The organism is Massilia sp. CMS3.1 (assembly GCF_051262535.1).
Lineage (GTDB): Bacteria > Pseudomonadota > Gammaproteobacteria > Burkholderiales > Burkholderiaceae_D > Telluria.
This window is the reverse complement of the sequence record NZ_JBIMES010000011.1, coordinates 114,553-162,656: the sequence shown is the minus strand read 5'-3', so window position 1 is coordinate 162,656 and position 48,104 is coordinate 114,553. Positions and strand designations below refer to the sequence as shown.

At 63.0% G+C, this 48,104-nt stretch carries 41 protein-coding genes, 3 tRNA genes and 4 pseudogenes (1 of these 48 running past the window's edge); 28 read left to right on the top strand and 20 right to left on the bottom strand.

The window, feature by feature from the left end:
* Window positions 1-447: 447 nt before the first annotated feature.
* A complete protein-coding gene (locus ACHAC9_RS18205) occupies window positions 448-753 on the top strand; it encodes a hypothetical protein (protein ID WP_435761941.1) in 306 nt (101 codons plus the stop codon).
* A 53-nt stretch (window positions 754-806) separates the two neighbouring features.
* Here the strand turns inward: ACHAC9_RS18205 and ACHAC9_RS18200 are convergent, their stop codons facing one another.
* Complete coding sequence (locus tag ACHAC9_RS18200) at window positions 807-1,310, bottom strand: DUF421 domain-containing protein (protein ID WP_435761939.1); 504 nt, start codon at window positions 1,308-1,310, stop codon at window positions 807-809.
* Between the two features lie 449 nt (window positions 1,311-1,759).
* Here ACHAC9_RS18200 and ACHAC9_RS18195 point away from each other — a divergent pair.
* The 4 genes and pseudogenes from ACHAC9_RS18195 to ACHAC9_RS18180 form a co-directional block, all read left to right on the top strand.
* Window positions 1,760-2,002 (top strand): annotated as a pseudogene (locus ACHAC9_RS18195) (transposase); the annotation flags it as partial.
* Window positions 2,003-2,228: 226 nt separating this feature from the next.
* Window positions 2,229-2,621, top strand: a pseudogene (locus ACHAC9_RS18190) (IS110 family transposase); the annotation flags it as partial.
* Window positions 2,622-2,658: 37 nt separating this feature from the next.
* A complete protein-coding gene (locus ACHAC9_RS18185; protein ID WP_435761937.1) occupies window positions 2,659-3,585 on the top strand; it encodes a transposase in 927 nt (308 codons plus the stop codon).
* Window positions 3,586-3,600: 15 nt separating this feature from the next.
* Window positions 3,601-4,509 (top strand): annotated as a pseudogene (locus ACHAC9_RS18180) (IS3 family transposase); the annotation flags it as partial.
* A gap of 101 nt (window positions 4,510-4,610) precedes the next feature.
* On the opposite strand, the gene ACHAC9_RS18175 reads toward ACHAC9_RS18180, so the two are convergent.
* Window positions 4,611-5,075, bottom strand: a complete 465-nt coding sequence (locus ACHAC9_RS18175; protein WP_435761935.1) for a DUF6799 domain-containing protein — start codon at window positions 5,073-5,075, stop codon at window positions 4,611-4,613.
* 1,636 nt (window positions 5,076-6,711) lie between these two features.
* Between ACHAC9_RS18175 and ACHAC9_RS18170 the strand changes: the two genes are divergently transcribed.
* From ACHAC9_RS18170 to ACHAC9_RS18145, 6 genes are all read left to right on the top strand, one after another.
* Window positions 6,712-6,897, top strand: a complete 186-nt coding sequence (locus ACHAC9_RS18170; protein ID WP_435761933.1) for a hypothetical protein — start codon at window positions 6,712-6,714, stop codon at window positions 6,895-6,897.
* Between the two features lie 29 nt (window positions 6,898-6,926).
* Entirely contained in the window at window positions 6,927-7,088 is a 162-nt protein-coding gene (locus ACHAC9_RS18165; RefSeq protein WP_435761931.1) for a hypothetical protein, read from the top strand.
* A 191-nt stretch (window positions 7,089-7,279) separates the two neighbouring features.
* Window positions 7,280-7,651, top strand: coding sequence for a LiaI-LiaF-like domain-containing protein (locus tag ACHAC9_RS18160; protein ID WP_435761929.1), 372 nt, complete (start codon window positions 7,280-7,282; stop codon window positions 7,649-7,651).
* A complete protein-coding gene (locus ACHAC9_RS18155) occupies window positions 7,644-8,393 on the top strand; it encodes a LiaI-LiaF-like domain-containing protein (protein WP_435761927.1) in 750 nt (249 codons plus the stop codon). Before ACHAC9_RS18160 ends, ACHAC9_RS18155 begins: the two co-directional genes overlap by 8 nt.
* Window positions 8,393-9,469 (top strand): sensor histidine kinase, encoded by a 1,077-nt coding sequence (locus tag ACHAC9_RS18150; RefSeq protein WP_435761925.1) that lies wholly within the window; start codon window positions 8,393-8,395, stop codon window positions 9,467-9,469. The genes ACHAC9_RS18155 and ACHAC9_RS18150 overlap by 1 nt, the downstream gene beginning before the upstream one ends.
* A gap of 4 nt (window positions 9,470-9,473) precedes the next feature.
* Entirely contained in the window at window positions 9,474-10,202 is a 729-nt protein-coding gene (locus ACHAC9_RS18145) for a LytR/AlgR family response regulator transcription factor (RefSeq protein WP_435761923.1), read from the top strand.
* On the opposite strand, the gene ACHAC9_RS18140 is transcribed toward ACHAC9_RS18145, so the two are convergent.
* From ACHAC9_RS18140 to ACHAC9_RS18130, 3 genes are all read right to left on the bottom strand, one after another.
* Window positions 10,203-12,455, bottom strand: coding sequence for an ATP-dependent DNA helicase (locus ACHAC9_RS18140; RefSeq protein ID WP_435761921.1), 2,253 nt, complete (start codon window positions 12,453-12,455; stop codon window positions 10,203-10,205). It lies immediately after the preceding gene.
* On the bottom strand, window positions 12,452-14,101 hold the full coding sequence (locus tag ACHAC9_RS18135) for a VRR-NUC domain-containing protein (protein WP_435761919.1): 1,650 nt from the start codon (window positions 14,099-14,101) through the stop codon (window positions 12,452-12,454). Before ACHAC9_RS18135 ends, ACHAC9_RS18140 begins: the two co-directional genes overlap by 4 nt.
* Before the next feature lie 102 nt (window positions 14,102-14,203).
* The gene (locus ACHAC9_RS18130; RefSeq protein WP_435761917.1) at window positions 14,204-14,980 is read right to left on the bottom strand and encodes a hypothetical protein; all 777 of its coding nucleotides are present in this window, start codon (window positions 14,978-14,980) and stop codon (window positions 14,204-14,206) included.
* 105 nt (window positions 14,981-15,085) lie between these two features.
* On the opposite strand from ACHAC9_RS18130, the gene ACHAC9_RS18125 reads away from it, so the two are divergent.
* The 4 genes from ACHAC9_RS18125 to ACHAC9_RS18110 all read left to right on the top strand — a co-directional run bounded on the left by ACHAC9_RS18125 (window position 15,086) and on the right by ACHAC9_RS18110 (window position 21,506).
* Window positions 15,086-15,922, top strand: coding sequence for a M15 family metallopeptidase (locus ACHAC9_RS18125; protein WP_435761916.1), 837 nt, complete (start codon window positions 15,086-15,088; stop codon window positions 15,920-15,922).
* Window positions 15,923-16,018: 96 nt separating this feature from the next.
* Window positions 16,019-19,744 carry a type VI secretion system membrane subunit TssM gene (gene tssM, locus ACHAC9_RS18120; protein WP_435761914.1) on the top strand — a complete coding sequence of 1,242 codons (3,726 nt, stop codon included), beginning with the start codon at window positions 16,019-16,021 and terminating at the stop codon, window positions 19,742-19,744.
* A complete protein-coding gene (tagF, locus tag ACHAC9_RS18115) occupies window positions 19,741-20,709 on the top strand; it encodes a type VI secretion system-associated protein TagF (RefSeq protein ID WP_435761912.1) in 969 nt (322 codons plus the stop codon). Before tssM ends, tagF begins: the two co-directional genes overlap by 4 nt.
* Before the next feature lie 14 nt (window positions 20,710-20,723).
* Window positions 20,724-21,506, top strand: coding sequence for an OmpA family protein (locus tag ACHAC9_RS18110; RefSeq protein WP_435761947.1), 783 nt, complete (start codon window positions 20,724-20,726; stop codon window positions 21,504-21,506).
* 59 nt (window positions 21,507-21,565) lie between these two features.
* Here the strand turns inward: ACHAC9_RS18110 and icmH are convergent, their stop codons facing one another.
* The 3 genes from icmH to tssJ all read right to left on the bottom strand — a co-directional run bounded on the left by icmH (window position 21,566) and on the right by tssJ (window position 24,311).
* Window positions 21,566-22,330: a type IVB secretion system protein IcmH/DotU gene (gene icmH / locus ACHAC9_RS18105; protein WP_435761910.1), complete on the bottom strand. Its 765-nt coding sequence runs from the start codon at window positions 22,328-22,330 to the stop codon at window positions 21,566-21,568.
* On the bottom strand, window positions 22,327-23,673 hold the full coding sequence (gene tssK / locus ACHAC9_RS18100; RefSeq protein WP_435761908.1) for a type VI secretion system baseplate subunit TssK: 1,347 nt from the start codon (window positions 23,671-23,673) through the stop codon (window positions 22,327-22,329). Before tssK ends, icmH begins: the two co-directional genes overlap by 4 nt.
* A gap of 62 nt (window positions 23,674-23,735) precedes the next feature.
* The gene (gene tssJ, locus ACHAC9_RS18095; protein WP_435761906.1) at window positions 23,736-24,311 is read right to left on the bottom strand and encodes a type VI secretion system lipoprotein TssJ; all 576 of its coding nucleotides are present in this window, start codon (window positions 24,309-24,311) and stop codon (window positions 23,736-23,738) included.
* 190 nt (window positions 24,312-24,501) lie between these two features.
* Here tssJ and ACHAC9_RS18090 point away from each other — a divergent pair, with 190 nt between their 5' ends.
* From ACHAC9_RS18090 to tssA, 7 genes are read left to right on the top strand one after another with little or no spacing between them, the layout of a single operon-like run.
* Window positions 24,502-25,080: a tetratricopeptide repeat protein gene (locus ACHAC9_RS18090; protein WP_435761904.1), complete on the top strand. Its 579-nt coding sequence runs from the start codon at window positions 24,502-24,504 to the stop codon at window positions 25,078-25,080.
* 46 nt (window positions 25,081-25,126) lie between these two features.
* Window positions 25,127-25,627 (top strand): type VI secretion system contractile sheath small subunit, encoded by a 501-nt coding sequence (gene tssB, locus ACHAC9_RS18085; RefSeq protein ID WP_435761902.1) that lies wholly within the window; start codon window positions 25,127-25,129, stop codon window positions 25,625-25,627.
* Complete coding sequence (gene tssC, locus ACHAC9_RS18080; RefSeq protein ID WP_435761900.1) at window positions 25,628-27,118, top strand: type VI secretion system contractile sheath large subunit; 1,491 nt, start codon at window positions 25,628-25,630, stop codon at window positions 27,116-27,118. It begins immediately after the preceding gene.
* 33 nt (window positions 27,119-27,151) lie between these two features.
* Window positions 27,152-27,643: an Hcp family type VI secretion system effector gene (locus ACHAC9_RS18075; protein ID WP_435761898.1), complete on the top strand. Its 492-nt coding sequence runs from the start codon at window positions 27,152-27,154 to the stop codon at window positions 27,641-27,643.
* A 58-nt stretch (window positions 27,644-27,701) separates the two neighbouring features.
* Window positions 27,702-28,205, top strand: a complete 504-nt coding sequence (gene tssE, locus ACHAC9_RS18070; protein ID WP_435761896.1) for a type VI secretion system baseplate subunit TssE — start codon at window positions 27,702-27,704, stop codon at window positions 28,203-28,205.
* A 36-nt stretch (window positions 28,206-28,241) separates the two neighbouring features.
* Window positions 28,242-30,881, top strand: coding sequence for a type VI secretion system ATPase TssH (gene tssH, locus ACHAC9_RS18065; RefSeq protein WP_435761894.1), 2,640 nt, complete (start codon window positions 28,242-28,244; stop codon window positions 30,879-30,881).
* Window positions 30,882-30,891: 10 nt separating this feature from the next.
* Window positions 30,892-31,887, top strand: a complete 996-nt coding sequence (gene tssA, locus ACHAC9_RS18060; protein ID WP_435761892.1) for a type VI secretion system protein TssA — start codon at window positions 30,892-30,894, stop codon at window positions 31,885-31,887.
* 118 nt (window positions 31,888-32,005) lie between these two features.
* Here the strand turns inward: tssA and phaP are convergent, their stop codons facing one another.
* The 5 genes from phaP to ACHAC9_RS18035 all read right to left on the bottom strand — a co-directional run bounded on the left by phaP (window position 32,006) and on the right by ACHAC9_RS18035 (window position 33,394).
* Window positions 32,006-32,599, bottom strand: coding sequence for a TIGR01841 family phasin (gene phaP / locus ACHAC9_RS18055; protein ID WP_435761890.1), 594 nt, complete (start codon window positions 32,597-32,599; stop codon window positions 32,006-32,008).
* A gap of 61 nt (window positions 32,600-32,660) precedes the next feature.
* A complete protein-coding gene (locus ACHAC9_RS18050; RefSeq protein WP_435761888.1) occupies window positions 32,661-32,864 on the bottom strand; it encodes a hypothetical protein in 204 nt (67 codons plus the stop codon).
* Between the two features lie 153 nt (window positions 32,865-33,017).
* Window positions 33,018-33,102: transfer RNA gene (locus ACHAC9_RS18045), tRNA-Leu, on the bottom strand.
* Between the two features lie 64 nt (window positions 33,103-33,166).
* Window positions 33,167-33,251: transfer RNA gene (locus ACHAC9_RS18040), tRNA-Leu, on the bottom strand.
* A gap of 58 nt (window positions 33,252-33,309) precedes the next feature.
* Window positions 33,310-33,394 (bottom strand) — tRNA-Leu (locus ACHAC9_RS18035).
* Window positions 33,395-33,724: 330 nt separating this feature from the next.
* On the opposite strand from ACHAC9_RS18035, the pseudogene rnr reads away from it, so the two are divergent.
* From rnr to ACHAC9_RS18015, 4 genes and pseudogenes are all read left to right on the top strand, one after another.
* Window positions 33,725-36,358, top strand: a pseudogene (rnr, locus tag ACHAC9_RS18030) (ribonuclease R); the annotation flags it as partial.
* A gap of 722 nt (window positions 36,359-37,080) precedes the next feature.
* On the top strand, window positions 37,081-37,821 hold the full coding sequence (rlmB, locus tag ACHAC9_RS18025) for a 23S rRNA (guanosine(2251)-2'-O)-methyltransferase RlmB (protein WP_435761886.1): 741 nt from the start codon (window positions 37,081-37,083) through the stop codon (window positions 37,819-37,821).
* A 184-nt stretch (window positions 37,822-38,005) separates the two neighbouring features.
* Window positions 38,006-38,743 (top strand): serine O-acetyltransferase, encoded by a 738-nt coding sequence (cysE, locus tag ACHAC9_RS18020; RefSeq protein ID WP_435761884.1) that lies wholly within the window; start codon window positions 38,006-38,008, stop codon window positions 38,741-38,743.
* Between the two features lie 7 nt (window positions 38,744-38,750).
* The gene (locus ACHAC9_RS18015) at window positions 38,751-39,431 is read left to right on the top strand and encodes a YceH family protein (protein ID WP_435761882.1); all 681 of its coding nucleotides are present in this window, start codon (window positions 38,751-38,753) and stop codon (window positions 39,429-39,431) included.
* On the opposite strand, the gene ACHAC9_RS18010 is transcribed toward ACHAC9_RS18015, so the two are convergent.
* Genes ACHAC9_RS18010 through ACHAC9_RS17995 form a run of 4 tightly spaced genes read right to left on the bottom strand, consistent with a single transcriptional unit; the run spans window position 39,391 to window position 42,414 of the window.
* Complete coding sequence (locus ACHAC9_RS18010; RefSeq protein ID WP_435761880.1) at window positions 39,391-40,188, bottom strand: hypothetical protein; 798 nt, start codon at window positions 40,186-40,188, stop codon at window positions 39,391-39,393. The two genes, ACHAC9_RS18015 and ACHAC9_RS18010, sit on opposite strands and share 41 nt — an antisense overlap.
* 2 nt (window positions 40,189-40,190) lie before the next feature.
* Window positions 40,191-41,180 carry a hypothetical protein gene (locus ACHAC9_RS18005; RefSeq protein WP_435761878.1) on the bottom strand — a complete coding sequence of 330 codons (990 nt, stop codon included), beginning with the start codon at window positions 41,178-41,180 and terminating at the stop codon, window positions 40,191-40,193.
* Entirely contained in the window at window positions 41,177-42,049 is an 873-nt protein-coding gene (locus ACHAC9_RS18000) for an ABC transporter ATP-binding protein (RefSeq protein WP_435761876.1), read from the bottom strand. Before ACHAC9_RS18000 ends, ACHAC9_RS18005 begins: the two co-directional genes overlap by 4 nt.
* Entirely contained in the window at window positions 42,046-42,414 is a 369-nt protein-coding gene (locus tag ACHAC9_RS17995; RefSeq protein WP_435761874.1) for a GntR family transcriptional regulator, read from the bottom strand. Before ACHAC9_RS17995 ends, ACHAC9_RS18000 begins: the two co-directional genes overlap by 4 nt.
* A 395-nt stretch (window positions 42,415-42,809) precedes the next feature.
* On the opposite strand from ACHAC9_RS17995, the gene ACHAC9_RS17990 reads away from it, so the two are divergent.
* Entirely contained in the window at window positions 42,810-45,059 is a 2,250-nt protein-coding gene (locus ACHAC9_RS17990; protein ID WP_435761872.1) for a hypothetical protein, read from the top strand.
* 224 nt (window positions 45,060-45,283) lie between these two features.
* On the opposite strand, the gene ACHAC9_RS17985 is transcribed toward ACHAC9_RS17990, so the two are convergent.
* Genes ACHAC9_RS17985 through ACHAC9_RS17975 form a run of 3 tightly spaced genes read right to left on the bottom strand, consistent with a single transcriptional unit; the run spans window position 45,284 to window position 47,234 of the window.
* Complete coding sequence (locus ACHAC9_RS17985) at window positions 45,284-46,048, bottom strand: UDP-2,3-diacylglucosamine diphosphatase (RefSeq protein ID WP_435761945.1); 765 nt, start codon at window positions 46,046-46,048, stop codon at window positions 45,284-45,286.
* A gap of 26 nt (window positions 46,049-46,074) precedes the next feature.
* Entirely contained in the window at window positions 46,075-46,569 is a 495-nt protein-coding gene (locus ACHAC9_RS17980) for a peptidylprolyl isomerase (protein WP_435761870.1), read from the bottom strand.
* 53 nt (window positions 46,570-46,622) lie between these two features.
* Complete coding sequence (locus tag ACHAC9_RS17975; protein WP_435761868.1) at window positions 46,623-47,234, bottom strand: peptidylprolyl isomerase; 612 nt, start codon at window positions 47,232-47,234, stop codon at window positions 46,623-46,625.
* A gap of 259 nt (window positions 47,235-47,493) precedes the next feature.
* Between ACHAC9_RS17975 and cysS the strand changes: the two genes are divergently transcribed.
* On the top strand, window positions 47,494-48,104 hold the start of the coding sequence (cysS, locus tag ACHAC9_RS17970) for a cysteine--tRNA ligase (protein ID WP_435761866.1). 793 nt of this gene lie beyond the right edge of the window; the window shows 611 of its 1,404 coding nt (coding positions 1-611); it begins with the start codon at window positions 47,494-47,496; the stop codon falls past the right edge of the window.

The window sequence follows — 48,104 nt, the reverse complement described above, 5'->3', positions numbered from 1 at the left end:
TTTAAGGGGGTCGCTTTACCATTCCTGACCTCGAAAAAACGTCGTGGTGAGCGTTTTGAAAGGTCGAGTGTTGTCGGCCTGCGGTCCAATCTACGTTTTTACACAGCCTGGACGCAAAGCGGACCTGAGTGAACTGATATTTCTTATCGAAACGACCGAGAAACGAATCGTGCGTGCCCAGCGCCCCTTTCGTCGTACGATGGCGAACAACGCACCGGAGGACCTATGAATCAACTTTTTACAGCAGCCGCGGATACAAGGGGGACTGCCTCTACAGCACTATTGGGCGCTGTCGCTGGCGCAGTAGGTGTATGGGCACTTGATCGTGTTGACTGGTTCATGTGGAACCGGGAAGATCCGCGAGCGCGTGCCCGGACGATACGTGTTCGACCTGGAGGGGAGCCGCCCTCACATGCTTTGGTTACAAAGCTCGAGGAATCCACTGGTTTGAATCCAACTGAACGGCAGCATGATATCGCCGGAAACATAACCCACTACTCCATTGGTATTGCACCAGCGGCTGGGTATGCACTAATGCGAGCAAAATTGCCTGGAAATGGAGTTTCACGGGGAGCGCTCTTCGGCCTCGGTCTTTTCTTGGTCCAAGACGAAGCATTGAATTCGTTAAGCGGACTAGGCGCAAAACCGGGCGCCTATCCTTGGCAGGCACATGCACGCGGCTTGCTCGCGCATGTTGTGTATGGACTAACCACTGAATTTATTTTAAATATGATTGACCGTAAGAAAAGCTGAGCCAGGTAACCCGGCTCATTTCCACTACCGCGTCGAATCGTCGCAGCCAAAAGTCACTGCTCGGCCTTTACAACACTGATCATCCCATCGGCTTCCATACACGCACTTTTAACCTTAGAACATTCATCGATCCCATTTTCGCGTAATTGTGCCATAAGCTCTTCAACTGTGACCAGTTCCGCGCGCATGTTCTTTCTCAACATCTTCCCGTTTTCAATTAGAAGCAAGGTTGGCGAGTGCAAAATGCGACTAATAAAAATAAATCGATGAGCCAGCCATTCAATGCAGTACGTCCAAAAAAGGATCGTGGCAATCAATACTGCGCCTTCTATTAGCGATTTGTACTCCGCAGTAAATCCGTTGCCTGAAACCTCAGCCAGTAGGACAATCACCAAAACATCCGCAGTGCCAATTCCGCCACCCTGTCGCTTTAGAATGATTCTCATAAGTACTAGCAGGATAAAGTACATGAATGTTGCGCGAACGAACAATTCTGCAATTGAAATTTTCGGTGTGAGTATAGTATGCCAGTCCACTGATCCAAAAAAATCTACCATATTTCCTCCTGCTTAGCATTGGCGTGGTGGTTTTCACAGCTGACCGACTACAGATAACTCACTCTGTCTTAACGAATGGCTTCAGGAAGAGGAATGAGATTTGCAATACTACATTACGTGATTCATATTGAAGTAAATTAAAGTAGTGCTAACGGACGAGCATAGCTTCTAGTCGATGATTGCAGAGCTAACAAAAGCAGCGCAGAACGTCCGCCCACGGCGGATTTGGTTCTTATTGTAGCGTCCGCATGCGACCCAAAGCAGTTGTTCGACTTCAGTTGCTCTACCGTATATGCAAGCGCATACCCCCGGCTCTTGCCGGAGGGGAGGCTGGCTATATGATAATCAGGTCTGTCTACCCGACACGTTCTCATCAGTTTGACGCAAATTGAATCGCCACGACATCTGTAGACACTCCTGAGCCATAATATCGGGCACAAGGAGAACGTATGAGCGGCAAGCGGTACACAGAGGAATTCAAGATTGCAGCGGTTAAGCAGGTAGCCCAGCGTGGGCACCCAGTGAGCGAAGTAGCGGAGCGGCTCGGGATAAGCATCCATAGCCTGTATGCTTGGACGAAACGCTATGGCGTGCCCGAGGCTGAGCGCAAGGCTGTCGATGCCCAGTCTGACGAGATGCGGCGCCTCAAGGCCGAGCTCAAGCGTGTCACGGAGGAGCGTGACATATTGAAAAACCGCCCCACACGGTTGCCCGTGGCCCTCATGAATAGAAACTCCAGGCGAGTACACTGCATGCACGCAGGACTGTGGCCGTAAGCTTTTTGGAGGCTTGACCCCGTGAAAAAACCTGGCCCAGGGGAAGCTGCGGACTCATCTGTGGCGGCGCTGTCAGGCGACCCCGTTTAGGAAGTTGATCAAATCCGAGTCCCCGTCCTGCTCCTAAATCAGGAGGTGGATCATGTCGAAATCCAGATCAACATCGAAGGCCGCAGGGCTGCCGATCATTCATCCCTTCGCCGCCGGTATCGATATCGGCTCGCGCTTCCATGTTGCTGCCGTCAGTTCGGATCTCTGCGACGAGCCGGTGCAGACGTTCCAGGCCTTCACCAGTGATCTGGAACGCATGGCTGACTGGCTGGTCGCTACCGGTACAAAAACCGTGGTGATGGAGTCGACCGGCGTCTACTGGGTCGCCGCTTTCGAGGTTCTCGAATCGCGCGACCTCGAGGTCATTCTGGCCAATGCCCGCGAAGCGCGTGCGGTCCCGGGCCGGAAGAGTGACGTCAACGATGCTCAATGGCTGCAGCGACTGCATGCGTGTGGGCTGCTGCGCGCCAGCTTTCGTCCTGGCCGAGATATTGCCGAGCTGAGAGCCTACCTGCGTGCACGTGAGCGGCATACCCGATTACGCCGCAGCGCATATCCAGCACATGCAGAAGGCGCTGACCTTCATGAACATTCAGCTTCATCATGTCATCGCTACAATTACCGGTGTGACCGGGATGCGGATCATCCGCGCCATCGTCGCAGGCGAGCGCGACCCGGACAAGCTCGCTGCAATGCGCGACGTGCGCTGCAAGGAAAGCATCGAAACGATCCGCGCCGCTCTCGTCGGCAATTACCAGCCCGAGCACGTGTTCGCGTTAAAACAGGCGCTTGCACTCTACGATTTCTATCAGCAGTGCATCGATGAATGCGATGCCGAAATCGAGCGCACAGTGGCGCAACTGAATGTCGACAGGCCGGTACCAGAGGCACCGTTGCCCAAGGCGAAACACCGAAACAAGATGCCGAGCGATACCAACTTCGACGTACGCTCGGCGATGTACCAGCTGGCCGGCACCGACCTCACCCAGATCCACGGCATCGGGCCATTCCTGGCTCTGCGCCTGATTGGCGAATGCGGTACCGATTTGAGCCGCTGGCGCACCGCCAAGCACTTCACCTCATGGCTCACGCTGTCGCCAAGTTGCAAGATCAGCGGCGGCAAGGTTCTGTCCTCACACACGCGAAAGACCAGCAGTCGGATCACCGTGGCACTGCGGCTTGCGGCAGTCACCGTCGGCCGCAGCAATACTGCACTTGGCGCGTTCTATCGACGGCTGGCCGGGCGCATCGGCAATGCCAAGGCAGTGACCGCAACAGCACGCAAGATTGCGGTCCTGTTCTACAACGCGATGCGATACGGCATGGATTACCGCGACCCCGGGGCGGACCACTACGAACAACAATATCGTGACCGGGTCATCAAGCAACTGCACCGGCGCGCTGCACAATTCGGCTACGCACTGCAACCACAGGAGGTCCCAGCCTGAAAGCGAGTTTCTTAGGAAGGCCGCGGTGTACTTTGCCAAGACGTCCGGGTAAGGTACACCTTAATTGCTGAGTTACAGGACCAATTCCCGGTGCGCCGGCTGTGCAAAGTGCTCGAGGTGCATCCGAGTGGCTTCTATGCCTGGCGTCTGAATCCCGAAAGCAAGCGCGCCAAGGAAGACAAGCGCCTTCTGGTTCCCATCAAGGAATCGTGGCTGGAAAGCGGCAGCGTGTATGGCTACCGCAAAGTCAGCGACGACCTGCGCGAGCTCGGTGAACAATGCGGTATCAATCGCGTCCACCGCCTTATGAGGTCGGCCGGGATCGGTTCACAAACCGGCTACGCCAAGCGGAAATACAAACGCGGCGGCGCCCCTTCGGTGGTGGCGCCTAATCATCTGCAGCGCCAGTTCGACGTGCAGGAACCGAATCGCGTCTGGGTAACAGATATCACCTACATCCGCACTTACGAAGGCTGGCTCTATCTGGCCGTTGTACTGGACTTGTTTTCGCGTCAGGTGGTCGGCTGGTCGATGAGTTCCCGAATCGATCGCGAGCTGGCGATGAACGCACTCTTGATGGCCGTCTGGCGTCGTCAGCCCAAGAATACAGTGATGGTGCATTCCGACCAGGGCAGCCAGTTCAGCAGCTACGACTGGCGCGACTTTCTGGACGAGCATAACCTGCAGCAGAGCATGAGCCGGCGTGGGAACTGCCACGATAACGCCGTCGCCGAAAGCTTCTTTCAGCTCCTGAAACGGGAGCGAATCAGGCGCAAGAAATACGGCACCCGGGAAGAGGCAAAGCAGGATGTCTTCGATTACATCGAGATGTTTTACAATCCAAAGCGCCGGCACAGCTTCAGCAATGACTTGTCGCCGGTCGAGTATGAAAAGCAGTATTTCCAGCGGCTCGCGAGTGTCTAGAAAACTCGTGGCGATTCAAATCTGCCACGCATCGACGCGCAAGTCCAAAGCAAAAAGCCCGCGAAACTCTGCGGGCTTTTTTACTCTGGAAGCGTTATCGCTTACTTCTTCATCATGCCATTGGCATCCATCATCATGCCGTTCTGATCCATCATCATACCGTTTTTCATTTTCATTTTTTTTCCGCCCTTCATCATGACGGAACCGTCCATCATGACTTTGGTGCCGTTCGACATGGTCATATCCTGGTCCATCGCCATAGACTGACCATCTTTCATTGCCATCATTTTTCCATCTTTCATGGCAACGCCGTCGCGCATCATCATGTGACCGCCTTCGTCCATCATCATGCCATTTTGCATTTTCATTTTCTTGCCGTTTTTCATCATGATAGAGCCATCCATCATGACTTTGTCGCCGTTTGACATGGTCATGTCTTTGTCCATCGCCATTGGCTTGCCGTCTTTCATCATCATCATCTTGCCGTCTTGCATCATGAATTGCTGCGCCATCGCGATATTTGCCGACATCATCAGGGCAAACAGGGTGATCAAGTATTTGTTCATGGTTAAGCCTCTAAGTTAGATGTTTCGTTTCGATGAATTTCTACTAACCGAATAAACATATGCGCTAAAAATAGAACGCTCTGTGCAATGGCTAACTTATAAGGTGAGAGTGCGCGAAATGACAACGCGGAACTGCGGGGGGCGGATGGGCGACCGTGATTGGGGTGCGATATTGAGAGATGCCAAATTGCGAACGCCGGACGTGCGTAAGGGCCGGCGCTGGCGTGCTTCCTGTCTGCGGCGCCCGGGGTCGGAGCCTGCGAGGAATTTTGTGTGCCGGCCCATTTTTGAAGGCCTAGTGGATTGCGCTGGGAAAGCGCTCTCCAGACAAAGGTATGCCCGCCGACGAGCCGATCCTTTAAGCGCTAAACCCTGGTTGCCTAGGCAGTATCAAACCGCCCGCAAAGAAGCCGGGCATCGACGAGGTAGAAGCCAGATTCATGCAGTATGCAACGTGCCTTGCGCTAGTTCAAACTTCCGCTTTTAGCCGACCTCGCACTTTCGCGAAGGACCGGACCCGACCGGTAGCGTGACCTTCCAGATGAGGAAATCCAGTAGTTACACAACTCATCAATGTGCACATTGCATTAGCAACATAGTAAGATTGTGGCTCTTAATGTTGAGCGAAAGCGTGTCCCTATGCCTGGAACTGTCGTCAGACCTTTTGATTCCGAAATTGCGAATCGCACCCAGCTCGTCAACCGTTTCAACAAGTTGGTCGGTCCTCCCCACCCAGCTGTGCGCTCGATGCAGCTTCGATTTATCAGTGGGGACCTGACAAAACAGGACGAGTACGACTTTCGAGAGCTTTATGAGCGTGCTGTCGACGAAATCGAGATAGCTCGACACCCTTGACACTTTCAAGGTGCAGGGGAACTGGCAATTTGCATCGCCAGCTCGGTGGCGTAACCCTTCCACACCACGGCGTTGGTCAGCGCGGCCTTCGAGACTCCTAACTGCGTTGGGTAGGCGCGATGGCCGAGTTGCTGCACCTAACGGACTATGTGGATTTGGTATAGGCGAAAGGCTCTGATCTGCTGCGACACTTGTTAAAAATTTTTGACACAACGCGAAGGGCAACCTGGATCGGAACCTTCTGTTCGTCGAGGAATTTTACTGCGGCAACTTCTCCTCGCGATTTTTTAATGTCGATTGCCAGATCAACGTTAAAAGCAGTAATGTGGTCATCTCTATTTTTCATGCCGAAATCGTAACGTAAAATCATTTACAGTAGCGCACACACACCGCCAATCAATGTTTCCAATGTCTGCTGTTGGCCGGAAGCAGGGTTTCCGAAGGCCTCAGTGGATGATGTTGCTGCTAGGACAATCAAGAGGTTTGTCAGGCGCTCTTAATCGTCCAACTTTTGGGGGTCAGTTCATCCGGCTTCCCTTTTCGTTTCCCTTTCCCTTGGGCGGTGCGGACCGTCAACGCGTCCGCGCGCGCAGTGTGCGCCACCTAACGGTAGGTCGGCGGTCACGGGCTTATCATGAAGCCGTGTGAGTGAGGCGCCAGCGAATTCGTTCTGCCGGCCAGCCAAATATCTCAACAGGTTAGCCGGTCGCCTCGAGGATCGGCACCATATTCCAGGCGTCGCCATTGGCGACCGCTATATAACACCGGAAGCGGAGAGCCCATGTCTGCCACCACCAAGAATCCACCGAAGCACCTGGTGCGCGAATACCTCGCCCGCCGCTCGCGCGATCCGCAGCCGCCGCCGGCGCCCGAGGAAATCCGGCGCCAGCTGGGATGGGGGATGCTCGATACCGTCGGACTGGAAGCCGTCCACCAGCCGCTCGCCGCCGCCGCCGCTTTCGGATAAAATAGTTCGTTTTAACAGAGGAGAAACACATGACCAAGCGTATCGGTAACAAACACGAAGCCCAGCACCGCGGCGTCGAAGAACGTCTCGACATCCGCCGCACCAACATCGCACGCGAGGCCGTCAAGCAAGCGACCGCGCGCGCAAAATACCGCAACCAGGTCAAGAACCAGCCGTCGATCTCCGCATAGGCCGCCTGATTTTCTCCAGGCAGCAAAAAAAAAGCCCGCGCGGCAACGTGGCGGGTTTTTTTTCGTCTCCGGTTCGCGCCGTCCGCCGATTCCCTCGCCATTCACCGATTCCGCGCTGCCGTTCGCCGAAAGGTGCTTTTCCTCCGCACCGCACCACGCTATCGTGTTGACATCACAACACGGAGAACGACATGGGTACCGAAAACAGCTACACGACGCGCAAGCAGATGATGTGGGGCCTGGTCCTGATCGCGGTCGGCACGATCTTCCTGCTCGACCGCATGGAGTTCTTCGATGCCTCCACGGTGTGGCATTATTGGCCGCTGCTGCTGGTCGTCGTCGGCATCAACCAGACCATCGGCTACCCGAGCGCGCGCGAGTTCAAAAGCGGGCTGTGGACGATCTTCGTCGGCCTGTGGCTGTTCGCGGTGTTCGAGGGCTTGTTCGGCTTGACCTTCCGCAACAGCTGGCCCTTGTTCCTGCTGATGGCAGGAACGCAGCTGGTGCTCGCGCCGGTCATTGCGCGCCGTTTCCCGGAATCGAAGGAGAAGGACCATGCATAAGGAAACGATTGACGAGCGCCGCGCCAACCGCGGCGCGACCAGCCAGGTCTTGATGGGCGTGCTGGTGATCGCCCTCGGCCTGCTGTTCTTGCTGGACAACCTCGACATCATCCATGTGCGCGATGCACTGGCCTTCTGGCCCCTGATCTTCATCTTCGCCGGCGTGGCCAAGCTGCTCGACACCACCACGCCGAATGGCTACCTGCTGGGCCTGGCTGGCATCGGCATCGGCGTGACGATGATCCTGCAACGCCTCGGCATCATCGATTTTTCATGGCGCGCGGCCTGGCCGCTGGTCCTGATCGCGGTCGGCGCCATGGTGGTGTACCGCGCCATGACCGGGCAGCGCACGGCGCGCTTCGGTGTCGTCGTCCTCGACGACAAGGACAAGATGAAGGATACGGCAGGCGTCGAGGCGCAGAGCGTCGACGTGACCGCGGTGCTGGGCGGCTTCGAGCGCCGCGTGCATACCCAGGACTTTCGCGGCGGCGAAGTGACCGCGGTCATGGGCGGCTGTTCGCTCGACATGCGCGGCGCCTCGATGACGGGCGAAGCGGTGCTTCACGTGTTCGCGTTCTGGGGCGGGGTCACGCTGAAGGTTCCGCCCGACTGGACCGTGGTCTTGCAAGGAACGCCGATCATGGGCGGCTTCGACGAGAAGACCGTGACGCCGCCGGACAACAGCAAACGCCTCGTCGTGCGCGGCTACGCGATCATGGGTGGCGTTGAAGTACGCAACTGATGATGGGGACGTTCGGAACACGGCGCAGCACTGCCCTTTACCTGGCGGCATGGACACTGCTCGGGGTGCTGCTGGCCGGCCTGATGGTGGCGGCCGGCGACGCGCCCTGGGGCGCGAGCCTGCTGTTCGCCGTTCCGCTGTCCCTGGTCTACGGCTGCGCCAGCGGATTTTCATCGTATTACCTGTGCCGCGCCTATCCGCTGGCAACGAGGCCACTGGTCGCCGTGCTGGGCGTGTTCACCTGCACGGCGGTGTGCGCCGGCGCGCTCTGGACCGCGGCCGGCGGCGGCTTCGCGGAAGTGCTGCGCAGTCTGGTGCCGGGCCTGCCGGCGATGTCGCGCCCGTTCGCGGCCTTGATGTTCGGCCTGGGCGTGATCCTGTACGGCTTGAGCGCGGTGGCGCACTACCTGGCCCTCGAATTCGAGCGGGCGCGCAGCCTGGAGCGGCGCGAACTGGAGATGAAGCTGGCGGCGCAGGAAGCCGAACTGCGCATGCTGCGCACCCAGATCGACCCACACTTCCTGTTCAACAGCCTGAACTCCATCAGTGCGCTGACCTCGATCGATCCGGGCGCCGCGCGCGGCATGACCTTGCAGCTCTCGGATTTCCTGCGGCGCAGCCTCGGCATGGATGCGCAGCGCAAGGTCGCCCTGAGCGAAGAAATCGCGCTGGTCGAGGCCTTTCTCGCGATCGAACAGCTGCGTTTCGGTGCGCGCCTGCGCTTCGAGCACGCCATTGGCGAAGGGGCGGGGCAGTGCCTGCTGCCGCCGATGCTGCTGCAGCCGCTGGTCGAGAACGCCGTCAAGCACGGCATCGGCAACCGGGTCGACGGCGGCCTGGTACGCATCGCCGCCGACCGGGCCGGCGCGCTCTTGCGCATCCGGGTCGAGAACGACGCCGACGAGGACGACGTCTCGCAGCCGGCCGCCGGCTGCGGTATTGGCCTTGCCAACGTGCGCCAGCGCCTGCTGGCCACCTATGCGCACGAGGCGAGCGTGCACTGGACGCGCCTTGGTGCGCGCTTCCGGGTCGACATCGCGCTGCCCGCCGAACACCCACCCCTGACGGAGACTTGAAAGCATGCGTGTCATCATCGTCGACGACGAACACCTGGCGCGCGCGCTCCTGCGCGAGTACTTGTCCGGCTATCCGGAGATCGAGATCGTGGCCGAATGCGCGAACGGCTTCGAGGCGGTCAAGGCCATCGGCGAGCTGGACCCGGACCTGGTTTTCCTCGACATCCAAATGCCGAAACTCGACGGCTTCGAAGTGGTGGAGCTAAGCGGCGCCCGCACGCAGTACGTGTTCGTGACCGCCTACGACCAGTTCGCACTGAAGGCGTTTGAAGTGCGCGCGATCGACTATCTGCTGAAACCTTTCAGCCGCGAGCGCCTGGCGCAGGCCCTGGACAGTGCGAAGGCGCGGGCGACCCCGGCGGAGCAAGTCGAAGCGGTGGCGCTGGAAGCGGCGCGCCGCCACGGACCGCTCGAGCGGATCCTGATTCGCGACGGCGCCCGCGTGCACGTCGTGCCCACAATCGGCATCGACTGGATCGAAGCCCAGGACGATTATGTGCAGATCAGCGCCGGTGGACGCACCTACGTGAAGAATGGACGGATGGCGGAACTCGAACAGGGGCTGGACCCACAGCTGTTCCTGCGCGTGCACCGCTCCTACATCGTGCATGTCGGCGCGATCGAGCGGATCGAGGCGCCGACGAAAGACAGCTGGTGCGCGGTCCTGAAGGATGGCAAGCGCGTACCGGTCAGCCGCAGCGGCTACCAGAAGGTGCGCGACCTGATTCGCTGATTACGCGCTGAGTTGGTCGACCTGCCACCAGCGCGGCAGCAGCGCGCGTACCGCAGGCTGGTCGAAGCGGTCGTCGATCAGGTAGACCACGCCCTTGTCAAGCTCGGTGCGGATCACGCGTCCGGCCGCCTGGACCACCTTCTGCAAGCCCGGATACAAATACGTGTAGTCGTAGCCGGCGCCGAACATGGCCTGCATGCGTGTGCGCAGCTGCTCGTTGACGGGATTGAGTTGCGGCAGGCCGAGGGTGGCGACGAACGCGCCGATCAGGCGCGCGCCGGGCAGGTCGATCCCTTCGCCGAACGACCCGCCCAGCACCGCGAAGCCGATGCCGCGTCCCGCCGGCTCGAAGCGCTCCAGGAATGCGGCCCGCTCAAGTTCGCTCATGCGGCGCTCCTGGCGCCAGATCGGCACCTCGGGATGCTCGCTGGCGAACAGTGTCGCCGCCTGTTCCAGGTAATCAAAGCTGCTGAAGAATGCCAGGTAGTTGCCCGGGGTTGGCGCGTACTGCTCGGCCATCAGCCGCACGATCGGGGCGAGCGATGCGCTGCGGTGCTGGTAGCGGGTCGAGATGCGTCCCGCGACGTGGACGGCCAGCTGGCCGGCCGTGAAGGGCGATTCCACATCGACCCAGCCGGTGTTCTCGGGCAGGCCGAGCAGGTCGGCGAAATAATGCCAGGGACTGAGCGTGGCGGAGAACAGCGTCACCGAATGCGCTCCCTCGAAGCGCGGCTTCAGGAAAGGCGCCGGCACGACGTTGCGGATGCAGAGCAGGCTGTCCTTGCCGCGCCGCGTCAAGTCGCACAGCGAATGCTCGCCAAACGATTCGGCCAGGCGCGTGAAGTGCATGGCGTCGAAGTGAAAGCGTTGCAGGGCCGGGTCAAGCGGGCCCGGATGCTCGGCGACGAAGTCGTTGATGGTGCCCGTGGCGTTCGTGAGCGCGTTCAGCAGCTTGTCGCCGGGCGCCTCCAGTACTTGATAAGGCAGTGGCGCGGCGTCGTCGATCTCGCCCCAGACGCGCGCGATTTTCGACAGCGCCTTTTTTACCGGCGGCGGCGCGGCGGCGCGGGCGGCGCGCAAGGCCACCCGATCGAGTGCGCAAGAATACATCGAGCGCGCACGCGAGACCATGTTGTGCGCTTCGTCGACCAGCACGCTGGCACGCCAGCCATTGGCCTGGGCCAGCGCGTACAGCATCGCGCTGCCGTCAAAATAATAGTTGTAGTCGCCGATCGCGACGTCGGTCCAGCGCGCCATTTCGCTGCCCAGGTAATACGGGCAGACCTCGTGCGCCAGGCCGACCTCGCGCAGCGCGGCGCGGTCGAGTACCGGGACGGCGAGTGCCGCCTGGCGCGCGCCGGGCAGGCGGTCGTAGAAGCCCTTCGCCAGCGGGCATGCGTCGCCATGGCAGGCCTTGTCCGGATGCTCGCAGGCCTTGTCGCGCGCGGCCAGTTCCAGTACGCGCAGCGGCAGTTCCGGCGCGTGGGCGCGGATCGCCCGGGCGGCGTCGAGCGCAAGCTGGCGGCCCGGCGTTTTCGCCGCCAGAAAGAAGATCTTGTCGATGCGCTGGCTCGGTGCGGCTTTCAGTACCGGGAACAGGGTGCCGATGGTCTTGCCGATGCCGGTCGGCGCCTGGGCCAGCAGGCAGCGGGAAGCAGCGTTCGCCTTGAACACGGTTTCGGCGAGCTGGCGCTGGCCCGGGCGAAAGTCGGTATGCGGAAAGCGCAGACCCGCCAGCGCAGCGTCGCGGGCTTCGCGGTGGCGCAGTTCCTGTTCGGCCCAGGCGACAAAACGTGCGCAGACTTCCTCGAACAGCTCCTTCAGTTCAGTGGCGCTGCGTGTCTCGCGCAGTGAGGTTTCCAGGCCGCTGCCGATCTCGTAGTAGACCAAGGCCAGGTTCAACTCGTCCAACCCGCGCGCGGCGCACAGCAGGTGGCCATATACGCGCAGCTGGGCCCAGTGCAGGTGGCGGTGGTTGTCCGGCATCGACGAGAGCTGGCCGCGGTAAGTCTTGATCTCCTCGATCAGGTTCTGCGCCGGGTCGTAGCCGTCGGCGCGCCCGCGTACGTGCAGGAGTCCACAGTCGCCAGAGAGCGTGACTTCGGCCTGGTAACCGTCGCCCCGGCGCGCCGTGACGACGGCGTGGCCGGCAATGCCCTCCTGGGCGGTGGGCGAGGGCGTGAAGCGCAGGTCGAGGTCACCGCGTTTGGCCGTGAATTCGCACAGCGCACGTACCGCGACGACATAGCTCAAGCAGCCTGCTCCCACTGCAGGTAGCAGACGGCCACCGGCATGTCGTGCGCCGCACAATAATCGATCCAGCGCAGCTGGTTGTCCTGCAGGCGGTCGCCCGGCCCCTTCACTTCGATCATCTTGTAGCGCCGCTCAGCCGGCCAGAACTGAATCAGGTCCGGGAAGCCCGTACGATTGGCCTTCACGTCGGCCAGGATGCGCTCGCACCAGCGCTTCACGTGCGCGGCCGGGATGCAGTCGAGCGCGAGCTCCAGCAGCGCGCGGTCGAGGCTTTCCCAAGACACGAAGGGCGCCGAAATGCCGGCCTTTTCCTCGAAGTGCGCGAGGATGGTGGCGCGGTAGCGGCCGTCGTCGCACTGGGCCAGGCAGTCGGCGAATTCCTGCGCGCGGCGCTGGTGGAAGTCGAGGCTGTACAAATCGGCGGGGGCGCGGTGGAAGGGGTGAAAGAAGGCGCCGGGAATGCTGGCAAAAATCGCGCGCCAGCACAGCAGCCCGAACAGGGCATTGGCGAGCATGTTCTCGACATAGAATACCGGTGCCTCGTCGCAAGCCAGGTGGTCGCGCACGGCGCCTTCGACCCACGGACCGTCGCAGGGAATCGGGAGGCAAACGTCCAGGCGCGCGGGAGTGGCGGGACGGCGCGCGATCGACTTCGGGTGGCCCAGTTTGCGTGCCAGGCGCGGGCCCATGCGCTGCAGGTGCTGGGATTCTGCGTCGTTCTCGGGTGCGCGCTCGGCTTCCTGCAGCAGTTGCCAGGCCTCGGGGAAACGCTCGGCCTTTTCCAGCACCCGGATCGCGCGTCCGCGCGAACCCGGATAGCCGCAGCGCGTGTAGACATCGATCGCGCGCTGCCAATCCTGCTGCTTTTCGAAGTGCTGGCCGACCTGGAACAGGAATTTCTCGCGCCGGCTCTCCAACCAGTCGTTGTCGAAGGCGTGGATTGGCAGCTCGCTCAGTACGTCGTCGATCGGCTCGAGTGCGGCATAGAAACGCTCTTTGCATGTGTGCAGTTGCAGATAATGGTCGATGTCGCGCTGGTCGCGAAAACCGCGTGAGGCTGGGGAGAACTCGACCTGCTCGAAGCGATACACGCCGAGGTCGGCGAGGACGAATTCGGTCCAGTCCTGGCGCAGGTTGCCGAAGAAGATCAGGCGCAGGCGGTCGCACAGCGGTTTCACGAGGATGCGCAAGGCGACGTCGGTGCAGCCGGCGTACCAGTGGGAAAAGGCGCGGCTGTCGCAGAACGCTTCGCGCAAGGCTTCGAGCTGCTCGGCCTTGCGTGCATTCTTCTGCTGCGGATGGGACTGAAAAGCCGAGGCGATCTCGGGCTTGGCCAGCAGATCGAACAGCTCATCGAGGGAGATGACTGGATCAGTCTCGATCCAGCCTGTCGGCAGCAAGTGCTGCGCGGCTTCAACCGGGCAGCCGATTTCCGCATAGTTCATTTTGCTGGCACGGAACAGATTCCCTTTGCGCATCACCATGCGAACGAACAGCGCGCGCGCCGGCTGCGGCAGTGCGGGAAAGGCTGCCATGAAGGCGCGTTCGTCGTCGGTCAGCAGGTCGTCGTAACGCCCGCCAAGCCAATCCAGGACACTCTGGAAATTATCCAGATAATAAAACTCGTTTTCCAGAATCCTGTTCATTATATGAGGCGACAACTGTGCTTATGTACAGTATAGCCTCACGATTCACGAAGACCCAGCGCTTTCGGCCGGATTACAGCGGCGCCGTGGTTTTTTGCCACATCACGGGCGCGTCGGTTTCGGCGGGCATTTCGGACCGCTGCAGGCGCCGGCGGCATCGCGTTCGCCGCGGTGGCGTTCGGAATGCTGGATGATCGCCGATATCAGGGCGACATCGCTGTCGACCGGGGCGTCGGCACTCGGGGCGACTTTGCGTGGGCGCGCGTTGCCTTCGAGGCGGGCCTTTGCCGGGCCGGCGCTGCGCGCCGGCGTGGATTTGACGGCGCGGCTGGCGAGCTTCGGTGCCTTGTCCACTTTTTTCTGGGCGGCAGGGCGCGCGGCGGCCGGCGCTGTCTCGGACTTGACTGGTTTTGGCCGCACGCTTTCCTGCACCGGACGTGGCGCTGCCGCCGCTGGTGGCGGCTTCGCGCCCGCCAGTTCGTGCGGCGGCAGCATGACCAGCGGTGGCGGGGCGCTGGCGAGCGTCGCGTCGCGCCCGCGCGCCGACTCGTCATTGATGACTGCCGTGCGCGGCGCTTCCATGACCGGCGCGGGCGCCGTGACCGCGGCGGGCGGCACCGAGGGCGGCACGGCAGCGTCCGCCATCATGGGCGGCGCGGCAACGATGGCAAGATCGTGCTGGACTTGCAGTTCTTGCGCTGTCCGGTGGTTGTCGTAGGCGAGCCAGGCGATGCCGCCGGCCAGGATGCCGGCCAGTGCCGCCGCCGCACCATACGACGCCAGGCGCACGCCGGACATGCGCGTGCCAGGGCGTCGCGCCGAGTCGCGTTCGAGCATCGCGAGAATATTCTCTTCCCCGACGCCACGACGCGACGACATCAGGTTTGGTCTTGTCGAGGCTGCTTGATTTTCGTCTGTAGGGCGCACGGCATACCTCCTAAGATGGACGTTCCTGCTCCGATTAGAAACAATCTGGGGAAATCCATGCTGATCTTTGTCGCACTTCTGTATTTTTGCGTGGCCTGCAGCTTGATATGGCTTGCATGCTTCCCGAGCGGACGGACATTGATCAACCAATTGATGTTTGGCATGCGCAGCCGGTTCGGGCGCATCGCCGGCTGGCGTCCCGGCCGGGCGGCGAATCTGCTGCCCGGGCGGCGCGACCTGCAGGGCCGCGTCGACTACCTCCTCAAGCACATGCGGCGCAACTGGATCGTGCTGGCGATCGTGGTGCCGGCGGTGGCGATTCCTTCCCTGCTGGCGCTGGCCTTGCGCACACCCGACATGCTGCCCGGCTACGAGCCGACCGAGGCCCTGCCCGACGCCCAGATCGCCGCACTGCTGCAGGGCGAGCAGCTGGTGCCACCAAGCGATCCGCCGCCGCTGGCCTTCAGTACCCAGGAAGTGGTGCAGGTGCGGCCGATGCTGGTCAACGCGAGCCGCAACTGGGGCCTGATGCATCCGGACTTCAGTCAACGCCTGCTGCTCGCCTTCAAGATCATGAAAGAAAAGCATGGGTATGACATGGCCTTGCTCGAAGGCTACCGCAGCCCGGCGCGCCAGGATGTATTGGCTTCGATGGGGGGCGCGGTGACCAATGCACGCGCCTTTCAGAGCTGGCACCAGTATGGCCTCGCCGCCGACTGCGCTTTCTGGCGCGACGGCAAGCTCGTGATCTCGGAAAAAGACCCCTGGGCCATGCGCGGCTACCAGCTCTACGGCGAGGTTGCCGAGCAGCTCGGCCTGACCTGGGGCGGGCGCTGGAAAATGATGGACTTTGGCCACACCGAGCTGCGCCTGCGTGGTGTGATGCGGCGTTGAACGGCCGGCCCGAGCTTGAGGAAGGTCAAATTTTCCATAGGCAATAGGTGCGAGCATTGCCTGTCAGACTTTCCCCTAACTACACACGCTCCCGCCATGGCCCGTCTCTGGAAGTTCCTCATCGACAGCCGCGTGCTTGTCGTGATTGGCATCACCGCCTGCCTCGGTATCCTGTTCCTGACCGCGGAAACTTTTGAACTTGGCCTCATCTGGGCCGTCATCACGGCGCTGGTGCTGCTGGCCCTGTGGGGCAGTTATTGGGGCTTGCGCCAGCTCTGGCGACGGCGCGCGGCGGCACGCCTGACTGACAGCCTGGCCGCCAGCAGCGACGCTGGGGCCAGCGAAAACGGCAAGAGCGAGGTGGCGGTCCTGCGCAAAAACATGATGGAGGCCATCACCACGATCAAGACCTCGAAGCTGGGCCTGACGCGCGGCGCCGCGGCGCTCTACGAGCTGCCCTGGTACATGATCATCGGTAATCCGGCGGCGGGCAAGAGCAGCGCCGTCGCCCATTCGGGCCTGACCTTCCCGATCCCCGGCAGCAAGGCGGTGCAGGGTGTGGGCGGAACCCGCAACTGCGACTGGTTTTTCACCACCGACGGTATCTTGTTGGACACCGCCGGGCGCTATTCGGTGCAGGAGGGCGACCGCGCCGAGTGGTTCAGCTTTCTCGAGCTGCTGAAAAAACACCGCCGCCGCGCGCCGATCAACGGCATCCTGATCGCGGTCAGCGTGGCCGAGCTGACGGCCGGTCCCGCCGGCGCTTCGATGGAACTGGCGAAAAGCCTGCGCACCCGGGTGCAGGAATTGACTGAACGCCTTGGCGTGTACGCACCGGTGTATGTGGTGTTCACCAAGGCCGACCTGATCGCCGGCTTCTCCGACTTCTTCCACGATGCCGAACGCACCGAGCGTGACCGCGTCTGGGGCGCGACGCTGCGCTACAACCGGCGCAGCACGCCGCAGGACGTACTGGCATTTTTCGATGCGCATTTCGACGAACTGCATGATGGCCTGAAGGAGATGAGCCTGGCGAACATGGCCGGCAACCGCAGCGCGCGCATGCGTCCCGGCGTGTTTACCTTTCCGCTTGAATTCGCGGCGATTCGCAGCCCGCTGCGCGCCTTCCTCTCGACCCTGTTCGAGGAAAACACCTATCAGTTCAAGCCGGTGTTCCGCGGCTTCTACTTCACCAGCGCGCTGCAGGAAGGGCAGGTGCAGGACCTGTCGTCCAAGCGCGTGGCCAGCCGCTTCGACCTCGAACTGAACGATCGCCAGGCGAGCGAGGCCGAAGAGCCGGGCGCCGGCGAAGGCTACTTCCTGCTCGACCTGTTCCGCAAGGTGATCTTTGCCGACAAGGACCTGGTCAAGCGCTATACCAACCCGGCCAGCGCGCGCTTGAAGTACGCCGCCTTCTTTGCCGCCACCGTGTTGCTGGGCGCGGCCCTGGGCGGCTGGAGCTGGGCCTACATGGGCAACGTGCAACTGGTCGCGAACGTGCAGGCCGACCTCGACAAGGTGATGCGGCTGCAGGAAAAACGCATCGATCTGCAGTCGCGCCTGGAGGCGCTCGACATCCTGCAGGACCGCATCGAGCAACTGGACAAGTACCGTGAAGACCAGCCGTGGGCGCTGTCGTTCGGCTTGTACCAAGGGGACAAGCTGGAGCGCAAGCTGCGCGACGAGTATTTTGCCGGTGTGCGCGCGGTGATGGTCGAGCCGGTGGCAGGAGCCCTGGAAACCATGCTGACCGAAGTGAACACGCATGCCGCCGCGCTCGATCCGAATGCCGCCGCCGCGCCGACCTCGAAACCGGGCCAGCCCTACCAGGAAGTCTCGCCAACCAATGTCGCGGACGCCTACAACGCCCTCAAGACTTACCTGATGCTGGGCGATAAGAGCCAAGCCGAGCCGGGCCACCTGAACGACCAGCTGACACGCTACTGGCGGACCTGGCTGGTCGCCAACCGCGGTGCCATGGCGCACGAGCAGATGATCCGCAGCGCCGAGCGCCTGTTGACTTTCCACCTGTCGCAAATCGATGACCAGGCGTGGCCGCAAGTGACGCTGAAACTCGGCCTGCTCGACTCCGCGCGCGAAAACCTGCGCCGGGTAGTGCGCGGTACGCCAGCGCGCGAGCGCGTCTACGCCGACATCAAGACCCGCGCCGCGACGCGCTTCCCGGCGGTGACGGTGGCGCGCATTGTCGGCGACGGCGATGCGGGACTGGTCGCCGGCAGCCATGCGGTCAGCGGCGCCTTTACCCGCGCCGCCTGGGAAAAATACGTGCTCGGCGCGATCCGCGACGCCTCGAACCGCGAGCTGCAAAGCACCGACTGGGTGCTGAAAACGGTGGCCAAGGACGACCTGACGCTCGAGGGCAGTCCGGAGCAGATCCAGAAGACCCTGGTCGACATGTACAAGGCCGAGTATGCGAAAGAGTGGGCGAAGTTCGTGCAAGGCGTGACGGTCACCGATCTGAAGGGCTTCGAAGGCAGCGTGGTCGCCATGAACCGGCTGGGCGACCCGCAGGCCTCGCCGATCGCGCGCCTTTTGAAGGCGATCTACGACGAGACTTCCTGGGACAATCCCGGCGCCGCGCGTGCCAACATGGGCAAGACCGAGCGCACGCTGGCCGCCTGGTTCAAGGAAGTCGTGCTGCGCCGCGCGCCGTCGGATGCGCGCACCCTGGCCGATGCGGTTGGCCCGCTGGCCACGGGCGCGGCAGGTACCATGGGCCCGATCGGGCGCGAATTCGCCGGCGTCGCACGCCTGGTCGGAACGCGCGAGAAGGAAGCCTCGCTGATGACGGGTTACCTCGACTGCCTGTCACGCCTGCGTACACGTTTGAACCAGCTGAAGAACCAGGGCGACCCCGGCCCCGGCGCCAAGCAGTTCATGCAGCAGACCCTGGAAGGCAGTGGCTCGGAGCTGGCCGACGCCCTGAAATACGTCGACGAGCAGATGCTGACCGGGATGAGCGACGCCCAGAAAGCAGCATTGCGTCCACTCCTGGTGCGTCCGCTGGTGCAGACCTTCGCCATGATCGTGCTGCCGTCCGAGTCGGAGATCAACAAGACCTGGCAGGCGCAGGTGGTCGACCCGTTCGAGAAGACGCTGGCCGACAAATATCCGTTCTCCCCGGGCAGCAAGATGGAGGCAACCAGCGCGGAGATTGGCCAGGTCTTTGGACCAGAGGGCGTCGTGGCGAAGTTCATCAATACCTCGATGGGACCCCTCGTCGTCAATCGCGGCAGCATGCTCACGGCGCGTACCTGGGCCGATATCGGCATCACGCTCGCGCCGCAGGCGGTGTCGGGCTTTCCGGGCTGGGTGGCGCCACTGTCGGCCAATGGTGTGGCGTCGTCGAATGGCGGACCGCCGCAGACGGTGTTCCAGTTGCAGGCGCATCCGGCACCCGGCACCACCGAGTACACGATCGACATCGACGGCCAGCAGCTGCGCTACCGGAACACGCCGCCCGCATGGACCAATATGGTGTATCCGGGTCCGGGCACAGCCGGCGCGCGGATCAGCGCCGTCACGTTCGACGGCCGTACGGTGGAGCTGTTCAACGAACCGGGCCAGTTCGGCATGCGCAAGATGATCGAAGCATCGACCCAGCAGCGCAAGAGCCCGGGCGTGAACGAACTGCGCTGGGTCAGCGGCAACCTGGCCATCGTCGTGGACTTGCGACTGGTCAGCAACGCGGCCGCTGCGAGCAATGGCAAAGGCTTCCAGGGCCTGCGCCTGCCGCCGACGATCGTCGGGCGCTCAGCCGCCGAGCCGACGATCGCCAGCCTCCCGCCAGGAGGCCAATGATGCGTGCCCCCGCCCTGGACCGCATCGGCTACTTCGGCAAGATCCCCGCGCGCAGCGATTTCGTGAAGCTGGCGCACGACGCGGCGGCCATCAGCATGCTCGACGACTGGCTTGCGGCCGTGATGCAGCGCCTGCCGTCGGACGCGCGCTGGAAGATCAATTACGATGCGATGGCGCCGGTCAGTTTCGCGTTCGTCGGCCCGGCGCGCCGTCACGCTGTCGCAGGTCACCTAGTCGCCAGCCACGACGCCCCCGGCCGGCGCTATCCCTTCCTGATGATGCGTACCCTCGATGTCGTCGACCCAAGCGCTTTTGTCTCGCGCTGCCCGCTGGCCTTCGCGCCGCTCTGGTCCTTCCTGGAAGCCGCAGCGCCCCAGGTACTGGACGCATCCGACCCGACCCTGCACCTTGCCGGCATCAGCGACGCGGCCATCACGCTGGGCGAGTGCGACGACGCACTCGCGACCTTTCTTGCCACCGATACCGTCGGTTCCTTGTCCACGCTCCTGGGTGGCGAGGACGCCAGCCGCGTCATTCTCGCGCTCGGCCTGCTGCTGCAGCCGGTCATGCACAGCAAACCGGCGCAGCTCGACAAGAGCCTGGTGCTGCCGCTGCCCGAGAATGAGGCCCTGCGCGCACCGGTGGCGGCCTTCTGGCTTGAACTGGTGGCGCCGTTCGTGCGCCGCGCCGCCTTCGACCTCGCGCTGTTTCTCACCTGTCAAGAGGAGCGGCCGGTGCTGGTGATCGGTTTTTGCGGCGCGGCGTCTCAGGCACTGCGCGGCATCATCGATCCGCTGGTTGGGCAGGAGCTGCAAGTGCGCCTGCTGGAGACCGGCTGGATCGACGAGCAGCTCGGCCTGGACGTCGACGTGCGCGCCCTGGCCAGCTACCTCGACCAGCCGCAACTGCCCCTGAAGATGGCGCGCGAACTGTTCCTGAAGACCTTCATCGGAGACGCAACGTGAGCAAACCCATTTTCATGGCCACCGTCGTGCTGGCGGCAGGCGCGGCGCATGCACAGTCGTCGGCATCTGGCGCCGCGCCGGCCACGCCAGCGGCAATCACCGCCACCGCGCCGATCGTCGTTGCCGGTACGGTGGCCGATGAAGCGGCCAAGGCCTCGCTGCTGGCGCGCCTGCGTGCGGTGTACGGCCAAGAGCGGGTTGTCGACCAGCTCGCCGTCGGCACCGTGTCGACCCCGGCCAACTGGAACGAGTATGTGGGGCGGCTGATCAACCCGAACCTGAAAATGATCAGCCGCGGCCAGCTGAAAGTCGACGGCAACACGGTCAGCCTGCGCGGTGACGTCTCCAACGAGGCGCAGCGCCAGCAGATCGCCGGCGACATCGCAACGAGCCTGAATCCGACCTACACCGTCAACAACGGCCTGCGCGTGGCCGCCTCCGAACAGAGTGTGCTCGACGCCGCGCTGGCGAATCGGATCATCGAGTTTGAATCGGGCAAGGCGGCATTGACCCCCTCGGGCATGGCGATCCTCGACCAGATGAGCGAAGCCTTGAAAAAGCTGAACGGCATCAAGGTCGAAGTGATCGGCCACACCGATAACGCCGGCTCGCGCGCAGGCAACCTGTCGCTCAGCCAGGCGCGCGCCGAAGCCGTCAAGACCTATGTCGCCGCGCGCGGTATCAGAACCGATTCGATCGCCGTGTCGGGTGAGGGACCGGATCGGCCGGTCGCGGACAACCGCACGCCTGAGGGCAAGGCACGCAATCGCCGTATCGAGTTCAAGGTCGTCCAATAAAGCCCCCCACAAAAGAAAACGCCGCCGGTATCGCTACCGGCGGCGTTATTTTTTTCGGGCTACGGCAAGGTGATCGTCACATTCGCCGCGCGCGGCGGCAGTTTGACGAGGTCGTTGTAGCTGGCCAGCGCGGTTTCCGTGTCGCTCGAGAGCTTGGCGCGAAAGCCGGCATAGCCGCCCAGGCCGGCGAGCGCAAACACCGAGATCAGTACCCACAACGACAGGTCGCTGCGCAGCGTGTTGGTGATCTGGTCGGGGCGCTCGGCATGTGGCGCGAAGCCGCGGTTCTTGCCGCGCATGCGGGCGATTTCATCGCCCAGGCGTGCCGTCAGGTAGCTCAGCTTGTCGTGACCGTCGAGCGCGTAGCGGCCTTCGAAACCGAGCAGGAGGCACATGTGGAATACTTCGAGCGCCTGCAGGTGCACGCTGCCTTTCGCGCGCAAGTCCTCGAGCCGGTGGAAGAAGTGTTCGCCGGCCAGCTGGTCGCCGAACACGCGCAGCTGCAGCGGGCGCGTTTCCCATGCTTCGCGCACTTCGTAGTTCGAGCGAAGGATGATTTCGTCGACGGCCGAGCAGAACGCGTACTTGGCGGCGGTGACGTCTTCCGCGGCCATGCCGATGGCCTTGGCGTTGCGGTCGACGTCACCCAGGAAGGCCGTCATGTGGTCGGCAAAGGCCGCCTTGTCGTGCGGGCCGCAGCCGTTTTTCAGCAGGAACAGGGCGTAGAACCCTTCGTACATCAGGTCGACCAGCGATTGCGGCGCGCTGCCTGCGGCGCCACGTGCCGGGGCCTGGACGGTGCGGCGTTCGACAAGGGCGTTCATGCCGCCACCCCGATCAGGTCGAGCTGCAGGTCGCGGATCCCGTTCGGGACAAAGATCGAGATCGCCTGGGCCTTGAGCATGTTCTCGTACAGCACACCCTTGTTCTCGAGCGCGAAATAATGGGTGTCGGGCCGGACGGGCAGGGCCGCCGGTACCTGCGGCGCGTGGATCAGCTTCACGCCGGGCAGTGCCGAGAGCACGAATTTGTCGACGTCCTGCGGCGCCCCGAGCTTGAAGCGCAGCGGCACTACGTCGATCAATTGCAGCGCCGGCATGTCGGCCGACACCGCGAGATACAGCATGGTCTGGCCGTTGATCTTGCCCGAGTCGAGTCCGCCCAGGTGATAAGACGGCCGTTCGTTCGACAGCGCAATCGAGAAGTAGCGGCTCGACACGACCGTATCGAGCAGGTCGCGCAGGATCGCGTCCAGGCGTGTGAACGCAGGGCCCGGATCGAGGTGCGAATAGGCCGGCAGGTCTTCCAGCTTGTAGCTGCGCGAATAGGCCATCAGGCCGCCTGCGAGCATCAGCAGGTCGCCGAAAAGGCGCTCCGGGTGCAGCTCCGGATGGTGCAGGTAATGCGACAGCGCCGCGTAGCCGGTGCTGGCCGTGTGCAGGAGCCAGAACGATGACATGTCGCCGCCGCGGATTTCGACCACGTTGCGGCTCGGCTCGCGCATGTGCCCGTACAGCGCATTCACCTTGGCCAACAGCTTTTCCATCAGGCGCGCGACGCCGCCGTGCAGGCCGGGCGCGCCCTCGACCGAGAGGCTCGGTGCGATGAAGCCGGGATCGACCTCGAAGCCGCCGGTGGCCACGCGCCGCAGTCGCACCAGCGGAAAGCTTTCGTAGGCGGCGAGGGCGTCGACGTCGGACACCAGGCGCACCGTCTTCTTCAGGTAGGTGATGCCGGCGTCGGCCGCGTGGGTGAACAGGTCCTGGGTATCGCGCTCGTGCTGCACGAACCGCGCGTCGTCGCGCTCTGCATCCATGTCGGCGCAGTTTTCGCCATGCGGTTTGAGCCCCGGCAGGGCGGCGTGGAAGGTGATCGACTGGGTCATTGGGGACAGGGAGCCGAGCTTGACCTGCAGCGGCAGCGCGTCGCTCTCGGGGGCGCGGACAATTTCGCCGTCGGGGAAGACCAGCGACAGCGCCTCGATGCGCAGCAAGTCGTTTGTCAAAGCCTCATGGTCGATCGCGAGGCGGCGCACGCCCCAGGCATAGGGGTGCAGGGCGCGCGCAGTCTGGTTCAGGCGCGCTTCGTGGTAGCGGTCCTGCTGCTGGAAATGCTGGGGGCGCAAAAACAGCCCTTCACCCCACAGCAGTTTCGATGGCATGTTCACTGTGTCCTCGCGAAGAAATGTTTACAGGAAAAAGTTGAGCTTGCTGGAAGGGCGTCACGCGTTCATTGACAGCGCGCAGAACCTGACGCCTTGGCGTTGGAGGCGCTCGGTTTGGCGCCGGCACCTGGCGACAACGCGCAGGCTTGCAGGGCCACCGTCACGCCGGCGTTCTCGGCGTCGGCGGCGGCGAAGGACATGCGCCAACGCTGCGGCGCCGGCGAACGAAACAGCGCCACGATGCCCACGAAAGCCGCATCGCGCGGCACCTTCTCGATGACCTCGTAGCGCTGGCCCGGCACCAGCGTCACATCCTTGACCTCGACCAGGTCGGCGCCAAACGCTTCACGATCGAGCCCCGGTGTCAGGAAGGTGGAATACGGAGCCGCTTCAAAGGCCGCGTTCTGACGCAGGGTGTAGACGCGGGCGACGAGCGCCAGCGGGCGGCCCTGGGCGTCGGTGTTGAGCTTGGGCGCCGCGTGCAGGCGCAAGGCGATGCTGCGCGGCGGCTTGAACGCCTCGGCCTGGGAGGCCTTGCGCATCCCTGTGGCTTCGAGTGTGCGCCCTGCGAGGCCGTCGCCGGCGCAGCCCGGGAGGCTGGCGGCAAGGAGGAGCAGGAAGGTAACGGATGGAGCTTTCATCGATTTCTTGCCTCTCGTAAATAACGCCAGCGCTCATTTAACAGCAACCCCACGCGTTGCGTCTGCGCCGGCGCAAGCCCAACAGCCTTCGCACGGCCATGGTTCGACCTGTGCTGTTGTTGACTAGTCGCAACTCTCGCGAAATTGCTTCCCGAATAATGGCTGCTGGTTCAACGTACTGGAGAGCGAAATGAAGTTCACACGACTGATGCCGGCCATGGCGTGCATCGCACTGCTGTCTGCCTGCGCCACCACCGGCGACGGGTCGGGCAGCGTGCCGAAGGGTGCGACGATGGCCGCTTCCATCGCCGCAGCCGACGCCGCCGTCGCCGCCGGCCAATCCGACAAGGCCTACGCTCTGCTGAAGAGCGCGGGCCAGGTCTTCCCGGCCGACAAGACCCCATGGGTACGCATGGCCCAGATGCGCTTCGACGCCAAGAATTACGGCGAAGCGATCGTCGACGCGCTCCAGGCGATCGAGCGCGATCCGGACGACACGATTGCCAACAGCATTGCCGCGGTCAGCGGCCTGCGCGTGTCGAGCAAGGCGCTGGCCGAGCTGACGCGCAAGAACAAATTGAACGGCAACGTGAAAACCGAGGCGGAGGAGCTCGCCAAGCTGCTGCGCACGAGCCTGGGCGAAGACGTGCTGATCCCGAGCAGTGCAAGGAAGCCTCCTCCAGCCCGGACCAAGCAGTCCGCAACGACCACCGCGACCGCACCCAAATCCGGTTCAAGCTCAAGCGACCCGTTCGGCGCGCTCAAATAAACCTCGCGGGCCGGCGCCCGCCGGCCTGTCATCCCTTGGAGCAGCCATGGCAAAAAGTGAAAGCGTGCAGAAACGCTTGCAGAAGGTGCGCGCGCCGCGTGTGCAGATGACATACGACGTCGAGATCGGCGACGCCATCGAAAACAAGGAGCTGCCTTTTGTCGTCGGGGTGCTCGGCGACTTCGGCAACGACCCGAACGCCGAAAAGAAGCGCCTGAAGGACCGCAAGTTCGTCAACGTCGACGCCTCGAATTTCGACGAAGTGCTGGGTGGCGTGGCGCCGAGCGTGCAGTTCCGCGTCGATAACCACCTGTCGGAAGAGGGCGGTCAGTTCGGCGTGCAGCTGCAGTTCCGCGAGATGGCAGATTTTCGTCCCGAAGCCGTGGTGCAGCAGGTGGCGCCATTGAAAGGCCTGCTGGAAGCGCGCACCAAGCTGGCCGACTTGCGCAACAAGCTGGCCGGGAACGACAAGCTCGACGACATCCTGAGCGAGGTGCTCGGCAATACCGAAAAGCTCGAAGGCTTGCGCAAGACGGAGGACAAATAAATGGCGGCGATTCTCGAACAGGCGGCGAAATCTACACCCGCCCTGGAGCTGGACAATTCCCTGCTCGACCAGATCGTCGAGCAAAGCCGCGTGGCCGCTTCGCCCAGCGAGCATGAGCGTGCGCGCGACCTGATCTCCGAACTCGTCACCCAGGTGATGTCGGGCACGATGGTCGTGTCGAACAACCTGTCGGCGATGATCGACGCGCGCCTGGCGGAGCTCGACCGCATGATCTCGACGCAGCTGTCGGCCGTCATGCACGCCCCCGAATTCCAGAAGCTCGAACGCAGCTGGACCGGCCTGCAATACCTGGTAAAGAACTCGTCGACCAGCTCCGGCCTGCAGATCCGCATGCTCAACGCCAGCAAGCGCGAGCTGGTGAAGGATTTCCAGGCCGCCCTCGAATTCGACCAGAGCTCGCTCTTCAAGAAAATTTATGAGGAGGAGTTCGGCACCTTCGGCGGCGCGCCGTACGGTGCGCTGGTGGGCGACTTCGAAATGAGCCGCCAGCCCGAGGACATGTACTTCCTCGAGCAGATGTCGCACGTGGCCGCGGCCAGCCATGCGCCTTTTATCGCATCGGCCGGGCCCGAGCTGTTCGGCGTCGAGAGCTTCGGCGACCTGGGCAAACCGCGCGACCTGGCGAAAGTCTTCGACACGGTCGAATACGCGAAGTGGAAAGCGTTCCGCGAGTCCGAGGATGCGCGTTACGTGGGCCTCACACTGCCGCGCTTTCTCGGCCGCCTGCCGTACAACCCGGTCGACGGCATGACGACCGAAGGCTTCAACTATGTGGAGGACGTGGACGGCACGGACCACAGCAAATACCTATGGTGCAACGCCAGTTACGCTTTTGCCTCGAAGCTGACGCGCGCGTTCGAGGACTACGGCTGGTGCGCGGCGATTCGCGGCGTCGAAGGCGGCGGGTTAGTGGAAAACCTGCCGACCCACACCTTCAAGACCGACGAGGGCGAGGTCGCGCTGAAATGCCCGACCGAGGTGGCGATTACGGACCGCCGCGAGAAGGAGTTGTCGGACCTGGGCTTCATCTCGCTGGTGCACTGCAAGAACACTTCGTACGCGGCGTTCTTCGGTGCGCAGTCGGCGCAGAAGGCGAAGAAGTACACCAACGAAGCGGCCAATGCCAATGCGATGCTGTCCTCGCAACTGCAGTACATCTTCGCCGTCTCGCGCATCGCCCACTACATGAAGGCCATGATGCGCGACAAAATCGGCAGCTTCGCCGCCGCCTCGAATGTCGAGGACTACCTGAACCGCTGGCTGACCCAGTACGTCCTCCTCGACGACAACGCCAGCCAGGAACAGAAGGCGCAGTTCCCGCTGCGCGAAGCGAGCGTGCAGGTGTCGGAGGTGCCGGGCCGTCCCGGCTGCTACCGCGCCGTGTCCTTCCTGCGTCCGCACTTCCAGCTTGATGAATTGTCCGTTTCTCTCCGACTGGTCGCGGAGTTGCCGCAGTCGACCAAAAGCTAAAACACCTTTTAACCTGAACTGGAGTAAGCAAACATGGCAATTGACGTATATCTGCAAATCGATGGCATCAAGGGCGAATCGATGGACGACAAGCACAAGGACTGGATCGAGTGCACCTCGGTGAATTGGGGCGTGAGCCAGCCACGTTCGGCCACTGCTTCGACCGGTGGCGGCCACACCGCCGAGCGTTGCGAGCACAAGGAAGTCGTGTTTACCAAGCTGGCCGACCTGGCCTCGCCCATCCTGCTGCAGACCTGCTCGGCCGGCAAGACCATCCCGAAAGCCAAGCTGGAATTCATGCGTGCCGACGGCCAGGGCGAGCGCATCAAGTACTTCGAGATCGAACTGGAAAACGTCCTGATCGGCGCGATCATGCCGGCAGTCCAGGAAGGCTCGATCATCCAGGAGAAAGTCGGCCTGAAGTTCTCGAAGATCAAGTGGAAGTACACCCAGCAGAAGGTCAGCGGCGGCGCCGGCGGCAATACTTCGGGCGGTTGGGACCTGGCGACGAACAAGATCGCCTGATCAGCAGCAGGGCGCGCGGCCTTCCGGGTGGCGCGTCCGTTTCCTCCCAGGAGACTCCATGAAAGGCTTCACCCCCGGCCTGCTCGACCGCCTGATGGACGAGCGCAACCCGCCGGGCAGCACCCCCGCCGCGGCGGCGCAAAGTTTGAGCCTCGACCAGATCAAGGATCATGTGGCGCGCGACCTCGAAGCCTTGCTCAACACGCGCGCCGCGCTGCCGGCATCGCTTTTCGAACGCTTTCCGCTTGCGCGCGCGTCGATCATGAATTACGGGCTGGTCGATTTCGCCGGCTTCTGCCTGACCAGCGACGAAGACCGCGCGGCGATTTGCGCCAGCCTGGAGGCGGCCATCGAAACCCACGAGCCGCGCCTGAAAGACGTCAGCGCCAGCCTCGAACTGAGCGGGGACCGCGTCAACCGGCTCGACTTCGCGATCCACGCGCGGCTCGAGCTCGACGCCGGCGGCGACAGCGTCGACTTCAGCGCCGTGCTGCAGCCCTCGTCGCTGCACTACGCGATCAGGAAAGCAGCCAGAGCGCGCACGCCCGGCGGCAAGCGCTAGCCGTTTAAAAATACCGACACAAAGGACGCGACACGCATGGACATCAACCTCAAGACCCTGATCGGCAAACTGAACGACACCACGCGCAGCGCAGCCACGCGCGCGGCGAATATTTGCGTCGGACTGGGCCAGTACGAAGTCGATATCGAGCACCTGTTCCTGGCGCTGCTCGAGCAGCCCGATTGCGACGTGGTCGTCGCCGCGCGCGCCTGCGACATCAGCCTCTCCGGCCTGGAAGCGGACCTGCGCCACGAAGTGGCGCGCTTTGCCAGCGGCAGCGCGCGTACGCCGGTCTTTTCGAAGCACCTGCCGATGCTGCTCGAGCATGCCTGGCTGATCGCCTCGCTTGGCACAGGCGGGCCGAATACCATTCGCAGCGGCCACCTGTTATTGGCCTTGTTGACCGAACCGAGCCTGGCGCAGCTGGCCCAGCGTGGCTCGCGCCTGTTCTCCGAGTTTCCACTCGAGCGCCTGAAGCATGATTTCGACAAGCTCACGCGCGGCTCGGGTGAGGCGGCCGCCCCTGCTTCCTGCATGACGCAGGGGCAGGGCGGCGACCCGGTGGGCGAGCTGGAAGCCCAGGCGTCCGGCAAGACGCCGGCGCTCGACCAGTTCACCACCTGCCTGACTGGCCGGGCCCGTGAAGGCAAGGTCGATCCGGTGATCGGGCGCGATCCGGAGATCCGCCAGGCGATCGACATCCTGATGCGGCGCCGCCAGAACAATCCGATCCTGACCGGCGAAGCGGGCGTCGGCAAGACGGCCGTGGTCGAAGGACTGGCGCTGCGCATCGTGCAGGGCGACGTGCCGGAAGTGCTGCGCGGGGTCGAGATCCACACGCTCGACATGGGCCTGCTGCAGGCCGGCGCCAGCGTGAAAGGCGAATTCGAAAACCGGTTGAAGAACGTGATCGACGAAGTCAAGAAGAGCCCGCACGCCATCATCCTCTTCATCGACGAAGCGCACACGATGATCGGCGCCGGCGGCGCGGCCGGCCAGAACGACGCCGCCAACCTCCTCAAGCCCGCGCTGGCACGCGGCGAACTGCGCACGATCGCCGCCACCACCTGGAGCGAGTACAAGAAGTATTTCGAAAAGGACGCGGCGCTGGCGCGGCGCTTCCAGGTCATCAAGGTCGAGGAGCCGGACGAGGAGACCGCCTGCGCCATGCTGCGCGCGATGGCGCCGCTGATGGAAAAGCATTTCGGCGTGCGCGTCTACGACGAAGCCATTACGGAAGCGGTACGCCTGTCGCACCGCTACATCAGCGGCCGCCAGCTGCCGGATAAAGCGATCAGCGTGCTGGACACAGCCTGCGCCAAGGTGGCGCTGGGCCAGAGCGCAACCCCGGCGCTGCTGGAAACCTGCATGCGCCGCATCGAGTGCATCGACGCCCAGATCGCCTCGCTCGAACGCGAGCAGAGCGCCGGCGGGGAGCACGGCGTGCGCCTGCAGGCGCTGCGCGCCGAGCGTGCGCTTGCGCTGACGGAACAGGAGCGCCTGACCGCGCGCTGGGACCAGGAACGCGTGTTGACGGCCGATATCGGGCGCATGCGCGGCGAACTGGAGGCCGGCTGTGGCGATACCCCAGGCTTGCGCGCGCTGGTCGACGAGCTGCGTGCATTGCAGGGCGAGGCGCCGCTGGTGCCGGTGCAGGTCGATGGCCATACGATAGCGGGCATCGTCGCCGGCTGGACCGGCATTCCACTCGGGCGCATGGTGAGGGACGAAATCAAGACCGTGCTGCAGTTGCAGTCGCTGCTGGACGAACGCATCCTCGGCCAGTCGCACGCCACTGCCGCGGTGGCCCAGCGCGTGCGCACCGCGCGCGCCAACCTGGACGACCCAAACAAGCCAAAGGGCGTGTTCCTGTTCGTCGGCACCTCGGGGGTGGGCAAGACCGAGACCGCGCTGGCGCTGGCCGACCTGCTGTATGGCGGCGAGCGCAAACTCATTAGCATCAACATGAGCGAATACCAGGAGGCGCACAGCGTCTCCGGCCTGAAAGGATCGCCGCCAGGCTATGTCGGCTATGGCGAAGGTGGCGTACTGACCGAGGCGGTGCGGCGCAACCCGTACAGCGTGGTGCTGTTGGATGAAGTCGAAAAAGCCCATCCGGACGTGCTCGAATTGTTCTTCCAGGTGTTCGACAAGGGCGTGCTGGACGATGCCGAAGGGCGCCAGATCGATTTCCGCAACACGATCATCATCCTCACCTCGAACACGGCGTCTTCCACCATGATGGGAGCCTGCCTGAACAAGTCGCCGGCCGAGATGCCGAAGCCGGAGCAGCTGCTTGACGCGATTCGTCCGCAGCTGATGAAACAGTTCAAGCCGGCCTTCCTGGGCCGCCTGGCGACGGTTCCGTTCTATCCGATCGCCGACGAGGTGCTGGCCAATATCATCCGCCTGAAACTGAACCGCATCGGCCAGCGCGTGCGTGACAACCATGGCGCGACCTTCGAGTACGACGAGGCGCTGGTGAACGCCGTGCTGGCGCGCTGCACCGAAGTCGATTCGGGGGCACGCAATGTCGACACCATCCTCAATGGCACACTGCTGCCCGAGATCGCCGACAGCGTGCTGGCGCAGATGGCCGAAGGTGGGGCGATCGCGCGCATCAAGGTCGGCGCGACCAAAGCAGGCAAGTTCAAGTATGCGATCGAAGCCGCTTAAGGGAGACGCGATGTTCACGGTTGAACAGCTACTCAATCCCGTCACGGCAAACGCGCCGTGCGGCGAAGACCTCGCGTTCTCGCCCGAACTGGACGCCATCGCGCAGGCGCGCAAGGCCGACGATCCCTCGATCGAGCAGGGCGCCTGGGTCACGACGCTGAAGGAAGCGGACTGGAAGTTCGTCGCCAAACGCTGCGCCCAGCTGCTGGAAACGCGCAGCAAGGACTTGCAGCTGGCGGTCTGGCTGGCCGAGGCCAGCGCCAAAACGGGCGGGTTGCGCGCCCTGGGCGACGCGCTGCTGGTGGTCGCCGCGCTGTGCGAACGCTATTGGGACGGCCTGTATCCGCAGCCCGACGAAGACGGCTTCGAACGGCGCATCGGCAACCTGTGCTGGATCGCGGCGCGCGTGCCGCAACTGGTGACCGAATGCCCGGTAACCGAAGACGCGGGCGTGTCGATGCGTGACATCGAGGCGGCGCGTGCCCATGGCGCCGAGGCGATTGCCAACGTCGAAGCGGCGCGCAGCCGCAGCTCGAAGGCGTACCAGGAGGCCTTGCTGGACGACTGCCGGCACTGTCTCTCGGCCCTGGGCGAACTGGAAAAGGCGGTCGATGCACGCCTGGAGGCAGACGGTCCCAGCTTCAGCGGCGCGCGCACGGCGCTGCAGAACCTGGCCCACTTCGTCACGCCGGCTGCGAGCGCGACGGGTGTCGTGCCGGCGGCTGCGGCGCCCGGCGCGTGGCCGGCAAGCGCCATCGTCCCGGCGCTTGCCGGATTGCCGGTGTACGCCGGCGCCATCGCCAGCCGCGCACAGGCACTTGGCCAACTGCGGGCAGTCGCTGACTTCTTCCGGCAGACAGAACCGCACAGTCCGGTCGCCTACTTGGCCGAGAAGGCAGCCAAATGGGGTGAGCAGCCGCTGCACCTGTGGCTGAAAACGGTCGTGAAAGATGCGGGCGCGCTGGCCCATGTCGAGGAATTGCTGGGGATCGTGAAGGAAGACTAGATCGGGATGAAATATTCTTTCACCGACAGGCTCAAGATGAAAGAATATTCCAGGGCGGCGCGAGCCGCCCTGTTTGCGTTAACCGCCTGCGCTATCTACGCGCCGGCAATGACAAGGCTTACTGTGGAGGCTGGCCGCCCGGTTGCGTATCTGCCTTTGCGCCGGGCGCCGCCTTGTCCGCGCCGGTATTGACCATCGACGCCGCCTTGGCCATCTTCTCCTCGACATTCTTGACGGCGTCGCGCGTGGCTTGCGTCACCTGCTCATAGCCCTTGAAGGCATTGTCGATCGCGGACTTGATGATCTCGACCGCGTTCTCCGAACCCGGCTTGACGTTTTGGGTGACGTCGTAGATCAGCGCCGAGAGCGTACTTTTTGCTTCGGCCACGTGGACGTCGGCAGCGCGGCGGAATTCGCCTTGCATCTCCTCGATAATCACCTTCATCTGGTCGCGGTACTCGACGCTGCCGGCCATATCCGGGCTCATGCGCGCCGACAGCGCGTCGAAGGCGGCGCGGGCGTCCTGCGCCTGGGAGATGTCGCGGCTGGCCGCGAGCGTCTTGTCCATGGTGCTGCGTGCAGTGGCCATGTTCAGGGCCACCACCTGTTCCAATCCCTTGACGGTCTTGTTGGCAAGCATGTCAAAGGTCTGCATTTGCAAGTCAAACAGGGTTTTGGTAGCGGATGCGAATTGTTCGGGACTCGTGAACATCAATGTCTCCTCGATTCTAATGAATACTGCGATGGACGACCTGCGGGGCTAACAAGACCTATTATTTAACAACGATGAGCTTTTCGCAACGGCTGTCCCGATACGGACCGGCGCCGCGCTCCCAGCCAGGGCCGAGCGGCGTCTGCGAACAGGCCAGGGCGCTTGTGGTTTTACTGCGCCACTGGAACCAGGGTGCGGGTTTCGCCGCGGCGCTCGCGAGAAAGCCTGCAAGGACAACGCCGACAATGCGTGCGGAGAGTTTCATCGTAGCCCGAGCATAGCCTCTTCGACAGCGCAGTCAAGGAGTTTGTCCTGTGGCCCGGGTAACGGCTATACGCGGGACGGACGCGCAAAAGCAAAACGCCGCAATCCTTTTGCAAAGATTGCGGCGTTTTGCGCCTGGCTGACCAGAAAACCTTGGTGCCCACGGAGGGACTCGAACCCCCACACCTTGCGGCACACGGACCTGAACCGTGCGCGTCTACCAATTCCGCCACGTGGGCACTGCGATTACGATATTGCCATTCCAACGATACGACAAAATAGTGCGGAGTTAAAACCAGTAGATGGTGCCCACGGAGGGACTCGAACCCCCACACCTTGCGGCACACGGACCTGAACCGTGCGCGTCTACCAATTCCGCCACGTGGGCACTGGTACTGCTTACAACGATACAACAAACAGCATGATGCGGAGATAATGCCAGTAGATGGTGCCCACGGAGGGACTCGAACCCCCACACCTTGCGGCACACGGACCTGAACCGTGCGCGTCTACCAATTCCGCCACGTGGGCATTGTTACTGCTTGCAACTGAAGCTGATACAATATCAGGCTTTCCTGTTTTTCGCTAGATCAACTTTCGCTGCCCCGGCGCAGGACTTCCTGATATTGCCCCCGCTTTTCTTCGCTCCGACATTACTGTCCTTGCGAAAGAGCCGAGATTATAGCGGAAGGTTTGCAAAAGTCAAAGACCCGTCCGCTGCCCCGGGAAGCCCGGCACGGAAGCACGCTTCGTTAGGCGAATCCTGCCGTCCTCCGTTACACTACGCCTGACAAGGTGTCAATCCAACCATGGTGCCGGCCGCGTCGGCGCTCATCATTAATAAGAATTCAAGAAAACGATTTGAAGCAACCTACTCATACTATTCCTAGCCGAGAGGAAATCCTCGGTGTGTTCCGTGATGCAGGCGCGTCGCTTGATGCGACCACGCTCGCACGTGCCCTCCAAGTCAATCCCGCCGCCGAAGAAGTGTTAGGACGGCGCCTGAACGCAATGGAACGCGACGGCCAGATCCGCAGCGAAGGCGAGGGCAGTTATGCGCTCGCCGACCAGGCTGGTTTTATCGCAGGCAAGGTCGCCGCGCACCGCGACGGTTTCGGCTTCGTCATTCCCGACGAACCCGGCAACGACCTGTTCCTGAACGATAAAGAAATGCAGAAAGTGCTGCATGGCGACCGCGTACTGGCGAAAGTCACCGGTACAGACCGCCGTGGCCGCCTGGAAGGCACGATCGTCGAAGTCGTCACGCGCGCCAATACCCACATCATCGGGCGCCTGCTCAATGAAGGCGGTGTCTGGATCGTGTCGCCCGAAGACCAGCGCATGAGCCAGGACATCCTGATCGCCGGTTCGCCCGGCAAGGCCAAGGCCGGCCAGGTGGTCAGCGTCGAACTGATCGAGCAGCCGGCGCGCTTCCAGAAGCCCACCGGCCGCATCGTCGAAGTGCTCGGCGAACTCGACGACCCGGGCATGGAAATCGAAATCGCCGTACGCAAGTTCGGCGTGCCGCATGTGTTCACGCCTGCAGCGCTGAAACAAGCCAACAAGCTGCCGAACGAAGTGATCGATGCCGACCTCGGTGATCGCGTCGACCTGCGCGACGTGCCGCTGGTGACGATCGACGGCGAAGACGCACGCGACTTCGACGACGCCGTGTATTGCGAACCCGTCAAGATCGGCCGCGAAAACGGCTTCCGCCTGTTAGTGGCGATCGCCGACGTCAGCCACTACGTCAAGCCGAACGACGGCCTCGATGTCGACGCCATCGAGCGCAGCACCTCGGTGTATTTCCCGCGCCGCGTGATCCCGATGCTGCCGGAAAAACTGTCGAACGGCCTGTGTTCGCTGAACCCGGCGGTCGACCGACTGACACTGGTCTGCGACATGGTCGTCAGCAGCGAGGGCGAAGTGCAAGCCTATCAGTTCTACCCGGCCGTGATTCACTCGGCCGCGCGCCTGACCTATAACCAGGTCGCCGAGATCCTGGGCGATGCAAAAGGCGAGGAAGCCGCGCGCCGTCCGGCCATCGTGCCGCACCTGCAGAACCTGAACGGCGTGTTCCAGGCGCTGCTCGGCGCCCGCAAGGAGCGTGGCGCGATCGATTTCGAGACGACCGAAACCTATATCGTCTGCAACCCGATGGGCAAGATCGAAAAGATCATTCCGCGCACCCGCAACGAAGCGCACCGCCTGATCGAGGAATGCATGCTGGCCGCGAACGTCTGCGCCGCCGACCTTCTGATCCGCCACAAGCATCCGGGCACCTTCCGCATCCACGCAACGCCAACCGAGGAAAAGCTGAACCAGCTGCGTACCTTCCTCAAAATGACGGGCCTGAACCTGGGCGGGGGCCTGAAGCCAGCCGCGAGCGACTACGCCGCCCTGATGCGCGAGATCAAGGAGCGTCCCGACGCGAGCCTGCTGCAGACCATGCTGCTGCGCTCGATGCAGCAAGCGGTCTACAGCCCGGACAACGTCGGCCACTTCGGCCTGGCGTACGAGGCCTACGCCCACTTCACCAGCCCGATCCGCCGCTATCCCGACCTGCTGACCCACCGTGCGATCAAGGCGGTGCTGGCCGGCAGGAAGTACGAGCCGAAAGGCATCGAGCTGGGTAAGCTCAATACAAACGTGTCGAACGCGACGCGCAAGCAGGCGGCCAAGGACAAGGCCGACGGCAAGTCCAAGAAGGACGAGAAAGACCTGACCATCTGGGACGCATTGGGCGTGCACTGCTCGGCCAACGAGCGCCGTGCCGACGAAGCGTCGCGCGACGTCGAAAACTGGCTCAAGTGCTACTTCATGCAGGACAAGCTGGGTGAGTCGTTCACCGGCATCGTCGCTGGTGTGACGACCTTCGGCATCTTCGTGCAGCTCGACGAGTTGTATGTCGAAGGCCTGGTCCACGTGACCGGCCTGGGCGAAGACTATTTCCAGTACGACGAAGCGCGCCACGTGCTGCGCGGCGAACGCACCGGCAAGACCTTCGGCCTGACCGACCGCGTCACCGTGCAGGTGGCCAAGGTCGACCTCGAAGCACGCAAGATCGACCTCGTGCTGGCACAGGATCCGAATGCCGAGCCGGCGCCGGCGCGCGACAAGGCGCAGGGTGGCCAGGGCCGTTCGGGCGGTGGCCGTCAGGGCGCCGGGCGCGACGACAACAAGTCGGGCCGCAACCGCGGTTCGAACGCTCAGCCGGCAGCCTACCAGGTGCCTGCACAGGCGCCGGCCCCGCGCCAGGCAGGCGATGCCGCGCCTGAAGAGGGCAAGAGCAGTCGCTCGAAACGTTCGCGCCGCAACCGCAAGGAACGCGCAGCCGCCCGCGAGCTGGCCGGTGAGCTGCCGGTCGCCGCGCAGCAGCCGCAGCCGCAGCCGCAGCCGCAGCCGCAGCCGCAGCCGCAGCCGCAGCCGCAATTCAACGGCAACGTTGTCGACATCGCCGGCAATGGCGAATCGAAGCGTTCGCGCCGTTCGCGCAAGGAGCGCGCAGCCGCGCGCGAATTGGCAAATGATCTGGCCAACGAAGCCCCGGTGATGGAGCAAGCGGCCGAAGCGCCGACCCGTCTCGAAGACATCGGCCAGGAAACGGGCGAGTCGAAGCGTGCACGCCGTGCCCGCAAGGAGCGGGAAGCCGCTGCCGAAGCGCCTCGCCAGGTGAACGAACAGCCGGCCGTGGCCGAGCAAACGCAGGCAGCGCAGCCGGTCGCCGAGACGGTTGAAGCCAAGCCTGCGCGCCGTCCGCGCAAGGCGGTAGCGGTGCCGGAAGTCGCTGCACCAGCAGCGCCACAGCCGGTTGCCGCAGCGCTTGAGGCGCCTGATACGGTCGCTGCCAAGCCTGCGCGCAAGGCCAAGGCGCCAGTGCGCGCCGCCCTGGAGGCTCCGGCCGAGGCGGAACCAGTTGCAGCGCCGGCAGTCCAGGCCGACACTGCCGCGGCGCCGAAGCGTGCGCGCAGTGCCAAAAAGGCAGCCGCGCCGGAAGCAACTGCACCAGCAGCAGTGCTTGACGTGGCGAGCGAGGCGCCAGTCAAGCCGCGCCGCACCCGCGCTGTCAAGGCCGAGGCAACGCCAAGTGTCGAGACCCTTGCCGCGCCAGCCCCGGCAGCAAAAAAGAGCGCCGCAAAGAAAAGCGTCGCCAAGAAGCCTGCAGCCAAAGAGGCGAGCATCACGTCCAAAACCAGTAGCAAGAAGAAAAGTAACGCATGAAGAATAAAATGATTTTCGGCTTCCACGCCGTGACCTCGCGGTTGCGTCACGAAGCCCAGTCGGTGGAAGAGATTTTTGTCGACGCCGAGCGCAATGACGGCCGCATGAAAGACCTGATCGCCAATGCCAAGGCGGCCGGCGTGCGCGTCATGCCGGTGGAAGCGGGACGTCTCGACAAGATCGTTGGCACGCGCCGCCACCAGGGCGTGATCGCCTTCGCCAGCCAGCTGGCGCTGGCGCGCAACCTCGATGAACTGCTCGATGCCATCGAGGGCCCGCCGCTCTTGCTGATCCTCGACGGCATTACCGACCCCCACAACCTGGGTGCCTGCCTGCGGGTGGCCGACGGTGTCGGCGCACACGCGGTCATCGTGCCTAAGGACCGTGCTGTCGGCCTGAACGCCACGGCCGCGAAAGTGGCCAGCGGCGCCGCCGAGACCGTCCCGTATATCACGGTGACCAACCTGGCGCGCACCATGCGCGAGCTGAAAGAGCGCGGCATCTGGCTGATCGGCACCTCGGACGACGCCGGCAAGGGCCTGTACGAAGCCGATTTCACCGGCCCGACGGCGCTGGTGATGGGTTCCGAAGGCGAGGGCATGCGCCGCCTGACGCGGGAGACCTGCGACCTGCTGGTTAATATCCCGATGTTCGGTTCGGTCGAGAGCCTGAACGTCTCGGTCGCCTCGGGCGTCTGCTTGTACGAAGCGCGCCGCCAGCGTGGTATACAAGGTTAAACAGTCAGCCTGGTTTCAAGCGTGATTTGAACGCGTGGGCAAGAGACTTGCCCACGCGTTCAAATCACGCTTGAACTGCCTCACCCGGCTCTCCCCATCCTGCAACACCCCCCAATTGACACCCTCCCAAGCAGCCCGCAACTGGATAAGCTACCATTGCCGCTGTTTTCCCTCCGTATTTATTATGTTTTCCTCGTTGCGCGAAGATATCAAGAGCATCATCGAACGCGACCCGGCCGCCCGTAACGGCTGGGAAGTGCTCACTTGCTACCCGGGTTTGCACGCCATTGTCATGCACAACTGGGCGCATGCCTGCTGGCGCCTGAACCTGAAGTGGCTCGGCCGCTTCATCTCGTATATTGCGCGCGTCATCACCGGCATCGAAATCCACCCCGGTGCGTCTATCGGCCGGCGCGTCTTCATCGACCACGGTTTTGGCGTGGTGATCGGCGAGACGGCGGTGGTCGGCGATGACTGCACCATCTACCAGGGAGTAACCCTGGGCGGCACCACGCTGGTGGCCGGCACCAAGCGCCATCCGACGCTCGAGCGCGGCGTGATTGTCGGCGCCGGGGCGCAGGTGCTGGGCGCCTTCACGGTGGGCGAATTCGCGAAGGTCGGCTCGAACGCGGTCGTCGTGAAACCGGTCCCGGCGGGCGCGACGGCAATCGGCAATCCCGCCCACATCATCCGCAAGGAAGAGCAGTCCAGGAGTGCCCGCCTGTTCGCCGCCTATGGTGTGGCGCCGAACGGCGACGATCCGATTTCCAAAGCCCTGCGCGGCCTGATCGATCACGTGGCGCGCCAGGACGAGCAGCTCGAACGCCTGACGGCCACCATCAAGGCGGCCGGCATTGCCTGTCCGAATGTGGTCGCGGGTGATAAACTCGATTCGGCCGAACTGAACCGGCTGGTCGACTGAGGAACCCATGACTGAAGAATCAAAGAACGCCGCGGACCCAAGTGCCGTGCTCGACCCCTTCGAAATCCGCGTGCTCGCGGTGCTCGCCGAAAAAGAAGCGCTCACGCCCGACAATTACCCGATGTCGCTCAACGCCATCGTCAACGGCTGCAACCAGCTCTCGAGCCGCGATCCGGTGATGCAGCTGTCGGAAGAGACGGTGCAGGACACGCTGCAGCGCCTGATCGAGCGGCGCCTGGTGAGCGGCATCAGCGCGGCCGGCGCCCGCGTGACGAAATACGAGCACCGGATGCGCATCAAGTGGACGCTGGAACAGGACAAGGTGGCGGTACTCACCATCCTCATGCTGCGCGGCCTGCAAACGGCCGGCGAGATCCGCACCCGCAGCGGACGCCTGCACGAGTTCAAGACAGTGGCCGATGTCGAGACACCGCTGCAGTTCCTGATCGACAAATACCCACCGCTGGTGGCGCGTCTGGAACGCGCGCCGGGCACCAAGGAGCCGCGTTACGGCCAGCTGCTGGGCGGCGAGATGGCGCTTGCCCGCGACGACTCGGCCTTTGGCGCCGCCAGCGCGCCGGCCCCTTCCAGTCGCATCGGCCAGCTGGAAGAGGAAGTAGCCAATCTGCGCCTTGAGGTCGCCGACCTCAAGGCGCAGTTCGAGTCGTTTCGGCAGCAGTTCCAGTAGCCCCGGCCGGCGCTGCGGCGGGTCCGGCGAAAGTGAATTCCACCAGCGCCTCGTCGCCCCAGTCCGCGTCGCCAAGGCCGGCGCGGAACTCGTCGTCCTCGGTTTCCAACGCTTTGCTGCGCTTCCCTTCACTCAGGATGGCTGCGACGATCGGCGCCCCGGTCTTGAAGGAGAAGGTGGCGTTGTCATTCTTCACCGCAAAGAAGCTGCACCAGTCGCGCGTCAGGAGAACGCTGTTAATCGTGAGTACCCATAACAGCGGGATCTCTTCCTTCGCAATGTCGAACATGACCTTGCATTCGAGCCGCAGGTCACCCAGCCGTCGTACGTTCTCCGGCAGGCCGGGCGTGCGCACCTCGGGCATGACCTGGTAGAGCCGGCGCTTCTGGTTCAGTACCAGCTCCGCCTCGGCATCGAGTGCCGCTTCGCTGCGCGGCACCGTGAAGCGGTTGGCGGCGTCGAGCGCGATCGGCAGTACAAAATCGCGCTCGCCTTCGATGCGCACCTTGAGCGCTTCCGGCAGCCCGGCGCCGCGCCGCGGCGCGACCCGGAAGCGCAGTTCCGGGACCTTCGGCGCCAGCGCGTGATGCCTGTCGAAGCTGTCGAGCCCTGCCAGGATCGCCTTGTACTTGCGGATCTCCGGATTGCGCAGCGCCTTCACATGAATGGTATCGGGCTCGTCCACCCCCGGCACCGCCGCGGCCGGGCCGCAAAGGAGCAGGGAGCCGAGCACGCCGGCAAGCAGCGTGCGCTTCACGATTAACCCTCGTCGCGCCAGCGGCGCAGGCGGATCGCCCCGAGGATCATTGCGACGCCCGCCACCACGCCCGCCCACAGCGCAGGCTTGCCCAAGGTCGACCACGAGTAGCCGAGCATCGTCATCATATCGACGCCATTCCTGGACGGCAGCGGCAGCTCGGGCCCGGCGTTCATGAACCAGGTGCCGGGAATCAGGCCGAGCAGGATGGTCTCGAGCACGTTGTTGATGAGCCAGTCGGCATTGATCGTCACGCCGCCGGTCATGCCGAGCAGGTAGTCGAGCCACTTGAGCAGCACGGCGGCGAAGAGCGGCACGCCGACGGCCCAGAGGAACACTTTCGACTTGGCCCAGCTCGACACCAGCAGCAGCCAGCCCGCCGTCGGCAGCGCCCACAGGATGTACACCGGCAGCATGGCCACCACGTAGAACGGTGCCAGGTAGAAGTTGATGTTGGTGAGCACCGCGCCGAACAGGTTCACGCCGTGCGAGCTGGTGGCGATCCCGGCGAAGAACAAGATGGCGAGGGCCGCCGCCGTCGCCACGCCGATCGTGATCAGGGGCGCGACAACGAGCACCGTGAGCAGTTTCGACAGCACCGTGTCGGCGTCCGAGATCGGCAGCGACTTCCAGAACAGGATGCTGCGGTCGCGCCGGTCGTCATACAGCGCGGCCAGGCAATAGAAGAAGCCGACGATCGGCAGCACGAAGAAAATCGGGGCGCCGACGGCGATGTAGTTGTTGGCGGCCACGCTGGCCATCTGCTCGCGCGACTCCAGGGTCACGACCTTGGCCACCGAGCTGCTGTGCACGACTTCGCCCTCGATCTGGATGGTGACGTCGTCCAACCCCATCTTGCCGCTGACAATGCCGTAGCCGACGACGCCGCCGACCAGCAGCACCATGATCGCCGCGGCGACCAGCGGCGCCCAGACGAAGCCTCCCTTGTTCTCCCAGAACTCGCGGCGGAGCAGCCATTTCATCGTATTCATGCGTAGGTTCCTTTCATGGTTGCCACGAACAGGTCGGCGACGCTCGGGTTGCGCGTCTCGCCCAGGGCGGAGAGCTGGGCGCGCGATACACCGCCGGCCCGGGCCGAATCGAACAGCATCACGGATTTGCCGAAGACGGTACGCTGGTCGAGCGGCTGCAGGGCGTTGGCCGCATTGATCTTGTCGGCCGCTACCATCACTTCCACGTAACGCTCGCCGACTTCGTCCATCGAGGCGGCCAGCACGATGCGCCCGTCGCGGATGAACAGCAGGTCGGTCAGGATGTGCTCGACTTCCTCGACCTGGTGCGTCGTGATGATGATCGTCTTGTTCTCGTCAAAATAGTCTTCCAGCAGGTTCTGGTAGAACTGCTTACGGTAAATGATGTCGAGGCCCAGGGTGGGCTCGTCGAGCACGAGCAGCTTGGCGTCGATCGCCATCACCAGCGCCAGGTGCAGCTGGACGATCATGCCCTTCGACATTTCCTTGACCTTCATGCCCGGACGCAGGCGGGTGTTGGCGATATAGCGCTCGGCGCGGGTGCGGTCGAAGCGCGGATGTACGCCGGCCACGAAGTCGATGGCATCGGCCACGCGCAGCCAGCGCGGCAGGATCGCCACGTCGGCGATGAAGCAGACGTCCTGCATCAGGGCGTCGCGCTCGGTGCGCGGGTCGCGGCCCATGACCGTCAACTGTCCGTCGAAGGGGATCAGGCCCAGCGCCGCTTTCAGCGTCGTGGTCTTGCCCGATCCGTTCGGACCGATCAGGCCGACGATGCGTCCGGCCGGGATGTCGAAGTCGATACCGTCGATGGCGGTCTGCTTGCCGTAGCGCTTGGTCAGGCCACGGGCCGAAATGGCGGCGCTCATGCTGTTCCTCCCGGCTGCGTGGTGTGCAGTAACTGTTCGACATTCAAGCCCAACAGGCGGATCCGTTCCACCATCGCCGGCCATTCTTCGCGCAGGAAGCGCTCGCGTTCGCTTGCAAGCAGTTTCTCGCTCGCTCCTTCGGTGACGTACATGCCAATCCCCCTTCGTTTTTCTACTAGGTGTTCGTCCACCAGTTCCTGGTATGCCTTGGAAACAGTGATCGGGTTGAGTTGGTACTCGGCCGCGATCTGGCGAACCGAGGGCAGGGCGTCGCCGGCTTTCAGGATGCCGTCGAGCATCATGTCGATGACCCGGTCCTTGAGCTGGCGGTAAATGGGTGCGTTGTCGTTCCAGCCAACGTTCATGGATGGCCTCCCTGTCGCTCGGGTGCTGCAGCATGGTCGTACATGTCTGGCTCCTGTAGATGAATGTCGCTTGGTGTTGTAGTGAACTATAACAGTGACACTTTTTGTGGCAGGAGAAATGCGACGAACTGCGCAAATACCGGAGTGGACTGCAAAAAAGCCTTTCTGGGCGAGGTCACGTGCAAGCACGTCGGGTCGTCTGCGACCAGCCCCCAGGGAGTCTCGATCATTTCGCCCAGGCATCATAATCGAAAATAAGGCTTGAAAACTCACCAACTATTGCAGTATGGCACCCGCACGTTACAACTGTAACAATTGTATTGGGAAAATTATAATTTGCTATTATGTTGTCACGGAAATGGCGCCGTTCGCGCCGTGCGCGCTTAGGAGAAGAAATGAAACTGAAACAATTTGAATATGCAGTTGCTGTGGCAGTGATGGCATTGGTCGCTGGTTGCGGCGGCGGCGGCGGCGGTGGCGGCGGTTCGTCAGGAACGCCTTCGGGCACGGGTACCCCTGCGCCTGGCCCTTCCGCACCGGCGACGCAGTACACGATCAGCGGCACCGTGTCCGGTCTTGCTGCGGGCGTCATCGTTACGGTCGGCAACGGCGCCGACAAGAAGCTTGTGACGGCAAACGGTCCATTTACCCTCGACTTGAAGCTCAATGCGGGCACGGCCTTCAACATCGAGGCGACGGCGAATCAGGGTTATACCTGCCAGGTCGCCAACGGCACCGGCACAATCAGCGCAAACTTGACCACCGTCGCTGTCACGTGCGCCGCGGCCCAGGGCGTCCAGGTGGCAGGTCAGATCGCCGGCCTGTCGACCGCATTGAAGGAACCGCTCGCAGTGACCTCCGACGGCGCAGGCAATGTCTACGTCGCCGATGCCGGTCCACATAGCATCCTCAGGTTGAACAAGGCTGGTCAGCTGAGCACGTTCGCCGGCACGACCGGCAAGCCCGGCGCGGCCGATGGCGCAGCCGGCGCGGCGCAATTCTGGCTTGGCGGCGTAGGCGGCCTTGCCCTCGACGCGCAGGGCAACCTGTTCGTCTCGGATGGATGCAACGGCGAAATCCGCAAAATCGCTGCCGACGGTACGGTATCGACGCTGGCCGGGCGTGGCTCGGTAGCTTGCTACAACGTGACGGCCGATGCACCGACGCCGCGCACCGATGCTACCGGCGGCGCCGCCAGTTTTGAACGTCCCGGCTCCCTGGTTGCCGATGGCGCCGGCGGTGTCGTGGTCCTCGATACCAATGGCCCGCGCTCTACCGTGCGCCGTGTCAGCGCCGGCGGCGTGGTCACCACCACGACCTACGCCAATCCCGACCCGAGCAACAGCGGGTTCACCCTGCAGCGCATCGCACGCGGTCCTGACGGTGCTCTGTACTTCTCGGACGCCGAGGTGAGCAGCCGTATCTGGAAAGACGTGAACGGTACGCTGGTCCTGGTTGCAGGCCGCCTGGTTGGTAGCGGCTCGATCGACGGCACCGGCGCGGGCGCACGTTTCAGCGCCATCACCGGCATGGTGGTTTTGCAAAATGGCGACATCTATGTGACCGACCTCGCAACCGTGCGTAAAGTGACGTCCGCAGGCGTGGTGACGACGGTGGCCGGCAGCAACGACATCCGTGGCTTCAAGGATGGACAGGGCACTGCCGCAGTCTTCGGCACGCTGCAGTCGATTACCTTCGACGGTACCGACCTGGTCGTTGTCGACGCGGGTCAGGAAATCCTGCGCAAGGTCAGCCTGAGCGGCGCGGTGACGACGCCGGGTGTGACGCCAGCGCTGCGCGACCGCATTGATGGCACCGGCGCCGCGGCACGCTTCGGCTCCTTCAGTTCGCTCGCCGCCGGCGCCGACGGTAACCTGTACACGGTCGATCCAGCCAGGTATGTGGTGCGGATGGTGACCCCAGGCGGTGTGGTGACGACGCTCAGCGGCACTGGCGCATCTGGCAAGGCCGATGGCGCGCTTACGTCGGCTTCGTTCGCGACACCGCAGCGCATTGCGGCCGGTCGCGATGGCAGCCTGTGGGTTGCCCAGACGGAAGGCTTGCGCCGTATCATCGCCGGCAACGTGTCCACCCCCGATGCAACGATCCGTCCCGTTAATCTGGCAGTCGATCCGGTCAATGGCGACGCGATCGTCGTGACAGGCGTGAACTCGAACGAGGTGGTGCGTGTTACCGCACTGGGCGCTCGCACCACGCTCGTGAGTAAGGCACAGATTGCGACCCTGACGGGCCGCGCCAACGCCAATTTCACGCCGCAATCTGTCGTCGTCGATGCCGCCGGTAACATTTATATTGCCGATACCGGCACCGTGGCAGTCTACAAACTGGCACCGTCGGGTCAGCTGACCGTGTTTGCCGGTACGCCTTTCAAGGAAACCGGTAATGTCGATGGCGCGCCTGGTACTGCCACGCTCGGCTTCTACGAAATCGATCACCTGACGATCGATGCCCAGGGTAATCTGTTCCTGAGCGGGCAAGGCAGCGTGCGCAAGATCAGCCCTGCCGGCGTCGTGTCGACGCCTGTCTATACCTGGGGCAATGCCGATATCGGTGCCGTCGCTTTCCTGAACGGCAAACTGTACGGCATGACGCGCTACGCACTGCTGCAATCCGACCTGAACTAAATCAGGAAAGATCGGGCAAGCCGTCGATGACCATGTCTCGTTAGCGAGCCATGGTCATCGACGGCGATCCAGCCGCCGTCAGGCGGCTGGTGTCGTTTACGCAGTCGGGCACGCCAGTCTTTATTGCGGCAGGCAATTTTTAATATTGCGGAGGGCGCGACTTCGCTTGCGTACAAGCTGGCGAAGTCCGGTGAACTGAGCGTCGTCGCCGGACCCTGCTCAATTCAAGAGAGGGAGCCGTCCCAGGCATGGCGCGTCACCGCGCCCAACTCGTCGATGGCGATCCAGCCGCCGCGTGGCGGCTGGGCATCGAGCTCCCAATCGGGCAAGACATAACGGCGGCGTTCGCCGTGCAGGTGCAGGGCAGGGCGGTGCGTATGCCCATGGATCAGGACGTCGGCGCCAGTGGCCTCGAAGAGGACCTCGATCGCCCCCGGTGTCACATCCATGATTTCGTCAGACTTCGTCGTGTGCGCTTCGCGGCTGCCTTCGCGCAGACCGGCGATGATCGCCTTGCGCTGGGCCAGCGGCATGGCCAGGAATTGGTCTTGCCAGGCTTTATCGCGCACCATCGCGCGAAATTCCATATAGTTGATGTCAAGCGTGCACTCGGCGTCGCCGTGCACGAGGGCAATACGTTGCCCGCCAATGGTCGCGACATGCGGCTCGCTCAGCAAAGCCAGGCCGGCCGCTTCAGCAAAGCCCTGGCCGACCAGGAAGTCGCGATTTCCAGCCATCCAGAACAGTGCGACGCCCGTATCCGACAGAGCGCGTAGCGCATTGATCACGCGCGCGTGAAAAGGCGCGTCGAGGTCGTCGTCGCCCGCCCAATATTCGAAGATGTCGCCAAGGAGATAAAGCTGATCGGCATGCGCCGCATGCTCACCGAGGAAACGGAAGAAGGCGTCGGCCGTGTGCGGATGGGATTCCTGCAGGTGCAGGTCGGAGATGAACAGCGCGTGGACGCGCGCGGGAGTGGACGTTGAAATGCTGTGCTCCCGCGCGGATGGTGTGATTACTGAACGACTTCAGCTTTTTCGATGATGATCGGCTCGACCGGCACGTCGGCGTGCATGCCCGAACGCGAGGTCTTCACGTTGTTCAGTTCGTCGACCAGCTCGGTGCCCGTCGTGACCTTGCCGAAGACGGCATAGCCCCAGCCGTCCTGGCCCGGATAGTTCAGGAAGTCGTTGTTCTTGGTGTTGATGAAGAACTGGGCCGATGCCGAGTGTGGCGACGAGGTGCGGGCCATGGCGACCGTGTACTTGTCGTTCTTCAGGCCGTTCTTGCCTTCGTTCTCGACAGTCACGCTCGTGTCCTTCTGCTTCATGCCCGGCTCGAAACCGCCGCCCTGGATCATGAAGTCCTTGATCACGCGGTGGAAGATGGTATTCGTGAAGTGACCCTTGTTCACGTAGTCCAGGAAGTTGGCAACGGTCTTCGGCGCTTTTTCGGCGTCGAGTTCGAGGGTGATGTTGCCCTTGTTGGTGGTTAGCAGTACGGAGGTCATTGGGTATCCTGTTCTATTTGTTGAAGAAACGTGCAAGGCGGTTATTTTACAACTTATTTTATAAGCCTCTCGCCGCTCAGGAGCGTTGCCGAGCGGATCACGATCGGCGTCACCGGCACATTCTGCATGCCGCGCATGTCGTCGACCATCACGCCCTTGATCTTGTCGACCGTCTCCTGGCCCTGCACCACGCGCCCGAATACCGTATAGCCGTGGCCGTCCTGGCCCGGATAATCGAGGCCGTTATTGTCGTTCACGTTAATAAAAAATTGCGAGGTGGCCGAATTCGGGTCGCCGGTGCGCGCCATGGCGACCGTATAGGGCTTGTTCGACAGGCCGTTTTTCGACTCGCTCGGAATCGCCTTGCGTACGCCAGGCCTGTCGACCAGTTTTTCGGTATAACCGCCGCCCTGGATCATGAAGCCGTCGATCACGCGGTGAAACACCGTGCCTTTGTAGAAGCCCGACTTGACGTATTGCAGGAAGTTCGCCGTGCTCTTCGGCGCGTTCTGGGCGTCGAGTTCGACGACCATGTCGCCCATGGTCGTCTTGATGGCCACTTGCGGATTGTCGGCGGCAAAGACGCTCGCGGCGAAGCCGAGCGCAAGCGCGCCGCAGGCCAGGCGGACGAAAACGGTGCGGCGGAATTGTTTTTGTTGATGCATGAAGCGGTCTCCTCGGTGGACGTGGCGCAAAGCCCTGTCAAGTCTTTTGCGGAAAAATAAACCTGAGCCGTATGCGGCCAGTCGGGATTTTATCAATGCTATACTTTGCGCAGAACGTCCCCATTCTATCAAATAAGAACAATAGAGAAGGATTGATGTTCCGCCGCAATCATTGAATCCCGGCACGCGCCACGCGGCGAACGTGCCCGGGATTCGTATTGCTCCGGGCCTCCGATCCTCTCTCGAATCATCACACCCAATGAGCCAATTAAAGATCTACAACACGCTGGCGCGCGAAAAACAGACGTTCGTTCCGATGGAGGCCGGCAAGGTCGGCATGTATGTCTGCGGCATGACCGTCTACGACTACTGTCACGTCGGCCACGCGCGCATGATGATGGCCTTCGACCTCATCTATCGCTGGCTCATGGAATCGGGGTATGAGGTCAAGTACGTGCGCAACATCACGGACATCGACGACAAGATCATCAAGCGGGCGGTCGAAAACGGCGAGACGCTGTCCTCGCTCGTCACGCGCTTCACCGCCTACATGGACGAAGACACGGCCGCGCTCGGCATCCTGCCGGCCAGTTTCGTTCCGCGCGCCACCGAGCACGTGCCCGGCATGCTGTCGATCATCGAACAGCTCGAAGCCAAGGGCCTGGCCTACAAGAGCGATGACGGCGACGTCAACTACGCCGTGCGCAGCTTCCCGAACTACGGCAAGCTGTCGGGCAAGTCGCTCGACGACCTGCGCGCCGGCGAGCGCGTGGATGTCAACACCGGAAAACGCGACCCGCTCGACTTCGTGCTGTGGAAAGCGGCCAAGGAATCGGAACCGGCGGAAGCCAAATGGGATTCGAAATGGGG

What these genes read in the sequence shown, in the direction of transcription:
- ACHAC9_RS18200 (WP_435761939.1), bottom strand. Translation starts at nt 1,310, where the DNA reads ATGGTAGATTTTTTTGGATCAGTGGACTGGCATACTATACTCACACCG.
- ACHAC9_RS18175 (WP_435761935.1), bottom strand. Translation starts at nt 5,075, where the DNA reads ATGAACAAATACTTGATCACCCTGTTTGCCCTGATGATGTCGGCAAAT.
- ACHAC9_RS18170 (WP_435761933.1), top strand. Translation starts at nt 6,712, where the DNA reads ATGTCTGCCACCACCAAGAATCCACCGAAGCACCTGGTGCGCGAATAC.
- ACHAC9_RS18165 (WP_435761931.1), top strand. Translation starts at nt 6,927, where the DNA reads ATGACCAAGCGTATCGGTAACAAACACGAAGCCCAGCACCGCGGCGTC.
- ACHAC9_RS18160 (WP_435761929.1), top strand. Translation starts at nt 7,280, where the DNA reads ATGGGTACCGAAAACAGCTACACGACGCGCAAGCAGATGATGTGGGGC.
- ACHAC9_RS18155 (WP_435761927.1), top strand. Translation starts at nt 7,644, where the DNA reads ATGCATAAGGAAACGATTGACGAGCGCCGCGCCAACCGCGGCGCGACC.
- ACHAC9_RS18150 (WP_435761925.1), top strand. Translation starts at nt 8,393, where the DNA reads ATGATGGGGACGTTCGGAACACGGCGCAGCACTGCCCTTTACCTGGCG.
- ACHAC9_RS18145 (WP_435761923.1), top strand. Translation starts at nt 9,474, where the DNA reads ATGCGTGTCATCATCGTCGACGACGAACACCTGGCGCGCGCGCTCCTG.
- ACHAC9_RS18135 (WP_435761919.1), bottom strand. Translation starts at nt 14,101, where the DNA reads ATGAACAGGATTCTGGAAAACGAGTTTTATTATCTGGATAATTTCCAG.
- ACHAC9_RS18130 (WP_435761917.1), bottom strand. Translation starts at nt 14,980, where the DNA reads ATGTCGTCGCGTCGTGGCGTCGGGGAAGAGAATATTCTCGCGATGCTC.
- ACHAC9_RS18125 (WP_435761916.1), top strand. Translation starts at nt 15,086, where the DNA reads ATGCTGATCTTTGTCGCACTTCTGTATTTTTGCGTGGCCTGCAGCTTG.
- tssM (WP_435761914.1), top strand. Translation starts at nt 16,019, where the DNA reads ATGGCCCGTCTCTGGAAGTTCCTCATCGACAGCCGCGTGCTTGTCGTG.
- tagF (WP_435761912.1), top strand. Translation starts at nt 19,741, where the DNA reads ATGATGCGTGCCCCCGCCCTGGACCGCATCGGCTACTTCGGCAAGATC.
- ACHAC9_RS18110 (WP_435761947.1), top strand. Translation starts at nt 20,724, where the DNA reads ATGGCCACCGTCGTGCTGGCGGCAGGCGCGGCGCATGCACAGTCGTCG.
- icmH (WP_435761910.1), bottom strand. Translation starts at nt 22,330, where the DNA reads ATGAACGCCCTTGTCGAACGCCGCACCGTCCAGGCCCCGGCACGTGGC.
- tssJ (WP_435761906.1), bottom strand. Translation starts at nt 24,311, where the DNA reads ATGAAAGCTCCATCCGTTACCTTCCTGCTCCTCCTTGCCGCCAGCCTC.
- ACHAC9_RS18090 (WP_435761904.1), top strand. Translation starts at nt 24,502, where the DNA reads ATGAAGTTCACACGACTGATGCCGGCCATGGCGTGCATCGCACTGCTG.
- tssB (WP_435761902.1), top strand. Translation starts at nt 25,127, where the DNA reads ATGGCAAAAAGTGAAAGCGTGCAGAAACGCTTGCAGAAGGTGCGCGCG.
- tssC (WP_435761900.1), top strand. Translation starts at nt 25,628, where the DNA reads ATGGCGGCGATTCTCGAACAGGCGGCGAAATCTACACCCGCCCTGGAG.
- ACHAC9_RS18075 (WP_435761898.1), top strand. Translation starts at nt 27,152, where the DNA reads ATGGCAATTGACGTATATCTGCAAATCGATGGCATCAAGGGCGAATCG.
- tssE (WP_435761896.1), top strand. Translation starts at nt 27,702, where the DNA reads ATGAAAGGCTTCACCCCCGGCCTGCTCGACCGCCTGATGGACGAGCGC.
- tssH (WP_435761894.1), top strand. Translation starts at nt 28,242, where the DNA reads ATGGACATCAACCTCAAGACCCTGATCGGCAAACTGAACGACACCACG.
- tssA (WP_435761892.1), top strand. Translation starts at nt 30,892, where the DNA reads ATGTTCACGGTTGAACAGCTACTCAATCCCGTCACGGCAAACGCGCCG.
- phaP (WP_435761890.1), bottom strand. Translation starts at nt 32,599, where the DNA reads ATGTTCACGAGTCCCGAACAATTCGCATCCGCTACCAAAACCCTGTTT.
- ACHAC9_RS18050 (WP_435761888.1), bottom strand. Translation starts at nt 32,864, where the DNA reads ATGAAACTCTCCGCACGCATTGTCGGCGTTGTCCTTGCAGGCTTTCTC.
- rlmB (WP_435761886.1), top strand. Translation starts at nt 37,081, where the DNA reads ATGAAGAATAAAATGATTTTCGGCTTCCACGCCGTGACCTCGCGGTTG.
- cysE (WP_435761884.1), top strand. Translation starts at nt 38,006, where the DNA reads ATGTTTTCCTCGTTGCGCGAAGATATCAAGAGCATCATCGAACGCGAC.
- ACHAC9_RS18015 (WP_435761882.1), top strand. Translation starts at nt 38,751, where the DNA reads ATGACTGAAGAATCAAAGAACGCCGCGGACCCAAGTGCCGTGCTCGAC.
- ACHAC9_RS18005 (WP_435761878.1), bottom strand. Translation starts at nt 41,180, where the DNA reads ATGAATACGATGAAATGGCTGCTCCGCCGCGAGTTCTGGGAGAACAAG.
- ACHAC9_RS18000 (WP_435761876.1), bottom strand. Translation starts at nt 42,049, where the DNA reads ATGAGCGCCGCCATTTCGGCCCGTGGCCTGACCAAGCGCTACGGCAAG.
- ACHAC9_RS17995 (WP_435761874.1), bottom strand. Translation starts at nt 42,414, where the DNA reads ATGAACGTTGGCTGGAACGACAACGCACCCATTTACCGCCAGCTCAAG.
- ACHAC9_RS17990 (WP_435761872.1), top strand. Translation starts at nt 42,810, where the DNA reads ATGAAACTGAAACAATTTGAATATGCAGTTGCTGTGGCAGTGATGGCA.
- ACHAC9_RS17980 (WP_435761870.1), bottom strand. Translation starts at nt 46,569, where the DNA reads ATGACCTCCGTACTGCTAACCACCAACAAGGGCAACATCACCCTCGAA.
- ACHAC9_RS17975 (WP_435761868.1), bottom strand. Translation starts at nt 47,234, where the DNA reads ATGCATCAACAAAAACAATTCCGCCGCACCGTTTTCGTCCGCCTGGCC.